This window comes from Microbacterium sp., assembly GCF_049650565.1.
Classification (GTDB): Bacteria; Actinomycetota; Actinomycetes; order Actinomycetales; family Microbacteriaceae; genus Microbacterium.
This window is the reverse complement of record NZ_JBASAK010000061.1, coordinates 1-41,518: the sequence shown is the minus strand read 5'-3', so window position 1 is coordinate 41,518 and position 41,518 is coordinate 1. Positions and strand designations below refer to the sequence as shown.

Genomic DNA, 41,518 nt, shown 5'->3' with positions numbered 1-41,518 from the left:
CTCAGCCCAGGAACAGCGCGCGCAGTCGGCGTGTGGTGAACAGCAGGCCGACCGCGATCATGACCACGTAGTAGAGCACGTGCCACAGCATCCCCGTGCTCAGCGCACCCGTCGTGAGTCCACGGATCAGCTCCACTCCGTGCCACAGCGGGAACGCCCTGACGATGGACTGCACCCACTCCGGGTAGACCGTGATCGGGTAGAACGTCGCCGAGAACAGGAACATCGGCATGAGCACGAACTGGATCCAGTCCATGTGCTGGAACGCCTTCATGTAGCTGGTGACCGCCATGCCGAAGCTGGCGAATCCGAACGCGATCAGCGCCACGGCCGGCAGCGCGAGGGCGGCCGTCCACGACAGGTTCAGACCCCAGATCTGCATGATGATCATGAAGCCCGTCGCGTACACGAGTCCGCGCAGCAGCGCGTAGAGGATCTCACCCAGCGCCACGTCGAGCGGGCCGAGCGAGGTGGCCAGCATGCCCTCGTAGAGCTTGCCGTAGTTGAGCTTGAAGAACACGTTCCAGGTGGAGTCGTAGATGGCGCCGTTCATGGCCGACACCGCCAGCAGCGCCGGCGCGATGAACGCGGCGTACGACACCGACGCGCCGGCCTCGGTCTGCACCTGCCCGATCAGCGCTCCGAGCCCGATGCCCATGGATGCCAGGTACAGCACCGGCTCGAAGAACCCGGACAGGATCACCACGAAGCTCGACGACCGGGCGGCGATCAGCCCGCGCAGCACCACGGCCCACGGGTTGCCGGCCCACAACGCCCGCACACCACCGGCGCGCACGCGCGGAGCATCCGTCGAAGTCGTCACTTCGCCAGCCTCCTCGCGAAGAAGTGCCGCGCGGCGATGTACCCGCCGACGGCGAACGCGACCAGCACGACCACGTGCACGGCGATCATGACAGCGCTGGTCTCGCGCGGGTACGACAGGTCGCGTCCCAGCTCCGTGGCGTGCCACAGCGGCGAGATCCAGCCGATCCACTGCAGCCACACCGGCAGCGTCTCGAGCGGGTAGAACGTGCCCGAGAACAGGAACATCGGCATGAACACGAACCGCTGCACCAGCGCGAACTGCCCGGTGTCCTCCTCCAGCGACGCGGCGTACGCCAGCAGCGGCGTGCCGAACGCGAGAGCCGCGAGGATGCCGACCAGGATCATCGTCCACGACACCGCAGGGTTGCCGACGGCGGGGAACAGAAGCAGGAACAGGTAGTACAGCGCGGCCGTCAGCACGACGCGGGCGGTGACGCCGATGACCTCTCCGGTGACGATCTGCCCGGAGGACAGCGGCGACGCGCTGAACCCGTAGAAGAACCGCCGCCACTTGAACCCGGCCATGATCGGATAGCTGAACTCCTCGGACGCCACCGTGATCGCGGCGGTCATCAGCAGCGCGGGCGCCACGAAGGTCACGTAGCCGACCTGCTGCGAGCCGTCCTGGATGGGCGCCTGGATGAGGGCCGCGAGGCCCAGCGCCAGACCCACCAGATACAGCACGGGCTGGCCGACGGCGCCGACGATGATGGTCCAGCCGTAGGCGCGCATGGCCCGCACGATGTGCTCGGCCACGTACCAGGCGCCCAGGCGCCGCGAACGACGGCCGGCGGCCAGCGCCTCGGCGCGCAGTTCGTCGAGGTCGGTCGCGGCGACGGGCGCATCCCCCGCCTGGCGAACTCCGTCGCTCATTCGATCAGCGACCTTCCGGTCAGCCGCAGGAACACATCCTCGAGGCTGGAGCGGCGCACCAGCGAGGTGCGCGGGCTCAGGTCACGGGCGACCACGGCATCCAGTGCGGCCTCGCCGTCCTGCGCGTACACGAGCACGCGATCGGGAAGCTCCTCCACGCGGTCCCCGATGCCCTGCATCCGTTCTGCCGCCTCGGCGTTGTGCGAGGAACCGAAGCGCACCTCGAGCACTTCCCGACTGGAGTGCTCGCGGATCAGCGACGCGGGCGTGCCCTCGGCCATGATGCGCCCCTTGTCGACGACGATGAGCCGGTCGCAGAGCTGCTCGGCCTCGTCCATGTAGTGCGTGGTGACCACCAGTGTCGTGCCCTGCTCCTTGAGTCGGAAGAGCCGATCCCACAGCACGTGCCGCGCCTGCGGGTCCAGCCCCGTGGTGGGCTCGTCCAGCAGCAGGATGCGCGGGTCGTTGATGAGTCCGCGGGCGATGGTGAGACGTCGTTTCATGCCGCCGGAGAGCTGCTCGACCTTGGAGGACGCCTTGTCCTCCAGCTGCGCGAACGCCAGCAGCTCCGCGGCCTTCTCCCGGCACGTCTTCGCCGGCAGCCCGAAGTAGCGGCCGTAGATGTACAGGTTCTCGCGCACGTTCAGCTCGCCGTCGAGGTTGTCCTGCTGCGGCACGACGCCCAGCCGGGAGCGGATCTCGGGCCCGTACTGGTCCGGATCCAGGCCCAGGATGCTGAGCTCGCCGCCGGTGCGCGCGGACACCGCCCCGATCATCTTCATGGTGGTGGACTTGCCGGCGCCGTTGGGGCCCAGCAGCCCGAAGGACTCCCCGGGCTCGACCTCGAAGCTCAGTGCGTCGACGGCGAGGAAATCGGGCTTGCCCTTGACGCGGTAGGCCTTGACGAGATCTCTGGCGGCGATGACAGGTGCGGACACTCGTTTCACGGTAGTGGATTCCTCCGCCGGGTGGGGAGAACCGCTGGATGGGGAGATGCATAGGAGACCCGGTGAGAATGGATCAGCCCCCGAATCCGAAGAAGGTTCCCCATGCCCCGTACGGCGACAGCACGCCGACGCGGGCGCGGCGCGCAGCAGGACGGTCCGCGCGCCACGTTCCGCCAGCTCCTCCCCTTCCTGTTCGAGCACAAGAAGGTGCTCGCGCTCGTCGCGGTGCTCAGCGTCGTGGGGGCTGCGGCCTCGCTCGCGCAGCCGCTGCTGGTGGGGCAGGTGATCTCGCAGGTGCAGAAGGGCCAGGCTCTGGGGGCACTGGTCTGGCTGCTCGTCGCCCTGGTGATCGTGGCCTCCGTCATCTCCGGCTACCAGCACTACCTGCTGCAGCGCACCGGTACGGCAGTCGTCTACTCCAGTCGCCGGCAGCTCATCGCCCGTATCCTGCACCTGCCCATCAGTGAGTTCGACGCGCGCCGCACCGGCGATCTCGTCTCGCGGGTCGGCACCGACACCACCCTGCTGTACGCCGTGCTCACGCAGGGCCTTGCGGATGCTGTCGGCGGCGCCATCCTGTTCGTCGGCGCCCTGATCGCCATGCTGATCATCGATCCGCTGCTCCTGCTGCTGATCGTGCTGGTGATCGGCGGATCTGTCGTCGCGGTCGTGCTGCTCTCGGGGCGCATCCGCACGGCATCCGCCGCACAGCAGCAGAAGGTGGGAGAGCTGGCCAGCGGCATCGAGCGGGGCATCTCCAGCATCCGCACCGTGCGCGCATCGGGCGCGACCGAGCGCGAGACGGATGCCGTCGACGGCCTGGCCGGAGAGGCCTACGGGCTGGGCGTGCGCATCGCGAAGATCTCGTCGATGGTGGTACCGGTGGCGGGCGTCGCCCTGCAGGTCTCGCTGCTGGTCGTCCTGGGCGTGGGCGGCTTCCGCGTGGCATCCGGGGCCCTCAGCATCGCCTCGCTGGTGACGTTCATCCTGTTCCTGTTCATGCTGGTCATGCCGCTCGGCCAGGCTTTCGGCGCCATCACGTCGGTCAACCAGGCGCTGGGCGCACTGGGCCGCATCCAGGAGATCCTCGACCTGCCCACCGAGACGCAGCACGACGAGGCGGATGCCGACCTCACCGCGGCCCCCGTCGTCGACTCCCCCGCCATCGAGTTCCGGGAGGTGCGATTCCGGTACCCGGATGCCGTGATCGCCGCCCGTGAGGCCGCAGCCCTCGAGGCGCAGACGCTGCTGGTGGACGCGCGCCTGGAGCACGCAGAATCCGATGCTCCCGGCGACCCGACGCCCGCGGAGGCGGACCGGGATGTTCTCAAAGGCGTCTCGTTCGCCGTGCCGCGCGGGTCGCGCGTGGCGCTGGTCGGCCCGTCGGGTGCGGGCAAGAGCACGATCCTGTCTCTCATCGAGCGGTTCTACGACCCCACCGCAGGGTCGATCCGACTGGCCGGGCACGACGTGCGCGCGTATCCGCGGCAGCGGCTGCGCGCCCAGTTCGGCTATGTCGAGCAGGACGCCCCGACGCTGGCCGGCACGCTCGCCGAGAACCTGCGGCTGGCGGCTCCGGATGCCACCGATGCCGACTGCGAGCGCGTGCTGCGCTCGGTGAACCTCGGCGACGTGCTCGAGCGCAGTCCCCTGGGGCTCGAGGCCCCGGTCGGAGAGGACGGCGTCATGCTCTCCGGCGGCGAGCGCCAGCGGCTGGCCATCGCCCGCGCCCTGCTCACCGAGGCTCCCGTCCTGCTGCTGGACGAGTCGACGTCGTCACTGGACGGCGTGAACGAGCAGCGCATGCGCGAGGCCATCGAGGCGGCTGCCGAGGACCGCACGCTGCTCGTCATCGCGCACCGGCTCTCGACCGTCGTCGACAGCGACATGATCGTCGTGCTGAAGGATGGCCGGGTGGTGGGCCAGGGGACGCACTCCGAGCTGGTCGAGACCACGCCCCTGTACCGCGACCTGGCGAGGCACCAGCTGCTGGTCTGAGCGTGGCCGCATAGCCGAGACCCCCTCGCCGCCGCGTCAACGGCGAGGGGGTCTCGACGGTTCGGTGACCGGAGTCAGGCCTGTTCGCAGACCCAGCCGTCCGGGTAGGTGCCATTGCGGAGGAAGTCGGCCAGCTCGGCCCGCACATCGTCATCCAGATCCGAATCGGAATGCGGATAGACGATGGGCTCCTCCTTCTTGTTGTGCTCGTCCAGGAGCACCAGCAGGTCACGGCACTTCGCGTCCGCATCGTCGCCTGCGGCGACAGCAGCATCCACGTCATCCATGGCACGCCACAGCTCGCCATGCTCGCGCAGCATGACGAAGATCGGCATCATCATGGTGGCCTTCAGCGGCGGGAAGAGGAACTCCTCCTCCAGGTAGATGTGCCGGCGCAGCGCGAGCATCGCGTCCTGCAGCGGCGCAGGGTTCGTGGCGTCGCCGAGGAAGTCCTCGATGCCGACGTCGATCGCGCGGTGCTCGGCGGTCAGCGCATCGGCCAGCGCCGTGCCCTCGGCCATCAGGCCTCCAGCTGAGCGTCGACCGTGATGGTCGCGCTCGCGAACAGGCGCGAGACCGGGCACAGCTTCGCAGCCTCATCGGCGATCGAGTCGAAGGTCGCGGCATCCACTCCGGGCACCGTGGCCCGCACGGTGATGGCGGAGGTGGTGATGGTGGGCACGCCGTCGACGGCGTCCAGCGTCACCTCGCTGGTGACGACCAGCTTGGTCGGCGGGGTCTTGTGCTCTCCGAGGGTCAGTGCGAGTGCCATCGAGAAGCAGGACGAGTGCGCGGCGGCCAGCAGCTCCTCGGGGCTGGACTTGCCGGCGGGCGCCTCGGTGCGCGATCCCCAGGTGACCGTCTGACCGTCGAGCGCACCGCTGCTGGTCGCCCCGAAAGTGCCGGTGCCGGTGGCCAGGGCGCCGTCCCAGGTGGTGGTGGCTGTGCGTGCTGCGATGCTCATGTCGCTCCGTTCTCGGTGGTCATCCACAGTCGTGGTATTTATCCACAATAAACCCTGTGGAAAATTCCTCCAATGCCCGCACATGACGCGATGGCGGGATGCCGGAGACCACTCAGCCGTGGGTCGTCGCCGGCATCCCGCCGTCGCGGGTCGGAGAGCGCGCTCAGTGCGCGGAGAGCCGGTAGCGCAGAGCCTCCAGCTCACTGCGCATGGCGGCGGGGAGCTTGCTGCCGAAGATCGAGAAGTACTCCTCGGTCGAGTCGGCCTCGGCCTTCCAGGCGTCCACATTCACCTCGAACAGCTCGTCGAGGTCGGCATCCGTGATCGTCAGGCCCTCGAGGTTGAGGTCCTCGCGACGCGGCAGGCGGCCGATCGGGCTGTCGATCGCGCCGACCTTGCCGTCGATGCGACGGATGATCCAGTCGATCACGCGGGAGTTGTCGCCGAACCCGGGCCACAGGAAGCGTCCGTCCGCGCCACGGCGGAACCAGTTGACCTGGAAGATGCGCGGAGCGCGGTCGAAGCGCAGCGCACGACCGACGTTCAGCCAGTGGCCGAAGTAGTCGCCCATGTTGTAGCCGCAGAACGGCAGCATGGCGAACGGATCACGACGCAGCTCGCCGACGGTCCCTTCGGCGGCGGCGGTGCGCTCGGACGAGATGGTCGCGCCGAGGAAGACGCCGTGCGTCCAGTCCGTGGCCTCGACGACCAGCGGGACATTGGTGGCGCGGCGGCCGCCGAACAGGATGACATCCAGCGGGACGCCCTCGGGCTTCTCCCAGTCCTCGGAGATCTGCGGGCACTGCGCAGCCGACACCGTGAAACGCGAGTTCGGGTGCGCGGCCGGACGACCGGAGTCCGGCGTCCACGGGTTGCCCTGCCAGTCGATGAGGTTGGCCGGCGGGGTGTCCGTCAGCCCCTCCCACCACACGTCCCCGTCGGGGCGGAGCGCCACGTTCGTGAAGATCGTGTTGCCCCACAGGGTCTCCACCGCGGTGACGTTGGTGGACTCGCCGGTGCCCGGCGCCACGCCGAAGAAGCCCGCCTCGGGGTTCATGGCGTACATGCGGCCGTCGTCACCCGGGCGGATCCAGACGATGTCGTCGCCGAGCGTCTCGACCTTCCAGCCGGGGATCGTCGGGCGCAGCATGGCAAGGTTGGTCTTGCCGCAGGCCGACGGGAACGCGGCCGCCACGTGGTACTGCTTGCCCTCGGGCGAGATCACGCGGATGAGCAGCATGTGCTCGGCCAGCCAGCCCTCGTCGCGGGCGATGACCGAGGCGATGCGCAGCGCGAAGCACTTCTTGGCCAGAATGGCGTTCCCGCCGTATCCCGAGCCGTAGGAGTAGACCTCGAGAGTCTCGGGGAAGTGCACGATGTACTTCTCGTCGTTGCACGGCCACTCGACGTCGTCCTGGCCCGGCTCGAGCGGGGCGCCGACCGAGTGCACGGTCTTGACCCACGGCGCGCCCTCGGCGATCTGCCGGGTGACCGCATCGCCGACGCGGGTCATGATGCTGACGGATGCCACAGCGTAGGCGCTGTCGGTGACCTGCACTCCGATGTGCGAGAGAGCACCTCCCACGGGGCCCATCGAGAAGGGGATGACGTACATGGTGCGACCGCGCATGGAGCCGGCGAAGACCTTGTCCATGGTGGCGTGCATCTGCACCGGGTCGGCCCAGTTGTTGGTGGGGCCGGCATCCTCCTCCTTCTCGGAGGCGATGAAGGTGCGCGCCTCGGTGCGGGCGACGTCACTGGGGTGCGAGCGAGCGAGGTAGGAACCCGGACGCCACTCGGGGTTGAGCTTGATGATCTTGCCCTCGTCGACCAGGCGGTGCATGATCGCGTCGTTCTCGGCGCGGGATCCGTCGATCCAGTGGATGTCGGCGGGCTGGGTGAGCGCGGCGATGCCGTCGACCCAGTCGCGCAGCTCCTTCATGGCCGGGGTGTCGTACGCGGGCACGTCTCCGAAGCTGCGAACGGGAGCGACGGGGGCGGTGCGGGGTGCGTACGTATCGGCCATAGCCATGTCTTCTCCTAATGAAGAGGGATGCAATACATCCATCTTCACGGTGGTTTGCGCATGCTTTCGGTCGATCCGCGCGGAAAGAACTGTTCTTCTTTCGGGTATGCTCAAGGAATGGCGACCACAGGACTCGAGCTCAGCACGCTCGGACATCGCATCCGGCATCACCGCACCAAGAAGGGCTACACCCTCGACGAGCTCGGCGCGCTGGTGGGCATCGCGGGTTCTCAACTGAGCCTGATCGAGAACGGCAAGCGCGAGCCGAAGCTGTCGCTGCTGCAGGCCATCGCCCAGGCGTGCAGCACGGATGTCGCCGATCTCATCTCCGGTGAGCCGCCGAACCACCGCGCAGCGCTGGAGATCGAACTGGATCGCGCTCAGGCCAGCCCGGTGTTCCGCCAGCTGGGCATCGCATCGATCCGCGCGTCCAAGAGCATGAGCGACGACACCCTCGAGGCGATCCTGGGCCTGCATCGCGAGCTGCACCGCCGCGAGCGCGAAGCCATCGCGACGCCCGAGGAGGCGCGTCGCGCCAACACCGAGCTGCGCCTGAGGATGCGGGAGAAGTCCAACTACCTGCCGGAGATCGAGGCGCTGGCCGAGAAGCAGCTCAAGGCCGCCGGACACACCTCGGGTGCGCTCACGCACCGCACCGTGAGCATCATGGCGTCCAAGCTCGGCTTCGAGCTGATCTACGTCGACGACCTGCCGTCGTCGACGCGCTCGATCACCGACCTGGACAACGGCCGCATCTACCTGCCGCCGGCTTCCATCCCGGGTGGACACGGCCTGCGCTCGATGGCGCTGCAGGCCATGGCGCACCGCCTGCTGGGGCACACCCGGCCGACCGACTATGCCGACTTCCTGCAGCAGCGCCTGGAGATCAACTACTTCGCGGCGTGCTGCCTGATCCCGGAGACCGCCGGCGTCGCATTCCTGCAACAGGCCAAGAAGGACCGCAACCTGGCCGTGGAGGACTTCCGCGACGCGTTCGGCGTGACGCACGAGGCCGCGGGGCTGCGCATGACGAACCTCATGACCCATCACCTGGACATGCGGCTGCACTTCCTGCGCGTCGACGAGAGCGGCGCCATCACCCGGGTGTACGAGAACGACGACCTCCCGCTGCCGATGGACGTCACCGGCGCCGTGGAAGGCCAGCCCGCATGCCGCAAGTTCTCAGCGCGCGCGGCCTTCGACCAGCGCAATCGCACCACCGAGCACTACCAGTACACCGACACGCCGTCCGGCACGTTCTGGTGCGCCACGCAGACCGGCTCGACCAGCGCCAGCGGCTTCTCGATCACCGTCGGCGTGCCGTTCGACGATGCCCGCTGGTGGCGCGGGCGCGAGACCGCGCACCGCGCGCAGTCGACCTGCCCCGACGAGAGCTGCTGTCGGCGTGCCTCGGCGGAAGTGTCGAAGCGCTGGGACGGCCGCGCCTGGCCGAGCGCCCGCGTGCACACGCACATGTTCTCACCGCTCCCCCGCGGCGCCTTCCCCGGCGTCGAGGAGAGCGAGGTGTACTCCTTCCTCGACCGGCACGCCGGCGAGTAGTCCGGCATCCGGCCCGGAGGCCGGACGGCCGGGTGGCAGGCTCAGCGCGGGCGGACGGTGAGCGTCTGGGACGACGTTCCGACGGCGCCCGCGGCGTCGCTGAGCACGGATTCGGTCAGGCCCACGCCGTCGGGGCCGAAGGAGACCGAGGTGTCCAGGCCGAACCATTCGCCCGCGGGCTCGCGGAAGATGCTGGCCGTGAGGTCGACGTTCGGGTAGAGCGCCTTCTCGGGCGACACGCGGGTGGCGATGCCGTTGGCGAAGTCGGCCATGCCCAGCATCCGCGCGCGCTGCGAGATCTCCTCGTCCTCCAGCAGCGGGTAGCGGGGGCGGATCCAGCATCGCGATCGGCCGGCGGCGATCACCTCGCGGCGCGCGTCGATGGAGCGGATGGCGCCACCGGGCCACACGTCGGCAGGAGACCACGCCGGCAGCGACTCGCGATCGGGCAACGACGGCAGCGGGATGCCGGCGATCGCCGCAGTGTCGCCCTGCTGCAGCATCCAGGCTCGCAGCGTGACGGCTGCCCGCCCGCTGTGGGTCAGCGTCGCCTCGACCAGCTCGATCGTGCGTCCGGACCGGACCACGCGCGGGGTCTGGATCTCGAAGGCGTCCATCGGGATCACGCCGAGGATGTCGAAGCTCGCGCGCGACAGCGCCAGCCGCGCATCCGGGCGCCGGACCGCATGATCGGCCTCGACCACGTGCGCGAGCAGCCCCAGCACGGGCGCGATGTGCTGCTCGGCCTCGTTCCACGCACCGCCCACATGCTCGGTGGGTTCGAAGGCGGTCTCGGACAGGCGGTGGAAGTAGCTCGGCACGCTCTCATTCTGCCGCGTGCCCGCGCCTGCGCCGTTCAGCCGATGAAGTCGGCGAAGCGGGCGAGAGCGGATGCCGCCGCCTCGGACGGCGGCTCGCCGGCGAACAGGTCAGGCGGCAGGTGCCGCGTGGCCTCCGCATGCGACCAGGTGCCGATCACGCGACCGTGATCCACGAGCATCGGCCGGACCATGCCGTTCCTCCCCGGGCCGACGACGACCTGTCGTTCGGGCGTGCAGGTCGTGCCGCGGTCTGCATAGGAGATGTAGTACTCATCGAACGCCGGCAGCGCGAACACCTCGGCGGCCTTCGGCGAGCGCCGGGGCGTGCTGAGCGCGACGAACAGACCATCCTCGATCTCCGCGACCCGCGGACGGGCGTGCTCAGCCGCCTCTCGCGCCATCCCGAGCGTCAGTCCGGACCACCAGGCGAAGTCGGCGACCCCGACGGGCCCGTGCCCGTCGACGTAGCGGACGAACAGTTCGGCGAGCGGATCGGACGGCGCCTCGGAGGCGCGCACCCAATCCTCGACGAGCATGAACCGCTGCTCGCGGGCGATGCCTCGAGGTCCGGACTCGAGCGGCCCCTGGCAGAGCTCCCCGGCGATCGTGAGCGCGAACAGCAGGTGGTAGCCGCGCTGCCCGCGCGGGTCGATGGCGGCCGCCTCCCACAGCGCGAATGCCTCGGCACGCGTGCATCCGCCGTCGCGCAGGGAGGGGCGAAGGGCGGCGGATGCCGCCGCCAGCATCCGCCCGTCGATCCCCAACTCGCGGTGCCGGCCGGCGGCCTGGCGGCGCTGTCGCTCCCCCGTGACGGACAGCACCCAGGCGAGGTCGCGTGCGGGGACGATGTGCAGCGTGCCGCGCATGGTCCACGCGCGCACCAGCTCCCCGCACGCGAATACCGCGTCGACGTCGGCGATCACCGGGGAGCCCTTGGTCCGGACGCCGAGCGCCCACCGCCCGGCCAGCAGGTCCTGGCTCTGCACGGCCAGCATGTGCCGCGCGGCGTCCGTCACCGTCGCCGCGGGCGCGGTGAGCCGGTGCGAGCGCAGCCGGCGGTCCAGCATCGGCCGCGGAGTCATCCTTCTATCATGCCGCCGGCCGCCGACATCGCTTCGACAGGCCCGCCCCAGACACCGGGTATCCGAGAACGCCCCGACCACGCGCCGACAGGCTCAGCGACCCGTCTCCCGGGTCTCTGAGCCTGTCAAGGGGTCGCGCCCAGCGCAGAGGTCAGGCCATCGCCGCCGATGGGGCCGCCAGGACCTCGTCCAGCGCCTCGCGCAGTCGCCGTGCAGCGTCCTCGCCGCCCACGCCGCGCCACGCCAGCACACCGTCGGGGCGCACCAGCAGCGCACCGGCCGCATCCAAGCCCAGCGCGTCGCGCACCGCTGCGTCCGGGGCGGACACCTCTGCGGCTTCGCCGATCGTGTACGCCGACAGCGGCACACCTTCGTCGGCGAGCTGCTGCGCAGCATGCGCCCAGCCGTCGCCATCGGCGCCGACGAGCAGCGAGAGCGTTCCCGTGAACAGATCGTGCGTCGAGAGCGCCACCCCGCCGACCGTGACCGGCACGTGCGGAATGCGCGCTCCGACGGGAACGCGCGGCGCGCGCGGATCGCGGGTATCGGCCTCGTCTCCATCGCCGTAGAGCGCCGCAGACCCCGACAGCGCCGTCGACCTGTACACCGCCCCCAGCTCGATGTCCTCCGCCGGGCGCGGTGCGGCGAGGGCTCTGGTGTCCTGCGTGGAGCGCTCGGCATAACGACCGGCGTAGATGGCGTACGCCTGTTCCACGGTCATCAGGGCCGCAGGACGACGCTCCTGATCGTAGCTGTCCAGCAGTCCGGGGCCGGCGTGGCCGTTCACGACGGCCGCCAGCTTCCACGCGAGGTTGTGGGCGTCGGCGACGCCGGTGTTCCCTCCCCAGCCGCCGGTGGGCGGCATCGTGTGCGCACTGTCGCCTGCCAGGAACACGCGGCCTCGGGAGAAGGCAGACGCGCAGCCGGCCGAGGCCTCCCAGTGCTGGATGCTGTCGATGCGAACGGGCGTGTCAGCATCGCAGCCGAGGGCCATGCGCACCCAGGCGACGGCCTGGTCCTCGGTGACATCGGCCCCGAGGTCGGCTTTGCCACCGGTGATGGGGTCGGTGACGGAGAAGATCGAGAGGAACCCGGACTGCCGGTCGAACGAGAAGCGGAAGAAGCCGAGCAGCTCGGGGTGCAGCACGTAGATGACGCTGAGGTTGCGGTCGCCGATCATCTCCGTCATGTCGGCGCCGAAGTAGATGGTCACGCAGTCCGCGCTGCCGTGGCCGGGCATGTCGATGCCCAGGTCCGCGCGGATCGCGCTGTGCGCACCGTCCGCGGCGACGACGTACTGGGAGCGGATGACCCGCTCCTCACCGCTGTCGCGGTCGCGGATGCGTGTGGTGACGCCCGACCCGTCCTGCTGAAGACCGATCACCTCGGTGCCGAACAGATGAGTGGCGCCCTGCTCCTGGGCGGCATCGCGCAGGAGCGGCTCCAAGCCCACCTGCGTGATGAACAGTCGAGGAGTGATGCTCAGGTCTTCCACACCCTCGTTCCACGAGCGGTAGAAGTACTGCAGCTCCGCCCCGCACAGGCTCTCCACGGCCACGATCGCGCCGTTCTGCACGAACTCGCCGGCGGCGGCCTCCTCCACGATCTCCTGCACGCCGGCGTGCCGGAAGACCTCCATGGTGCGCTGGTGGAACGACGCCGCCCGCGGATGGATGGCGGTTCCGCGATGCTTCTCCACGACGGTGTTCGCGACGCCGTAGCGGGCCAGCAGCAGCGAGGTGGTCAGCCCCACAAGGCTGCCGCCGACGATGAGCACCGGGGTGTGCTCGGTCTCGGATGGGGTGTGTTCGGCCATGTCAACTCCGTTGTTCACTCGACAGGGGGATTCCCGCGCGATGTCCGCTCTTCGGACAGTCGGCCGCTGGAATCGAATGGGCTCAGTATCCGCCCCACCCCACACGCTGTCAACCCTCATCGGCACGCGACGATCCCACTTTTCGCCCCCATTCACCGATGAGAACAAGGTCTTGACGACGACCGTCGGCGCTCGTACGATCAAAGTGTCCGCGGATCGGACGCTTGTACGTTCCGAATCGAATGCCCTGTGCGGACGCAACTCAATGGAGAGTGAGGATCATCGTGGAACCCAACCCAGCGCCCGCCGAGCACGTCCTTTCCGGCAGGCCCCTCGTATTCCGGCACGCCACTGTGCTGACCATGGATGACGCGGGCGTCATCCATGACGGCGACGTGCTCGTCATCGGCGAGCGCATCGCCGCCGTCGGCCGGCACGTCATCGCGCCCGACGACGCCGTCGAGATCGACGCCAGCGGCGGCATCCTCATGCCGGGCATGGTGGACTCGCACCGGCACATGTGGCAGACCGCGATGCGCGGCTATGGCGGAGACTGGACCATCAGCCAATACTTCACGTTCTACTACCTCGGACATGGCAAGCTCTTCCGCCCCGAGGACGTCTACGCCGGCAACCTGCTCAGCGCCATCGAGGCCATCGACAGCGGCGTGACCACGACGCTCGACTGGTCGCACGGGCTGCAGACCGTCGACCACGGCGAGGCCGCCCTGCAGGCGCTGAAGGATGTGCCCGGACGCTTCGTGCTCGGCTACGGCAACCTGCTGGGCGCCCCCTGGGAGTGGTCGGCCGCCCCCGAGTTCCGCCGCTTCGTCAGCTCGCACTTCGCAGCCAGGGACGACATGATGGGCCTGCAGCTGGCGTTCGACGTCACCGGGCAGCCCGGGTTCCCCGAACAGGGCGCGTTCGAATCCGCGCGCGAGCTCGATCTGGCCGTCACCACCCACGCCGGCGTGTGGGGAGCGACCACCGACGACGGCATCATGCAGATGGCCGAGGGCGGGTACATGACGCCGCGCGTCACCTACGTGCACTCGGCCTCGCTGTCGCAGGACTCGTACCAGCGCATCGCCGCATCCGGCGGTAACGCCTCGGTATCGGCGGAGAGCGAGGACAGTGCCGGCCAGGGGTATCCCAGCACGCACGAGCTGCGCCGCCACGGCATCCCCATCTCGCTGTCGATGGACACCAGCGTCTGGTGGAGCGCCGACATGTTCTCAGCCATGCGCGCCACCGTCAACGCCGACCGGGCCCGCGGGCACGCCGACGCGCACGCACGCAACGAGACGGTCGTCAACAACGACATCCGCGCCGAGGATGCTGTGCGCTACGCGACCATGGGCGGGGCGCACGCCCTCGAGCTGGACGACGTCATCGGCTCGCTGACGGTCGGCAAGAAGGCCGACATCGTGCTGCTGAAGAACGACGACTCCCCCACCATGACACCGATCCTGAACCCGTTCACGCACGTCGTGTTCCAGGCCGGTCGCGGCGACGTGCACACGGTCGTGGTCAACGGCGCCGTCGTGAAGTACCAGGGCAGGCGGCTGGCCGGCGATCTGCGCCGCGCGTCCGACGCCGTGGCTGCAACAGTGGAGCACCTGCGTGCCGCGATGGGCGAGGACGCATGGCAGCAGGGCATGACGCCCGAGCTGCCGGCAGCCGAACTCATCCCGAACCCGTACACGTACACCGAGTGGGACGGCGGCACCCGCCTCGTGCGGGCCGAGGGCTGACCACCCCGCCGGAAGGGAGCATCACCATGGATCTCGGCATCCTCGTCCTGCGCATCATCCTCGTCGCGCTGCTGTGGGGCCACGCCACGCAGAAGCTGTTCGGCTGGTTCCACGGGCAGGGCATCGGCGCCACCGCGCAGCTGTTCGAGCGGTGGGGACTGCGCCCCGGCCGGCCGTTCGTGATCCTGTCCGGAACGGCGGAGATCCTTGGTGGTGCACTGCTGCTGGCCGGCTTCCTCACCCCCGCGGGCGCGACCATCATCGTCGGCTCGATGACGGTGGCCGTCGCGTACAACTGGGCCCACGGACTGTGGGCCCACCGCGGCGGCTACGAGGTCGCCCTCGTCTACGGGCTGCTCGCGATCGTCGTGTGCCTGACCGGCCCCGGCGCGTACTCGTTGGACGCATCGCTGGGACTCGACGCACTGAGTGGCCCCACCTGGGCGGCGGCCGCCGCCGCCGCCGGCGCGGCCGGCGCGACGGTGCCCATCCTGCTGCGCGGGCGCACCGTGGGTCGCGACGCCCCCGGTGGCGATCTGTCACGGGACGCCGCAGGCACCTGATCCCGCAACTGCTCCGGCATCCGTCCCCTCCTTCATCCGCTGACAAAGGAAAGCATCACCATGGCCACACTCGCCGCCGTGCTGGCGACCACCCACCACCCGTTCTATCTGAAGCTCACCCACCTGGATCCTCCCGAGAATCGCATCCCGCAGGCGGCGGAATGGGTTCGCAAGGTCGAGGCGTACCGCGAGACCCTCACCGCCGCGAAGCCCGACCTGCTGGTGATGGTCGGCGCCGACCACTTCCACCAGTTCTTCCTCGACAACTACCCGCAGTTCCTCATCGGCAAGGCGCCCGTCTACGACGCCACCTACTACAACGAGCAGCGCGAGTTCAGCCTGCCCACCTTCCGGCTGCAAGGCCACGAGGAGCTCTCCCAGTACATGCTGGAGGGGCTGATCGACCGCGGCTTCGACATGGCCGTGAGCAACGAGCTCAAGCTCGACCATTCGATCATCTGCCCGATCATCACGACCCGTCCCGACGCCGACCTGCCGGTCGTGCCGATCTACACGAACATCTTCGTGCCGCCGTTCCCCACCCCGCGCAGGTTCTGGGATCTGGGCAGAGCCATCCGCGAGATCATCGACGAGTTCCCCGCCGACGTGCGGGTGGCGGCGATCGGCAGCGGGCACCTCTCCCTGGAGCTCGGCGGACCCCGCCAGTTCGAGGATCACGGCCCCGACCCCGATTTCGACAAGCGCGCCATCGGCTGGCTGGCGGACGGCGACATCGACTCGCTGCTGGCGAACGTCACCCGCGAGAACCTGGGCACCTTCGGCAACGCCACGCACGGTTTCCTGGACCTGGTCACGATGTTCGGCATCGCCGGTCCCATCAAGGCCGCCTACGCCGATGACCTCGACCTGTTTCACACCCGCGAGGCCTACATCACCTGGTATCCGGAAGGAGCGGACAGATGAGCAAGTACTACGTCGACAAGTTCCTGTACACCACCGACAGGGACCCCGAGCTGATGGCTCGCTACAAGAGCGAGCCCGCCGACTACCTGGACTGGTGGGAGCAGCACCTGGGCAGGAGGCTGGGCGACAGCGACGCCGAGACCACCAGCTGGCTCCGCTTCACCGATGTCGAGCGCACGGCGCTGATCGAGCACGACTACGTGACGCTGTTCGAGCTCGGCGCGCACTTCTTCCTGTCGCTGACCATCTACATCGGCCTGTACAACGACGACTACGAGGCGCGGTCGGGGCCGCTGTCGTTCCAGCGCGAGTACGCCGCCAAGCTGCAGTCGTGGCGGGGCAGGCCGTACCCGTCGGTGATCTGTTGACCCCCGACGACTACAGCTGGACAGCGCGCGGATCCGCGCGAAGAGGATGAGGAGGATGCCGTGATCGACACAGCGACGGGCACCATGATCGATGCCACCACCACGGATGAGGCGGCCGACACCGCGCTGAGGATGCTGCGCCCGGCCTCGACCGGGCCGCTGGCGGGCGTCGTCGTCGCCGACTTCTCCCGCATCCTGGCCGGACCGTACTGCACGATGCTGCTGGCCGATCTGGGCGCCACGGTCATCAAGGTGGAGAGCCCCGCGGGCGACGACACGCGCACGTGGAGTCCCCCCGCTCGTGGCGAGGAGGCCACGTACTACCTGGCGATCAACCGCAACAAGAGCTCGATCGCGTTGAATCTGAAGAACCCGGACGACCGCGCCACGGCGCTGCGCATCGTGTCGCACGCCGACGTGTTCATCGAGAACTTCCGCCCCGGCGCGCTGGCGCGGTTCGGACTGGACTACGACACGCTCAGTGCCGTCAACCCCGCCCTCGTGTACTGCTCGATCAGCGGCTTCGGCACGAAGGCCGGCGCGGCGCTCCCCGGGTACGACCTGCTCGTGCAGGCCCTGTCGGGCCTGATGAGCATGACCGGCTCTCCCGACGGTCCGCCGTACCGTGCCGGTATCTCCGTGTTCGACGTGGTGACCGGCCTGCACTCCGCGCTCGGCATCCTCGCCGCGCTGCACCATCGGCAGGCGGGAGGCGGCGGCCAGCACGTGGAGACCAACCTCATGTCGTCGGCGCTCTCGGGGCTCGTGAACCAGACCTCGGCATACGTGGCGGGCGGATTCGTGCCGCAGCGGATGGGCAACGCGCACCTGAGCCTGTTCCCCTACGAGCCGATGCCGACCGCAGAAGGCGACCTCATCGTCGTGGCGGGCAACAACGGCCAGTTCGTCACACTGTGCCGCGCGCTGGACCTGCCCGAGCTCGCCACCGACCCGCGCTACGCCACCCCGGCGGATCGCAACGGCCGCAGAGAGGAGCTGCGGCCGATCCTGGAGGAACGGCTCAGCCGCCACAGCGCCGCGGAGTGGTTCGACATCCTCACGGAGGCAGGTATCCCCTGCGCCCCCATCCAGGATGTCGCCGCCGGAGTGGCACTGGCCGAGCGCCTCGGCCTCGAGCCGGTCGTGCACGCCGGCGCGGACGGCGACAGCATCCCCACCATCCGCAACCCCATCACCTTCTCGGCCACTCCGCCGACCTACGACCTGCGCCCGCCGCGCCTGGACGGCGACCGCGACGCGGTGCTGGCCTGGCTGGGCCGGGCCGACGCGGCCCGGCGCGACCCCGACCCCTCCGACGAATTGGACCTGTCATGACCACCACGCCCGACCTCGTGTTCCCCACTTCCATCGGCACCTCCACGCCGACCTCGATGAGCCTGCTGGGCCACGACATGGCCACCGAGATGCTGGGTCATGTGGGCTTCGGAGAGCTGTGCCTGTGGCTCGCCACCGGCACGCGCCCCGACGAGGGCCAGGTGCGGGTGTTCGAAGCGGTGATGGTGGGGCTCGCGGACCACGGCCTGACACCCATCGCCATCGCCTCGCGGATGACCTACTACAGCGCACCCGACTCCATCCAGGGAGCGCTGGCGGCGGGGCTCCTCGGCGGCGGCTCGCGGTACCTGGGCGTCACGGAGGACACCGGCCGGTTCCTCCGCGACGCGCTGGATGCGGCCCCGAGCGCACCGGTCACCGCCGCGGACTTCGACGCGCTGGCGCTGGCGGCCGTCACGCGCGCTCGCGCCGCGCACGCCCTGGTGCCGGGGCTGGGCCACCCCGTGCACAAGGCAGGTGACCCCCGCACGCCGGTCATCATCCAGATCGCCAAGGATGCCGGCGAGTACGGCCCCTATCTGCAGGCGTTCGAGGCGATCGGACGCGTGCACTCGCAGGTGCTGGGACGCACGCTGCCGCTGAACGGTGCGGGAGTGTGCGGGGCGGCCCTGGCCGACATCGGCGTGCCCGTAGAATTGCTGCGCGGCGCCGTTCTCATCGCACGGTGCGCGGGGCTGCTCGGCCACCTCCGCGAGGAGATGATCCGTCCGCTCGCGGAATCGATCTACATGACCGTGGACCGGCACGCCGAGTACCGCGGCGACGACGCCTGAGCATGTTCGGCGAGTAGCGTTCGTACACGCGGCCGGGTGCGAGGAGACCACCTGCACGACCGGGTGACACAGGAGGGGGCACGGCGATGCGCCGAGACAGCAATGCGGACTTCATCGAGTCGATCGCGCGGGGGATCGACGTCATCCGCAGTTTCGATGCCGCCACTCCGCTGCTGAGCCTGAGCCAGGTCGCCGAACGCGCGGCGCTGCCCCGTCCGACGGCCCGGCGCATCCTCACCACTCTCGAGGTGCTGGGCTATGCGAGGAAGATCGACGACAGGTTCACCCTCACGCCACGTGTGCTGGATCTGGGGATGGCGTACATCGGGTCGCTGGACATCTGGCAGCTCGTGCGTCCGCATCTCGTCGATCTGGTCGCCAAGACCAAGGAGTCCTGCTCGGTCGCGCAGCTGGACGGCTCGGACATCGTCTACGTGTCGCGGGTGGCCGTTCCCAAGCTCGTGACCCTGTCGGTGACGATCGGCACGCGTTTCCCCGCCATCGCGACGTCATTGGGAAAGGTGCTGCTGGCGCAGATGGAGCCCGAAGAGCTGGATGACGTGCTCGCGATTCCCAGCCGCTGCCCGGTGAGCCCGCGGTGGCACCCCGACCGCCGCGAGATCGACGCGGTGCTGCGGGAGGTGCGCGAACGCCGCTGGGCTGTGACAGACGAGGAGCTGGCACTGGGCATCCGCTCCATCGCCGCGCCCATCACCGACGGCGACGGACGCACGGTGGCGGCCGTCAACGTCAACGCGAGCAGCGTCGAGACGCCGCTCGCCACGCTCGTCGAGCACCATCTGCCCCTGCTGCAGCACACGGCTGGCGCGATCAGCGAGGACTGGGTGCGCTACCACGCCCGGCCGCTGCAGACCGTGCGGGCCTGACGTGCGGCCGGCGATCCTGCGAACGCCGGCCGCAGCATCCGCTCACGCGTGCAGCGTGACCTCGAGGCGCTCCGGCAGCACCACGGGGTGGGTGCCTGCCATGTCCTCGAGCACGCGCACCACCTGGCAGGAGTAGCCGTACTCGTTGTCGTACCAGACGTACAGCACCACGTCGTGGTCATTCGCCACGGTGGCCAGGCCGTCGACGATGCCCGCGCGGTGCGAGCCGACGAAGTCGCTGGAGACGACCTCGGGGCTCTCCACGTAGTCGATCTGCTGACGCAGCTTGGAGTGCAGCGAGGCGCGACGCAGGTAGTCGTTGAGCTCCGGCTTGGTGGCCGGGTTCTGCAGTGTCAGGTGCAGCACCGCCAGCGACACGTCGGGCGTGGGCACGCGGATGGCGGAGCCGGTGAGCTTTCCCGCCAGTTCGGGCAGTGCACGGGCCACGGCCTTGGCCGCACCGGTCTCGGTGATGACCATGTTCAGCACGGCGGAGCGGCCGCGCCGGTCGCCCTTGTGGAAGTTGTCGATGAGGTTCTGGTCGTTGGTGAACGAGTGCACGGTCTCGACGTGCCCCCGCACGATGCCGTACGCCTCGTGCATGGCCGCCAGCACCGGGGTGATGGCGTTGGTGGTGCAGGATGCTGCGGACAGGATGCGGTCGGTCGGCTCGATGATCGAGTCGTTGATGCCGTGCACGATGTTCTTCAGCTCGCCCTTGCCGGGCGCGGTCAGCAGCACACGGGCGACGCCGGTGGACTGCAGGTGACGGCTGAGGCCCTGCGCGTCGCGCCAGCGGCCGGTGTTGTCGACGACGATGGCGTCGTGGATTCCGTAGGCGGTGTAGTCGATGGTGCCCGGGTCATCCGAGTAGATCAGCTGGATGCGCGTGCCGTTGGCGATGATCTGATTGCGCTCCTCATCGACGTCGACGGTGCCCTCGAAACGGCCGTGCACGGAGTCGCGCAGCAGCAGCGAGGCGCGCTTGACGAGGTCGTTCTCCGAGCCGCGGCGCACGACGATGCCGCGCAGGCGCAGGCCGCTGCCGCCGCCCTTGTGGGCGATGAGGATGCGGGCCAGCAGCCGGCCGATGCGGCCGAAGCCGTACAGCACCACGTCGACGGGCTCGGCGAGCTCGGCGCCCAGTGCCGGAGCCAGCTCGTCGCGCAGGTAGTCGTCGAGATCCTTGCCGCTGGCTGCGTGCCCCTCGACCAGGCGCGCCACATCCAGCGACGAGGCGCCGGGACCGAGCGCGCACAGCGCCTCGAGCACGGCCAGGGTGTCGGTCAGTGCGAGCTGCTTGTGCCCCAGCTGCGCGACCCGCTCGTGCACCTCCAGGATGCCGGTGGTGGAGAGCCCCAGCAGCCGGTGGCCGTGCAGCGACGTGACCACGTCGTGCCTGCGGTTCAAGCGGCCGATCAGCGGGATCATCCGCTCTGCGAGCTCTTCGTTGATGTGCCAGTCATCGTGGGGTGTCACGACGTGTTCCATGTGCGTCCTTGCGAGCGTGTTTCAGCACCGTCGTTTCACGATGCGGAGGTGAGAGGCGGATTCGCCGTGACCAGGCTAGCCTCTTCTGCCGCATGAACCCGCGGTTTTCGGGGCGCAAGATCGCCCCGAGTATGAACCTGCCGTATAGAACGACGATTCTTAACCACGGTCGTGCGCCGCACGGCCGCGATCAGAACGGAACGCCGCAGCGCAGCAGCACGTTCGAGAACGCCGTCGCCTCGCCGGTGCGCACCACGAGCTTCGCCTGTGCAGTGAGCTTCTTGAGCTCGCCGTGCGGCACGTAGACGGCATCGGGGAAGCGCTCCGCGATCATCCCGCCCACCGCCGTATCACTGGCCTCGATGGCTGCCGTGCAGCCGTCGAAGACGCACTCCTCGCGGAGGGCGTCGAGCACGTCGACGAACCTCGGGATGCCGAACACCAGCGCCAGGTCGACGACGGCGACTCCGGCCGGGATCGGCAGCCCGCTGTCGGCGACCATGACCGTGTCGGTGTGCCCGAGCCGACACAGCTCCGCCGCCAGGCGCGAGTTGATGATCCCGCCGCGCTTCATGCGGCATCCCCCTCGTCCTCGGCCACGACAGGCAGTTCATCGCCCGCCCACGGGTAGGAGGGCTGGGTTCCGGCGGATCGCACCGCGAAGGCGCCGACGCGCCCCGCGAACCGGGCAGCCGTGCGCAGGTCGTCGCCGTCGGCCAGACGCGCCGCCAGCGCGCCGACGAACGCGTCGCCGGCTCCCGAGGTGTCCACGGCGTCCACGCGCGGCGACGGAATGGCCGTCACGCCGTCGGCGTCGGCGCACACGGCGCCGCGTTCGCCGCGCGTGAGCACCACCGAGCGCACCCCGTGCTCGCGCAGCCGGGCCGCGATGCTCGCGTCATCGGCATCCGAACCCGCCTCACCCGTCAGCTGCGACAGCAGCAGCCGGGCCTCGTGCTCATTGACCACGAGCGGATCGGCCGCCTGCAGCAGGCCGGCGGGGACATCGATCACGGGGGCCAGATTGAGCAGCACGCGACCGGTCGCCAGTTCCGCCGCCCGCGAGGAGGCTGCCACGGGGATCTCGCCCTGCAGCACGACCACCGCCGCCGGCGCGATCGAGCCGGAGTGCTCCGAGACGAGAGCATCGTCGACGCGCTGATTGGCTCCGGGGATCACGATGATCGTGTTCTCCCCGCCGTCATCGACCGTGATCCGCGCGATGCCCGTGGGCCCCTCGACACGCACGACGTCGGCCAGGTCGACATCAGCGCCGGTCAGCAGGCTCAGCGCGGTCTCCGCGCGGCCGTCACCGCCCACCGCGCCGATCATCCGCACGCTCGCCCCCAGCCGTGCCGCAGCGACGGCCTGGTTCGCGCCCTTGCCGCCGGGGGCGACGGCGGACGAGGTCGCCAGCAGCGTCTCCCCCGGCAGCGGATGCCGCTGCACGACGACGATCTCGTCGACGTTGATGGATCCGACGACGCAGACGCCTCCGGCCGTCGTGCCGGAGGGGGTTCCCTCCGGCACGACGTCGTCCAGTCGATCGGATGTCACTGGAGGAACTCGTCCACGTTCTTCGAGGTCACCGAGACGACCTTCACGGGAACGGTGGCGTCCACCTTCTGGCCCTTGAGCGCCTTGACGGCCTGGTCGACGGCGAGCTTGCCCAGCTCACCGGGCTGCTGGGCGATGGTGCCCACCATGGTGCCGGCCTTGATGGCCTTCAGCCCGTCGTCGGTGCCGTCGAAGGCGACGACCTTGACGTCGGTTCCGGCACGGCTGCCGAGCGCCTGGATCGCACCGAGCGCCATCTCGTCGTTCTCCGCGAAGATGCCGACGATGTCGGGGTGGGCCTGCAGCAGGTTCGTGGTGACGTTCAGCGCCGTGGCACGGTCGAAGTTGGCCGTCTGGCTCGCCGCGACGGTGATGTCGGGGAACGCCTTCAGGCCCTCGGTGAAGCCCTGCCCGCGGTCACGACTGGCGGAGGTTCCCGCCACTCCCTGCAGCACGAGGATGCTGCCCTTCTTGCTGATGGCCTCGGCCAGCAGCTGCGCAGCCTGCGTGCCTCCGGCGACGTTGTCGCTGGCGATGAACGAGGCGAGCTTGGCGTCGTTGACGGTGCGGTCCACGGCCACCACCGGGATGTCGGCCTTGTTCAGTGCCGAGACGGCAGAGCCGGCGGCATCCGAGTCGACGGCGTTGACGATGACGGCCTTCGAGCCGTTGGTGGCGGCAGTCGCCAGCTGGTTGGCCTGGGTCGCGGAGTCGTTCTGCGCGTCGAGGATGTCCAGTTGCACGCCGAGCTTGTCGGCCTCGGCCTTGGCGCCGTCGCGCACCTCGACGAAGAACGGGTTGTTCAGGGTCGACAGCGACAGGGTGATCTTCTGGCCGGATGCCGCACCGCCGTCGGCGGCGGGGCCGCGGTTGCAGGCCGCCAGGCCCACCACGAGCAGAGCCGTGGTGAGGCCGGCGAGCGTGATCTTGGTCACGGAATTCATGTGCACTCCTTCATTGAGTGTTCTCGGGTGATTTCTTGGGATTCAGGTGTGGAGGCAGCGTGTCAGCTGCTGCGGGTCTTGCGGCGGATGACGTCGAAGCCGACGGCCAGGGCGATCACGATGCCGATCACGACCTGCTGCCAGAACGAGCTCACGTTGAGCAGGTTGAGTCCGTTGCGGATGACGACCAGCACGAGGGCGCCGATGAACGTGCCGGAGATCTTGCCGAAGCCGCCCATCAGCGACGCGCCGCCGATGACGACCGCGGCGATGGCGTCCAGCTCGTAGCCGACGGCGGCCTGCGGCTGGGCCGAGTCCAGTCGTCCCGCCAGCAGCAGGCCCGCGACGGCGGCGAACAGGCCGGACAGCGCGAACACGATCACGCGGATGCGGCGCACGTTGATGCCGGAGAGCTCGGCGGCCTCGGCGTTGCCGCCGACCGCGTACATGCTGCGGCCGATCACCGTGCGGTTGAGGATGAACGAGGCCACCAGCGCCGCCAGGATCAGCACGAGGATCGGCACGGGCACGGGTCCGACGCTGCCGCCGAGGAACGACACGATCGGCGGGGTCTTGATCGGCGTCCCGTCGGAGATCACCAGGGTCAGGCCGCGCGCGACGCTCAGCATGGCCAGCGTCGCGATGAACGACGGCAGCTTGCCGTAGGCGTTGGCGACGCCGTTGACGGCGCCGACGATCAGGCCGGTCGCCAGTCCCGCGATCAGCGCCAGCCAGCCGGGCAGGTTCGCGTTGGCGAACATCCATGCCGAGACCATCGCGCCCAGCGCCGCCACCGATCCGACCGACAGGTCGATGCCCGCCGCGACGATGGCGAACGTCGAGCCGAACGCGAGGATCGCGACGGAGGATGCCTGGATGCCGATGTTCAGGATGTTCTGCGGGGTGAGGAAAGCCGGTGTGGCGATGAACAGCAGCACGCTGAGCAGCACCAGCCCCACCAGCGCGCCGTTGTCGGCGAGGAATCTCTTCAGGCTGAACCCGCCGGTCTTCGCCGGCGCCGTCGCAGTGGTCATCGCTTCGTCCTTCACTCGTCTCCGCCGCGTGCGGCGAGGTCCATGATGTTGTCTTCGGTCGCCTCGTCGGCGTTGAACTCCCCGCGGATGCGCCCCGAGCGCATCACGAGGATGCGATCGCTCATGCCGAGCACCTCCGGCAGCTCGCTGGAGACCATCAGCACCGCGCCGCCGGCGTCGGTGATCGCGTTCATCAGCTCGTAGATCTCGACCTTGGCGCCGACGTCGACGCCCCGCGTCGGCTCATCAAGCAGCAGTACGCCGGAGTCGGCCATGATCCATCGTCCGAACACGACCTTCTGCTGGTTGCCGCCGGAGAGCGAGCCGACCTCTTGGCCGATGTCGTGCATGCGCACCCGCAGTCTCTCAGCGACCTCGGTGGCCCTCCTGCGCTGACCGGCGAAATCGACGAGACCCGCGCGGGCGGTCGAGGCGAGCGTGGCGAACCCGAGATTGTCGGAGACGGATGCCTGCAGCACGAGCCCCTGCCGCTTGCGGTCCTCGGGCACGTGGCCGATCCCCGCGGCGATGGCGTCCCTGACCCGTCCCGCGCGCAGCCGGCGGCCGTCGACCTGGACGGTCCCCGTGTCGTAGCCGTCGGCTCCGGCGATGGCGCGCAGCACCTCGGTGCGGCCCGCGCCGACCAGGCCTGCGATGCCGACGATCTCCCCGGCGTGGACGGTGATGTCGATGTCCTCGAAGCGCCCCTCCGCCGACAGGCCGGTCACCTGTAGCAGCGGCCTGCGCTCGACGCCGGTCGGGCGGCGGCGCGGGAACTGGTCGTCGATGTCGCGGCCGACCATGAGACGCACCAGTTCGGCCTCTGGCGTGCTGCCCGGAACCTCGGCGATGCGCGCGCCGTCGCGCAGCACGACGACGCTGTCGCCGATCTGCGCGATCTCCTCGAGGTGGTGGCTGATGAACAGCATGGCGACGCCCTGGGCGCGAAGCTCCTCGACCACGCCGAACAGCTGCCTGGTCTCGTGCCTGGTCAGGGCGGCCGTCGGCTCGTCGAGGATGAGCACGCGGGCGTCGACGCTGAGCGCCTTCGCGATCTCGACGAGCTGCTGCTGCGCGATGCCGAGGTCGGAGACGCGCGTGGACGGGTCGATGGCGAGGCCGATCCGCTCCAGGGCGGCGCTGGAGACGCGGCGCATCTCCCGGCGATCGATCATGCCGAAGCGCTGCGGTGTTCGGCCGAGCATGACGTTCTCGGCCACGCTCAACGAGGGCACGAGGTTCAGCTCCTGGTGGATGGTGGCGATGCCCAGCTGCTCGGCCGCGCGTGCGTTCGGGATGCGCACGGGGACGCCGTCGACGAGGATCTCGCCGCTGTCGGGCTCGTGCACGCCGGCGATCATCTTGATGATGGTCGACTTGCCCGCGCCGTTCTCGCCGAGCAGCACCTGCACCTTTCCGGCGTGCAGGTCGAACGACACGTCGCGGACGACGGTCACCGGCCCGAAGGACTTGCTCACGGACTGCACCGAGACGACCGGTGCGGCCTGCGATGTGGACTGCTCTGCCATCAGTGCGCCTTTCGTCCGCTCTGTGCGGGTGTCGTGCCGGGTTCCGCCACGGTCAGCGGACCGCGCGCCACGAACGTGCTCGGCAGCACCTGCGCCGCAGGGGAGCCGCCGTCGATCACCTCGCACAGCGACTGCACGGCCCTCCTGCCCATCTCCTCTGCGGAGTGCGAGATCACGCTCAGCGGCGGGTCCAGGAGGGCGAACCAGTCGATGTCGTCGAAGGAGACCAGGTCGATGCCGACGCCGGGGCGCATCCCCCGCTCGTGCAGCCGCGCGACGGCTCCGGCGGTCATGGGGCTGTCGGCGGTGATGATGGCCGTCGGCGGCTCGGTCGTGCCCAGCAGCGCATCGATGCCGACCGCACCGCTGGCCGGCTGGAAGTCGCCGGTGAAGATGTGGTCCTCGCGCACGGGCAGCGACTGCTCGGCCATGATGCGGCGGAACAGCTCGAGCCGCTGGCGCCCGGTCGAGGTCTGCTGCGGACCGGCGATGAAGCCGATCCGGCGGTGTCCGCCGTCGTGCAACCGCCGGATGGCGGCGCGCAGGCCCGGCGCGCTGTCGGTGGTGACGGAGGGGATCGCTGATGCCTGGTCCTCCGTGTCGTCGAGCACGCGGTCGACGAAGACGACGGGGATGTGCCTGCGCAGCAGCTGGGTGATCGCGCCGCCGCCGTCGCCCACCGGGGCGATGATGATGCCGTCCACGCGCTGGCGCATGAGGGCCTCCAGGAAGGCGTCCTGCTGAGCGATGCTCTCGTCGGCGTTGCCGAGGACGTTGACGTATCCGCGCGCGAGGGCTTCCTGCTCGATGCCGTGCACGAGCTCGGCGAAGAACATGTTCCGCACATCGGGGATGAGCACGCCGACCGTCCCGGTGCGGGCCGAGCGCAGCGAGCGCGCCTGCGCGTTCGGCTGGTAGTCCAGCTCGCGGACGGCGTCGTGCACGCGCTTGCGGGAGCTCTGCGACGTGGACGGATGCCCGGACAGCACACGGGACGCGGTGGCCTTGGACACCCCGGCGAGAGCGGCGACCTCTTCGATGGTGACAGCGCGGTCCGGCGTGGTCGTCATCGCTTCACCTCTTCGTGTGCGGATGCGCTGAGCGCAGGTCCGAGTTTCGTGGAATCGTTTCCATGGAAACGATTCCATCAATATAGATCCCCCTGCGGCTCACTGTCAACCCGCCGGGGCGGGTCAGCGGTGGGCGGGGACGGTCGACGGCACGGCGGCACTGGCCGTGCGCAGGAACACGATGATCCAGCTGAAGATCAGGACGGCCGCGATGAGCTCGACGGCCGTCAGGTTGTAGTAGCCGGTCGCGAAGAAGATCGCCAGCAGTGCGATGACGCCCACGTACACGTACCCCAGCCCGAGGAACACCCGCGGCAGGCTCGACAGCAGCCACGGCAGTGCGCAGATCATCACGGCGTAGACCACGGCCATGCCGGTCGCGACGGTGTTGTGCAGCAGGAAGAACTCGTTCACGGGGAACACGCCCACGCAGGCGAGGAAGACGCCGACCAGCACGAGCCCGGTGCGCATGAGCGTGCGGCCCCGGCGCTGAGCGTGGCTGTCGACGGGCAGCCCCGCCGTCGCGAAGCGTGCGATGGTGGTGACGATGACCCCAGAGATGATCAGGGTGATGTTGAAAGCGGGCGCCGCGGAATTCGTGGTCTGCCCCAGAGACGAGAGATTGTCCTGCCACCATTTCGGGTCGGACGAGCCCAGCATGGCGGCGAAGGCGCCGACCACCAGGAAGACCGCCAGGTCGAGCGAGAGCGACATCGGGGTCAGGCGCGCAGCGCCCAGGAAGGCCACATAGGCCGTGAGCGCGAAGGCCACGCCCACGAGGATCGCCCCGGGGAACGCGAACACCGGGGCGCCGATGAAACTCCGCTCCAGCAGCACGGAGATGCCGATCCAGCCCAGCAGAGCGATGGACGCGTACGCCCCGGCGATCGCGATGAGGTCGTACCAGCGCAGCAGGTTCGCAGGTCGGCCGCCCGCGATGCCTGCGGGATCCTCGGATGCCCGCCGCACGGCCAGCCGTCCGGCGGTGAAGGCCAGCACGGCCACCACCGCCCCGCCGACGGCCGCGTACCAGCCGATGGATCCCGTCCCGGCGATCGCCAGGTGCGCGCGGCCGAAGACCAGCCACGACACCGGGAAACCGACCACGAAGGCCGCGGCGCCGGTGAGCAGGGCGACGGATTCCAGTGCCTCCGGCGTGCGCGCCGGGCGACGGATGACGTCCAGCACCTGGGCGACGATCTGCGTCAGTGTCGGCATCCGTTCCGGCCAGGCGGCCGCCTCCCGCGCTCACTCTAGCCGCGGCGGGTACGCCCCCGTCCGGACGCGGCGGATAGCCTGAAGCCATGACCCACCGCATCCGCACCCGCGCCGTCCTGCTGGACATGGACGGCACCCTGGTCGACTCCACGGCGGTCGTGGAGCGGCTGTGGCTGGCCTGGGCGCAGCCGCACGGCCTGGACCCGCAGCACGTGCTGCGCACGATCCACGGTCGGCAGGGATACCTGAGCATGGCCATCCTGCTCCCCGAGCGCGATCACGCCATCAACATCGCGGAGAACGCCGAGATGCTCGCGCGGGAGACCTCCGACGTCGACGGCGTCGTGGAGATCCCCGGCGCGGGAGTGCTGCTGCAGGCGCTGCGAGGCGCACCGCACGCCATCGTCACCTCCGCGGACGTTCCGCTGATGACCGCGCGGATGACCGCCGCGAGCCTGATGGTGCCCGACGTCGCCATCACCGCGGAGAGCGTGACGGCTTCCAAGCCCGACCCGGAGGGGTTCCTGAAGGGAGCCGCAGCGCTGGGCCTCGCGCCCGCGGACTGCGTCGTGTTCGAGGACTCCAGCGCCGGGGTGCAGGCGGGCCTGGCCGCAGGAATGCCCGTGATCGGCGTGGGCGCGTACGCGGCCGCGCACGGCGCGACGTTCAGCGTGCCGGACCTCACGCACGTGAGCGTCGACGTGGATGCCGAGGGGATCGAGCTCGTGCTGTCCTGACCCCCGACAGGCCTGGCCACCGGCATCCGACGCGCCCTCGACACGACGGCATCCGGCTGGATGCGCTCCCGCACCCGCTGCATACAGGGGTCGTTGCGCCGCGCGGTATCCGCGGGCCTAGACTCGCCCCATGCCTGAGTTGCACGACCTCACCGCGATCGAGCAGCTGGCGGCGCTCCATGCCGGTGACCTCTCGCCGGTGGAACTGGCGGCGCACTACCTCGACCGCATCGCCCGCCTCGACCCGGCGATCGGAGCGTTCGTCGAGGTGACGGCGGATGCCGCGCTCGCCCGCGCAGAGTCGCTCGCGCCCACAGGGCCGCGCGGAGCGCTCTGGGGGCTGCCCTTCGCCGACAAGGACCTCGTGCCGCGCGCCGGCGTGCCGACCCGCTACGGCTCGCGCCTGCACGCCGACCTCGTGCCCGAGACCACCGGCGATCAGGCGGCCGTGCTCGACGAGGCGGGCGGCATCAGCCTCGGCAAGACGAGCACGCCCGAGTTCGGTCTGACCGGCTACACCGAGACCCTGATCGGCCCGCCGACCCGCGATCCGTGGAACACGGACAACGGCGCCGGCGGGTCCAGCGGCGGGGCGGCCGCCGCGGTGGCGGCGGGTCTGCTGCCGCTCGCTCCGGGTTCGGACGGCGGCGGATCCATCCGCATCCCCGCGGCCACCGTGGGCATCGTCGGACTGAAGCCGTCCCGCGGACGGGTGCCGTTCGCCTCCGGTCTCGACAGCCCGGGCGGGCTGCCGGTCGCAGGCCCCCTCGCCCGCACCGTGGCGGATGCCGCGCTACTGCTCGACGTGCAGGCGGGCGGGCGACCGCATCCGTTCGCGACCCGCGCTCCCGGCGAGGGTCCGTTCATCGACGCCGCGCTCGCCCCGCAGACCTTCGCACGTATCGGCGTCACCACGGTGTCGCCGTGGGACGACGCCGAGGACATCCGCCTCGACCCGGATGCCGCGCGCGCCGTCGAGGTCGCGACGGTCCTGTTCACGGATGCCGGGCACGGCGTCGACGTCTTCACCTGGCGGCCGGAGGGCTATGCGGCGCTGTTCACGACGCTGTGGCGCATGAGCGCCGCGCGCATGGACCTCACCGATCAGCAGCTCGAGATCGTCGAGCCGATCACGGCGTGGCTGGTGCGTGAGGGCCGCGCCCTCAGCGGCGTGCAGGTGCTCGACGCGCTGGCAGCGGCATCCGCCTTCGAGCGTGCGACGATCGAGGCCTTCGCGTCGTTCGACGCCGTGCTCACGCCGGCCCTCGCACTGCCCCCGCAGCCGGTCGGCTGGTTCAACCGGACGGATGCCGCGCGCGGCTTCGCGCAGCAGGTGCAGTACGCGCCGTACAGCAGCTTCGTGAACGTCGCGGGCCTCCCCGCGATCGTCGTGCCGGTCACAGTCGACCGGGCCGGTCATCCGCTGAGCGTGCAGCTCATCGGCCGCCCCGGCGGCGAGGCCCGGATCATCGCCCTCGCCGCTGAGCTGGAGCGCCGGGTGGGGCCGCTCCCGCATCCGCCGATCTGGCATTCCGACACGGCCGGCCCGGAGGAATGACTGCGACGCTCCAGGCTCCGGGCTGAACCCCCCGGCGAATCCCTCGTCTCCTTCGTGCCCCGCGAACGGCGATGCGACCGCGTCCGGGCTCCGAGTTGCGCGCGAGATCAGCCGCGGCTGAAGTCCTCGAAGATCAGCGTCGTGCGCGTGGAGCGGATCGAGGGCACGGCCTGGATGTCCTCCAGCACGATGCGGCGCAGGTCGCGGGCGTCGCTGGCGCGCACCAGCAGGATCACGTCGAAGTCGCCGCCCACCAGCGCCATGTGCTCCACTTCGGGGATGGCGCGCAGGCGCGCCTGCACCTCCACCCAGCTGGCCTGCTCGATGGCCAGCATCACGTAGGCGGAGGCGTGGTGCCCGAGCTGCACGGGGTCGGTGCGCACCGTGTAGCCGGTGATGACCCCGGCATCCGTCAGCCGCTTGATGCGGGCGTGCGCGCCGGCGCGGGAGATGTGCACGGCATCCGCGATGGCCGTCATCGACGTGCGCGCGTCGCGGCGCAGCTCGGCGAGGATCGCGTGGTCGGTGGCATCGAGAACGGTCATGAGAACTCCTTCGTTCCGTCAGGGGATGCTGACACATTGTTCATCCTGCCATCCCTCGGCTTTCATTCATCCAGTTCTGGCCGGATTGGATTGGACGATTGCGATTTCAGAGGCACACTGGGCAGACATGTTCGGCAAGGAGGGCGAACCCATGCAGCACGATGATCTGCTCCCCCGCGACACCCCGGTCACACTGATCGACGAGACCGGTGCGGTTGTTGCCGACGAACGCTACCGGATGCCGGATGACGACCTGCTCGTGCGCGCGTATCAGGGCCTGGTCGAGGGCCGGCGCATCAACGACCAGGCATACGCGCTGGTGCGGCAGGGTCGGATGGCGGTCTACCCGTCCTCGCACGGCCAGGAGGCCTGCGAGGTGGGCGCTTCGCTGGCGCTGGCCGAGCGCGACTGGCTGTTCCCGACCTACCGCGACTCGGTCGCCGTGATCGCGCGCGGCGTGAAGCCGGCCGATGCCATGGTGCTGCTGAAGGGCGACTGGCACTCCGGCTACGACCCGGCCGAGCACCACGTGGCGCCGCAGTCCACGCCGTTGGCCACCCAGCTGCTGCACGCGACCGGATTCGCGCACGCCGCCAAGCACCGCGGCGAGGACACCGTGGTGCTGGCGCTGTGCGGAGACGGCGCGACCAGCGAGGGCGACTTCCATGAGGCGATGAACTTCGCCGCCGTCTTCCACCTGCCGGTGGTCTTCCTGATCCAGAACAACGAGTTCGCGATCTCGGTGCCGCTGTCGCGCCAGACCGCGGCGCCCTCGCTCGCGCACAAGGCCATCGGCTACGGCATGCCCGGCCAGCGCGTGGACGGCAACGACGCGGCCGCCGTGCTGGCGGTGCTGGGCGAGGCCGTGGACCGCGCGCGTTCCGGCGGCGGCCCGTCGCTGATCGAGGCGCACACCTACCGGATGCAGGCGCACACCAACGCCGACGACGACACCCGCTACCGCGAGCGCGAGGAGGTGCAGGCGTGGGCCGCCCGCGACCCGCTGGTCCGCCTGCGCGCGCACCTGGTGTCCCGCGGGCTGCTGGACCCGGCTCTGGAAGAGCAGCTGGCGGCCGGCGCGGAGTCCATCGCCGCGGCGCTGCGCGAGGCGCTGAACGCGGATGCCGACCTCGACCCCGAGGACCTGTTCCACTACGTGCGCGCCGAGCGCTCCCCGCAGCTGCAGGAGCAGTGGGAGATGCTGCGCGGCGAGATCGAGCGCGCGCAGCTCGCAGAGGCAGGAGGCCGGCGATGACCACCCTTCGACGAGCGCAGGGACCCAGTTCCGCTCAGGGACCCAGCTCCGCTCAGGGACCCAGCTCCGCTCAGGGACCCAGTTCCGAGGAACTCGAGAGGTCGCATCACGTGGTGGGCACCATGACCATGGCCGCGGCGCTCAACCGTGCACTGGCCGACGCCATCGCCGAGGACCCCGCCGTGCTGGTGTTCGGTGAGGACGTGGGGACTCTTGGCGGCGTGTTCCGCATCACCGACGGCTTGGCCGAGCGCTTCGGCGAGGACCGCTGCTTCGATACGCCGCTGGCCGAATCCGGCATCATGGGCACGGCCGTCGGCATGGCCATGAACGGCATGCGCCCGGTGGTGGAGATGCAGTTCGACGCCTTCGCGCTGCCGGCGTTCGAGCAGGTGGTCTCGCACGTCGCGAAGATGGGCAACCGCACCCGCGGGGCCGTCCGGATGCCGATCGTCATCCGCATCCCGTTCGGCGGCGGCATCGGCGGCGTGGAGCACCACTGCGACTCCTCCGAGGCTTACTACGCGCACACGCCGGGACTCACGGTTGTCGCCCCCTCCACCCCGCAGGACGCGTACTCCATGCTGCGCGCGGCCATCGCTTCGCCCGACCCCGTGGTGTTCCTGGAGCCGAAGAAGCTGTACTGGTCCAAGGGCGAGGTCGACACCTCCGTCACCATGGACCTGGGCACCGCCCGTATCGCCCGAGAGGGCACCGACGTCACCCTGCTGGCCTACGCCGCCATGGTGCCGGTGGCCCTCGAAGCCGCCGAGATCGCGGCATCCGAGGGACGCAGCGTGCAGGTGGTCGACGTGCGCAGCCTCTCCCCCTTCGACGATGCGACCGTCACCGCGGCGGTGCGCTCCACGGGCCGCGCGGTGGTGATCGCCGAGGCGCCGGGGTACGCGAGCGTGGCGAGTGAGATCCAGGCGCGGGTGTTCGAGCGCTGCTTCGAGTACCTCGAGGCCCCGGTGCGCCGGGTGACCGGGTTCGACACCCCGTTCGCCCCGCCGAAGCTCGAGCACTGGTACCTGCCCGACGCGGATCGCGTGCTGGATGCCATCGACTCGCTGCACTGGGATGACGAGCCGAGCGACGACGAGGTGATGGAGCGATGACCACGGCGACCGCGCGGGTGTTCCGCCTGCCCGACCTCGGCGAGGGACTCACCGAGGCCGGCCTCGTGCAGTGGCTGGTGAAGGTGGGCGACACCATTGCGACCGACCAGGCCATCGCCGAGGTCGAGACCGCGAAGAGCATCGTCGAGCTGCCCTCGCCCTTCGCCGGCGTCGTCACTGCGCTGCACGGCGAGCCCGGTGACGTCATCGACGTCGGCGCGCCGGTGCTCGAGGTGGACGACCCTTCGCTCCCGACGCCCCACTCCGACCGCCGCTCCGCGCCGCCCGGAGCCTCCGGGGCGCGTGGGCCCTGCTCAGGGACCCAGGATGGCTCGGGCGCCGAGCCCGTCGCTCGTACCGAGCGAGCGTCAGCGAGTCGAAGTGAAGCGTCGTCCTCCGACACCACCGAGCACGACGCCTACCGCACCGAGGAGCGCGCCGGCTCAGGCAACGTGCTGATCGGCTACGGCACCACCGAGCGCGCAGGCTCCGGCCGCCGCCGCCCCCGCGCGGCCCCCTCTGCTCCCACCCCGCACCCCGCCCCCGCTTCTCCGTCGAGAGCACGGGATCTCGCCGAGCGCACGGCTTCTGCACGCGAGGCTCCCCTGCAGCCGGCGGCATCCCTTGCTGTCGACGAGCAGGATGCGCCGCGAAAGCCGGTCGCGGTGCGATCGCCCATCGTGCGGCGGCTCGCGCGGGATCTCGGTGTGGACGTGCGGATGCTGGTGGGCACGGGCTCCGATGGGGCCATCACCCGCGCTGATGTGCTGCGCGCGGCGGCGGAAGCCGGAGTCGACGGCTTCACGGCATCCGTGCCTTCCGCAGCATCCGGCGATCTTCTGGACGGTCTCCCCGTCCTCTCCCGCGAGCGGATGAGTCCGCTGCGCAAGGCCGTCAGCGCCAAGCTGTCGCGCAGCCGCGCCGAGATCCCCGAGGCGACGGTGTGGGTCGACGTCGACGCGACCGAGCTGTGGAACCTGCGCGCGCAGATGACGCCCGAGGGCGGGAAGGCGCCGTCGCTCACGGCGCTGGTGGCCCGGTTCGCGCTCATCGCGCTGGCCGAGTTCCCGTTGCTGGCCTCACGGCTCAGCGATGACGCGACGGAGATCATCACCGTCGAGGGTGTGAACCTCGGCATCGCTGCCGACACCGACCGCGGCCTGATGGTGCCGGTCATCCCCCGCGCACATGAGCTGCGCCTGGAGCAGTTGGATGCCGCACTGCGCGCACTCGCCGAGACGGCCCGCGCCGGCCGCACGGCCCCCGAGGCGCTGCGCGGCTCGACGTTCACGCTCAACAACTACGGCGGGTTCGGCGTGGACGGTTCCGCGCCCATCATCAACCACCCGGATGTGGCCATGCTCGGCATCGGTCGGATTCTCGAGCGCCCGTGGGTCGTGGACGGGCAGATCGTGGCGCGCCGCATCGCGCAGCTGTCACTCGTGTTCGATCATCGGGTGTGCGACGGCGGCTACGCCGCCGGGTTCCTGCGCCGGGTGGTCGAGCTCATCGAGCATCCGCTGCGCGCCTACGGCAGGATCTGAACACAAGCCCGTCTCGCTGGCGCAACGGCGCCGAGTCAGGCGAGATCAGGGCGGAATGCGACATATGGACGGGCAGGGAGAAGGAGCAACGGCATGACCGAGGCATATCTGGTCGACGGCATCCGCACGCCGGTCGGCCGCTACGGCGGAGCGCTGGCGGGCGTCCGACCCGACGACCTTGCTGCGCTGGTCGTCGGCGAGACCGTCGCGCGCTCGGGCGTGCCGCATGACGCCATCGACGAGGTGATCCTGGGCGCCGCCAACCAGGCCGGCGAGGACAACCGCAACGTGGCCCGCATGGCCGTGCTGCTGGCGGGCCTGCCCGACACGCTCCCCGCGATCACCGTCAACAGACTCTGCGCATCGGGGATGTCAGCGATCGCACTCGCGTCGCAGGCCATCCGCGCGGGCGATGCCGACCTCATCGTCGCCGGCGGCGTGGAGTCCATGTCGCGTGCACCGTGGGTGCAGGCCAAGCCCGACCGCGCCTGGGCGAAGCCCGGACCGGCGTTCGACACGTCCATCGGCTGGCGCTTCGCCAACCCGAGGCTGCTGGCCCGCGACAAGGCGACCTTCTCCATGCCCGAGACAGCCGAGGAGGTCGCCCGCGTCGACGGCATCAGCCGGGAGGACGCCGACGCCTTCGCGCTGCTCAGCCACCAGCACGCCATCGCCGCCATCGACGCCGGGCGCCTCGCCTCCGAGATCGTCGCCGTCGAGACGCCCAAGGGCGTGATCGTGGACACCGACGAGGGCCCGCGCCGGGACACCTCGCTGGAGAAGCTCGCGAAGCTGCGCGCGGTGGTCCCCGGCGGCACCGTCGTCACCGCCGGCAACGCCAGCTCACTCAATGACGGCGCCTCGGCCATCGTCGTCGCCAGCGCGGACGCGGTGGCTCGCCACGGCCTGCGCGCCCGGGCCCGCATCGTCGCCTCGGCCACAGCCGCCCTCGCCCCCGAGATCATGGGGCTCGGACCGGTGCCGGCTACGCAGAAGGCGCTCGCGAGAGCAGGCCTCAGCATCGACGACCTCGGCGCCGTCGAGCTCAACGAGGCGTTCGCGACGCAGTCGCTGGCCAGCATCCGCTGCCTGGGACTGAACCCCGACATCGTCAACACCGACGGCGGGGCGATCGCCCTCGGGCATCCGCTGGGCTCCAGCGGATCGCGCCTGATCGTCACCCTGCTGCGCAGGATGGAGGCTGAGAACGCCCGCTACGGGCTGGCCACCATGTGCGTGGGCGTCGGCCAGGGCACCGCGATGATCGTGGAGCGCCTGGATGACTGAACCTCTCCTCATCGAGCGCCGCGAGGACCGCGTGGTCGCCACGCTCAACCGCCCCGAGAAGCGCAACGCCATCGACCAGGACATGATCGATGCACTGCACGCGCTGTGCGCCGAGCTCGAGGCCGACCCGCGCACGCTGATCCTCGCGGGCAGTGAGACCGTCTTCGCCGGCGGTGCTGACATCGCTCAGCTGCGCGATCGTGACGCCGCCGACGCTCGGAGGGCCATCAACGCCACCGCGTTCATCCGCGTCAACGAGTTGCCCATGCCCGTGATCGCCGCCATCAGCGGCTACGCCCTCGGCGGCGGTGCGGAGCTGGCCTACGCGGCCGACCTTCGCATCACCTCGCCGACGCTGAAGATCGGAAACCCCGAGACCGGACTCGGCATCATGGCGGCCGCCGGCGCCACCTGGCGTCTGCCCGAGATCGTCGGCGGCGCCCGTGCGAGCGAGCTGCTGCTGACCGGGCGCATCCTGAATGCCGACGAGGCCCTGGCATGGGGGCTCGTGTCCAGCATCCACCCCGCCGGCGAACTGCTGGGCGCCGCCCACGCGTTGGCCGACCGGATCGCCGCCAACGACGCCCTGGCCACCCGGCACACCAAGCTCGCCCTGCGCGCGCCGCGGCAGCAGCATCCCGACATCGAACGCGAACTGCAGGCCGAGCTGTTCGAGAGCGACGAGAAGCATCGCCGCATGACCGCGTTCCTGAACCGGAAGAAGAAGTCATGACCGTTCCCGGAATCGTCGGCGTTCTCGGCGGCGGACGCATGGGCGCCGGCATCGCGCACGCGTTCCTGCTCGCGGGTGCCCGCGTGCAGCTCGTCGAGCGCGACGAGGAGCAGGCGGATGTCGCGCGCGAGCGCGTGCTGGGAAGCATCGCGACCTCGGTCAGGCGCGGGGACCTCGCGGATGCCGCCTCTGCCGCCGCCGCGCTCGTCGTCGGCACCGATTTCGCCGCCTTCACGAACGCGGGCCTGGTCGTCGAAGCCGTCCCCGAGGATCACGATCTGAAGACCGGGGCGCTGACGCGCGTCGAGGAAGTCGTGCGAGCGGATGCCGTGATCGCCTCCAACACGTCGTCCATCTCGATCGACTCCCTGGCGGCATCCCTCGCCCGGCCCGAGCAGTTCCTGGGCCTGCACTTCTTCAACCCGGTGCCGGCGTCGAAGCTCGTCGAGATCGTGACCGGCTCGCGCACCGAGCGCCACGTGGTCGACGACGCCCGCGAGTGGGTGGCGACTCTGCGCAAGACCCCGGTGGTCGTGCGCGACTCCCCCGGCTTCGCATCCAGCCGGCTCGGCGTGATGCTGGGCCTGGAGGCGATCCGGATGCTGGAGGAGAACGTCGCCGACGCCGCCGACATCGACGCGGCGATGGAGCTGGGCTACCGGCATCCGGTGGGCCCGTTGCGCACCACCGACATCGTGGGGCTGGACGTGCGCCTGGGCATCGCCGAGGAGCTGGCCCGCGAGCTGGGACCCCGGTTCGAGCCGCCTGCCCTCTTGCGGCGGATGGTCGCCGAGGGAAAGCTGGGCCGCAAGAGCGGCGAGGGATTCTACGTGTGGAACGAGGAGCGATGACCGACTTTCTGCCGAGCTACGTGCAGGGCGCGTGGTGGACGCCTGCCGCCCCTTCGACCGGCTCAGGGACCCAGGACTCGGGGACCCAGGATGGTTGGGCCGCTGAGCCTGTCGAAGCGTCGTCGAAGGGCACAGTCGTGCGCGACGCCTCCACCGGCGAGGTGATCACCCGTGTGAGCACCGACGGTCTGGACCTCGCCGCTGCCCTGGAGTACGCCCGCACCGTCGGGCACGCGAGCCTGGCCGCGCTCACCTTCCATCAGCGCGCCCTGCTGCTCAAGCAGTTCGCGCTCGCGCTCACCGCCCGAAAGGATGAGCTGTACGCGGTCTCCGCCCGCACCGGAGCCACCAAGGCCGACTCCTGGGTGGACATCGACGGCGGCATCGGCGTGCTGTTCTCCTACTCCGGCAAGGGCCGCCGCGAGCTGCCCAACAGCCGCGTGTACGTCGACGGCCCCGTCGAGGCGCTGTCGAAGGACGGCTCGTTCCTGGGCCGGCACGTCTACACGACCCTGCCGGGCGTGGCCGTGCAGATCAACGCCTTCAACTTCCCGGTCTGGGGGGCGCTGGAGAAGCTCGCACCGGCGTTCCTGGCCGGCATGCCCACGCTTGTGAAGCCCGCCACGCCCACCGGGTACCTCGCCGAGGCCATGGTGCGCATCCTCGTGGGGTCCGGCCTGCTGCCGGAGGGATCGCTGCAGCTGGTCAGCGGCAGCGTGCCCGACCTGTTCGAGAACCTGCGGCTGGGCGACCTGGTCGGCTTCACCGGCAGCGCGTCGACCGCCCAGGCGCTGCGACAGCATCCGTCGGTGCAGACCGGCGGCGTGCGGTTCACCGCGGAGACCGACTCGATCAACGCCTCCGTGCTGGGCACGGATGCCACGGAAGGCACCCCCGAGTTCGACGCGTACGTGCGCCAGCTGGTCACCGAGATGACCACGAAGGCCGGCCAGAAGTGCACCGCCATCCGTCGCGCGATCGTGCCGACCGGGTCGGCGGATGCGGTGATCGCCGCCGTGCAGGCCCGCATCGATCAGAGGACCGTTCTGGGCGACCCGCGCGCCGAGGGCGTGACCATGGGCCCGCTGGCCTCGACCGCGCAGCGCGACGAGGTGCTGCGGCAGGTGCAGAAGCTGGTCGACGGCGGAGGGCGGATCGTGCTCGGAACCCTCGAGGATCCCGACGTGCGCCTGGCCGACGGCACCACGGCCGAAGCACCCGACGGCGCATTCGTGTCCCCCGTCCTGCTGCGCTTCGACGACGCGCAGGCGGACGCCGTGCACTCCGTGGAGGCGTTCGGCCCGGTGTCGTCGCTGCTGACCTACGACACCACCGCGCAGGCGGCCTCTCTCGTGAATCGCGGCGGCGGCTCGCTGGTGACCAGCATCGCCACGCACGACCCCGCTCAGGCCGTGGAGCTCGCCACCCGGATCGCACCGTTCAACGGCAGGATGCTGCTGCTCGACCGCGACGACGCCCGCACCTCCACCGGCCACGGCTCCCCCATGCCGGGCCTCGTGCACGGCGGCCCGGGCCGCGCCGGCGGCGGCGAGGAGCTCGGCGGCATCCGCGCGGTGCTGCACCACATGCAGCGCACGGCCGTGCAGGGTTCCCCCGAGATGCTCACGGCGCTGACCGGCGTGTGGCACGCCGGTGCCGCCGCGCACAGCGATGGCCGGCATCCGTTCCGCAAGTCGCTCGCCGAGCTGCGCATCGGCGAGCAGATCGTCTCCGCATCCCGCGAGGTGACCCTGGAGGACATCGAGACGTTCGCGCACTTCACCGGCGACACGTTCTACGCGCACATGGACGAGAAGGCGGCGGCCGCGAACCCGTTCTTCCCGGGCCGGGTGGCGCACGGCTACCTGCTGGTGTCGTGGGCCGCGGGCCTGTTCGTCGACCCGGAGCCCGGTCCCGTGCTGGCCAACTACGGTCTGGAGAACCTGCGCTTCATCACCCCCGTATCGCCCGGCGACAGCATCCGCGTGGAACTGACGGCCAAGCAGATCACCCCGCGCGAGACCGACGAGTACGGTGAGGTGCGGTGGGATGCCGTGATCCGCAACCAGAACGACGAGACCGTCGCGACGTACGACGTGCTCACGCTGGTGAGCAAGGCGAGCGCATGAGGGCGATGATGCGCCGCGACGCCGCCTCGACCATGCTCGGGATGGTCGTGGAGGTCGACGAGCCCGGCCGCGCGGTGGTGTCGATGCCGGTGCGCGAGGACATGCTCAACGGCTTCGCCATCACGCACGGCGGGCTGGTGTTCACGCTCGCCGACACGGCGTTCGCGATCGCCTGCAACGAAGACGAGCGAGTCACCGTGGCCGGCGGCGCCGACATCAACTTCCTGAAGTCCACCACGGCCGGGCAGACGCTCACCGCGACGGCCGTGCGCCGGACGATCACTGGCCGCAGCGGACTGTACGACATCACCGTGACCGACGAGACCGGCGACGTCGTCGCCGAGGTTCGCGGCCGCTCCATCACCACCAACCGGACGCCGCTCTGACGCCACGGGACCGCACGGCACGACGAGGAGTCGACATGGTCTCAGCATCCTTCATCCCTGGGTCGTCCATCCCTGGGTCCGAACCCGAGCTGCACTCGGTGGAGAGGCTGCGCGCACTGCAACTGGAGCGCCTGCAGTGGACGGTGCAGCACGCGTACGAGAACGTGCCGCTGTATCGGCGAAAGTTCGACGAGGCGGGTGTCGGCCCCGACGACATCCGCTCGCTGGAGGATGTGCAGAGGCTGCCGTTCACGACCAAGGCCGACCTGCGCGAGACGTACCCGTTCGGGATGTTCGCCGTGCCGATGGCCGACGTGCGGCGCATCCACGCGTCATCGGGCACCACGGGCCGACCGACGGTGGTCGGCTACACGCAGGCCGACCTCGACAACTGGGGCGACCTCGTGGCGAGGTCGCTGTACGCCGCCGGCATCCGCGCCGGAATGAAGGTGCACAACGCCTACGGATATGGGCTGTTCACCGGCGGGCTGGGCGCACACACCGGCGTGGAGCGGCTGGGCGCGACCGTCATCCCCGTCTCGGGCGGGCAGACGGCACGGCAGGCGCAGCTGATCAACGACTTCGAACCGGATGCGATCCTCTGCACGCCCAGCTACCTGCTGACCATCGCGGATGCCCTGGAGCAGGCCGGCATCGACCCGACCGGCACCTCGCTGAAGGTGGCGGTGCTGGGTGCGGAGCCGTGGACCAACGAGATGCGGCAGGAGATCGAGAAGCGCCTGAACATCGACGCCGTGGACATCTACGGGCTCAGCGAGGTGATGGGTCCGGGCGTGGCGAGTGAGAGCGTGCAGACGAAGGACGGTCCGCACATCTGGGAGGACCACTTCCTGCCCGAGATCATCGACGGCGAGACCGGTCAGGTGAAGGGCGACGGAGAGCTGGGCGAACTGGTGTTCACCTCACTCACCAAGCAGGCATTCCCCGTCATCCGATACCGCACCCGCGACCTGACCAGGCTGCTGCCCGGTTCG

General features: G+C 70.1%; 38 protein-coding genes. 20 read left to right on the top strand and 18 right to left on the bottom strand.

Annotation, left to right across the window (positions count from 1 at the left end; all coding sequences use genetic code 11):
- Nucleotide 1: 1 nt before the first annotated feature.
- From WA967_RS11050 to WA967_RS11040, 3 genes are read right to left on the bottom strand one after another with little or no spacing between them, the layout of a single operon-like run.
- On the bottom strand, nucleotides 2-823 hold the full coding sequence (locus WA967_RS11050; RefSeq protein WP_424422383.1) for an ABC transporter permease: 822 nt from the start codon (nucleotides 821-823) through the stop codon (nucleotides 2-4).
- Nucleotides 820-1,698, bottom strand: a complete 879-nt coding sequence (locus WA967_RS11045) for an ABC transporter permease (protein ID WP_424422380.1) — start codon at nucleotides 1,696-1,698, stop codon at nucleotides 820-822. Before WA967_RS11045 ends, WA967_RS11050 begins: the two co-directional genes overlap by 4 nt.
- Entirely contained in the window at nucleotides 1,695-2,636 is a 942-nt protein-coding gene (locus WA967_RS11040) for an ABC transporter ATP-binding protein (protein ID WP_424422377.1), read from the bottom strand. The genes WA967_RS11045 and WA967_RS11040 overlap by 4 nt, the downstream gene beginning before the upstream one ends.
- A gap of 111 nt (nucleotides 2,637-2,747) precedes the next feature.
- Here WA967_RS11040 and WA967_RS11035 point away from each other — a divergent pair, with 111 nt between their 5' ends.
- The gene (locus WA967_RS11035; RefSeq protein ID WP_424422375.1) at nucleotides 2,748-4,643 is read left to right on the top strand and encodes an ABC transporter ATP-binding protein; all 1,896 of its coding nucleotides are present in this window, start codon (nucleotides 2,748-2,750) and stop codon (nucleotides 4,641-4,643) included.
- Nucleotides 4,644-4,717: 74 nt separating this feature from the next.
- Here WA967_RS11035 and WA967_RS11030 read toward each other — a convergent pair whose 3' ends face one another.
- From WA967_RS11030 to WA967_RS11020, 3 genes are all read right to left on the bottom strand, one after another.
- A complete protein-coding gene (locus WA967_RS11030; protein ID WP_424422372.1) occupies nucleotides 4,718-5,164 on the bottom strand; it encodes a hemerythrin domain-containing protein in 447 nt (148 codons plus the stop codon).
- A complete protein-coding gene (locus WA967_RS11025) occupies nucleotides 5,164-5,607 on the bottom strand; it encodes an OsmC family peroxiredoxin (RefSeq protein WP_424422369.1) in 444 nt (147 codons plus the stop codon). The genes WA967_RS11030 and WA967_RS11025 overlap by 1 nt, the downstream gene beginning before the upstream one ends.
- Before the next feature lie 163 nt (nucleotides 5,608-5,770).
- Nucleotides 5,771-7,639 (bottom strand): phosphoenolpyruvate carboxykinase (GTP), encoded by a 1,869-nt coding sequence (locus WA967_RS11020; protein ID WP_424422366.1) that lies wholly within the window; start codon nucleotides 7,637-7,639, stop codon nucleotides 5,771-5,773.
- Between the two features lie 111 nt (nucleotides 7,640-7,750).
- Between WA967_RS11020 and WA967_RS11015 the strand changes: the two genes are divergently transcribed.
- Nucleotides 7,751-9,193 (top strand): helix-turn-helix domain-containing protein, encoded by a 1,443-nt coding sequence (locus WA967_RS11015; protein ID WP_424422363.1) that lies wholly within the window; start codon nucleotides 7,751-7,753, stop codon nucleotides 9,191-9,193.
- 41 nt (nucleotides 9,194-9,234) lie between these two features.
- Here WA967_RS11015 and WA967_RS11010 read toward each other — a convergent pair whose 3' ends face one another.
- The 3 genes from WA967_RS11010 to WA967_RS11000 form a co-directional block, all read right to left on the bottom strand.
- Entirely contained in the window at nucleotides 9,235-10,014 is a 780-nt protein-coding gene (locus WA967_RS11010; protein ID WP_424422360.1) for a thioesterase family protein, read from the bottom strand.
- A 35-nt stretch (nucleotides 10,015-10,049) separates the two neighbouring features.
- Nucleotides 10,050-11,096 carry a winged helix DNA-binding domain-containing protein gene (locus WA967_RS11005; RefSeq protein ID WP_424422358.1) on the bottom strand — a complete coding sequence of 349 codons (1,047 nt, stop codon included), beginning with the start codon at nucleotides 11,094-11,096 and terminating at the stop codon, nucleotides 10,050-10,052.
- A gap of 151 nt (nucleotides 11,097-11,247) precedes the next feature.
- Entirely contained in the window at nucleotides 11,248-12,912 is a 1,665-nt protein-coding gene (locus WA967_RS11000) for an FAD-dependent monooxygenase (RefSeq protein ID WP_424422355.1), read from the bottom strand.
- Between the two features lie 284 nt (nucleotides 12,913-13,196).
- On the opposite strand from WA967_RS11000, the gene WA967_RS10995 reads away from it, so the two are divergent.
- The 7 genes from WA967_RS10995 (at nucleotide 13,197) to WA967_RS10965 (ending at nucleotide 19,537) form a co-directional block, all read left to right on the top strand.
- A complete protein-coding gene (locus WA967_RS10995) occupies nucleotides 13,197-14,666 on the top strand; it encodes an amidohydrolase family protein (RefSeq protein ID WP_424422352.1) in 1,470 nt (489 codons plus the stop codon).
- Between the two features lie 26 nt (nucleotides 14,667-14,692).
- Entirely contained in the window at nucleotides 14,693-15,229 is a 537-nt protein-coding gene (locus WA967_RS10990; protein WP_424422350.1) for a DoxX family protein, read from the top strand.
- Nucleotides 15,230-15,289: 60 nt separating this feature from the next.
- The gene (locus WA967_RS10985) at nucleotides 15,290-16,153 is read left to right on the top strand and encodes a hypothetical protein (protein ID WP_424422347.1); all 864 of its coding nucleotides are present in this window, start codon (nucleotides 15,290-15,292) and stop codon (nucleotides 16,151-16,153) included.
- Nucleotides 16,150-16,521, top strand: coding sequence for a hypothetical protein (locus tag WA967_RS10980; protein WP_424422345.1), 372 nt, complete (start codon nucleotides 16,150-16,152; stop codon nucleotides 16,519-16,521). Before WA967_RS10985 ends, WA967_RS10980 begins: the two co-directional genes overlap by 4 nt.
- Before the next feature lie 60 nt (nucleotides 16,522-16,581).
- Complete coding sequence (locus WA967_RS10975; protein WP_424422343.1) at nucleotides 16,582-17,856, top strand: CaiB/BaiF CoA transferase family protein; 1,275 nt, start codon at nucleotides 16,582-16,584, stop codon at nucleotides 17,854-17,856.
- Nucleotides 17,853-18,650: a citryl-CoA lyase gene (locus tag WA967_RS10970; protein ID WP_424422341.1), complete on the top strand. Its 798-nt coding sequence runs from the start codon at nucleotides 17,853-17,855 to the stop codon at nucleotides 18,648-18,650. Before WA967_RS10975 ends, WA967_RS10970 begins: the two co-directional genes overlap by 4 nt.
- 86 nt (nucleotides 18,651-18,736) lie before the next feature.
- Nucleotides 18,737-19,537 carry an IclR family transcriptional regulator domain-containing protein gene (locus tag WA967_RS10965; RefSeq protein WP_424422339.1) on the top strand — a complete coding sequence of 267 codons (801 nt, stop codon included), beginning with the start codon at nucleotides 18,737-18,739 and terminating at the stop codon, nucleotides 19,535-19,537.
- Nucleotides 19,538-19,579: 42 nt separating this feature from the next.
- Here the strand turns inward: WA967_RS10965 and WA967_RS10960 are convergent, their stop codons facing one another.
- From WA967_RS10960 to WA967_RS10925, 8 genes are all read right to left on the bottom strand, one after another.
- Entirely contained in the window at nucleotides 19,580-21,028 is a 1,449-nt protein-coding gene (locus WA967_RS10960) for a glyceraldehyde-3-phosphate dehydrogenase (RefSeq protein WP_424422337.1), read from the bottom strand.
- A gap of 190 nt (nucleotides 21,029-21,218) precedes the next feature.
- Nucleotides 21,219-21,602, bottom strand: coding sequence for a D-ribose pyranase (gene rbsD, locus WA967_RS10955; protein WP_424422334.1), 384 nt, complete (start codon nucleotides 21,600-21,602; stop codon nucleotides 21,219-21,221).
- Nucleotides 21,599-22,585, bottom strand: coding sequence for a ribokinase (locus WA967_RS10950; protein ID WP_424422332.1), 987 nt, complete (start codon nucleotides 22,583-22,585; stop codon nucleotides 21,599-21,601). The genes rbsD and WA967_RS10950 overlap by 4 nt, the downstream gene beginning before the upstream one ends.
- On the bottom strand, nucleotides 22,582-23,529 hold the full coding sequence (locus WA967_RS10945) for a D-ribose ABC transporter substrate-binding protein (RefSeq protein WP_424422330.1): 948 nt from the start codon (nucleotides 23,527-23,529) through the stop codon (nucleotides 22,582-22,584). The genes WA967_RS10950 and WA967_RS10945 overlap by 4 nt, the downstream gene beginning before the upstream one ends.
- Before the next feature lie 62 nt (nucleotides 23,530-23,591).
- Entirely contained in the window at nucleotides 23,592-24,563 is a 972-nt protein-coding gene (locus WA967_RS10940) for an ABC transporter permease (protein ID WP_424422328.1), read from the bottom strand.
- Between the two features lie 11 nt (nucleotides 24,564-24,574).
- Complete coding sequence (locus WA967_RS10935) at nucleotides 24,575-26,092, bottom strand: sugar ABC transporter ATP-binding protein (RefSeq protein WP_424422326.1); 1,518 nt, start codon at nucleotides 26,090-26,092, stop codon at nucleotides 24,575-24,577.
- Entirely contained in the window at nucleotides 26,092-27,162 is a 1,071-nt protein-coding gene (locus WA967_RS10930; protein ID WP_424422324.1) for a LacI family DNA-binding transcriptional regulator, read from the bottom strand. The genes WA967_RS10935 and WA967_RS10930 overlap by 1 nt, the downstream gene beginning before the upstream one ends.
- A gap of 123 nt (nucleotides 27,163-27,285) precedes the next feature.
- Nucleotides 27,286-28,380, bottom strand: a complete 1,095-nt coding sequence (locus WA967_RS10925; RefSeq protein ID WP_424422322.1) for a DUF998 domain-containing protein — start codon at nucleotides 28,378-28,380, stop codon at nucleotides 27,286-27,288.
- A gap of 86 nt (nucleotides 28,381-28,466) precedes the next feature.
- On the opposite strand from WA967_RS10925, the gene WA967_RS10920 reads away from it, so the two are divergent.
- On the top strand, nucleotides 28,467-29,117 hold the full coding sequence (locus WA967_RS10920) for an HAD-IA family hydrolase (protein ID WP_424422319.1): 651 nt from the start codon (nucleotides 28,467-28,469) through the stop codon (nucleotides 29,115-29,117).
- A gap of 130 nt (nucleotides 29,118-29,247) precedes the next feature.
- On the top strand, nucleotides 29,248-30,675 hold the full coding sequence (locus WA967_RS10915) for an amidase (protein WP_424422317.1): 1,428 nt from the start codon (nucleotides 29,248-29,250) through the stop codon (nucleotides 30,673-30,675).
- A 107-nt stretch (nucleotides 30,676-30,782) separates the two neighbouring features.
- Here the strand turns inward: WA967_RS10915 and WA967_RS10910 are convergent, their stop codons facing one another.
- Complete coding sequence (locus WA967_RS10910; protein ID WP_424422315.1) at nucleotides 30,783-31,220, bottom strand: Lrp/AsnC family transcriptional regulator; 438 nt, start codon at nucleotides 31,218-31,220, stop codon at nucleotides 30,783-30,785.
- Nucleotides 31,221-31,371: 151 nt separating this feature from the next.
- On the opposite strand from WA967_RS10910, the gene pdhA reads away from it, so the two are divergent.
- The 9 genes from pdhA to WA967_RS10865 form a co-directional block, all read left to right on the top strand.
- On the top strand, nucleotides 31,372-32,475 hold the full coding sequence (pdhA, locus tag WA967_RS10905; protein WP_424422312.1) for a pyruvate dehydrogenase (acetyl-transferring) E1 component subunit alpha: 1,104 nt from the start codon (nucleotides 31,372-31,374) through the stop codon (nucleotides 32,473-32,475).
- A 122-nt stretch (nucleotides 32,476-32,597) separates the two neighbouring features.
- Nucleotides 32,598-33,593 (top strand): alpha-ketoacid dehydrogenase subunit beta, encoded by a 996-nt coding sequence (locus WA967_RS10900; protein ID WP_424422385.1) that lies wholly within the window; start codon nucleotides 32,598-32,600, stop codon nucleotides 33,591-33,593.
- Entirely contained in the window at nucleotides 33,590-35,137 is a 1,548-nt protein-coding gene (locus tag WA967_RS10895) for a dihydrolipoamide acetyltransferase family protein (protein WP_424422309.1), read from the top strand. Before WA967_RS10900 ends, WA967_RS10895 begins: the two co-directional genes overlap by 4 nt.
- 93 nt (nucleotides 35,138-35,230) lie before the next feature.
- Entirely contained in the window at nucleotides 35,231-36,424 is a 1,194-nt protein-coding gene (locus WA967_RS10890; RefSeq protein ID WP_424422307.1) for a thiolase family protein, read from the top strand.
- Complete coding sequence (locus WA967_RS10885; RefSeq protein WP_424422305.1) at nucleotides 36,417-37,157, top strand: enoyl-CoA hydratase/isomerase family protein; 741 nt, start codon at nucleotides 36,417-36,419, stop codon at nucleotides 37,155-37,157. The genes WA967_RS10890 and WA967_RS10885 overlap by 8 nt, the downstream gene beginning before the upstream one ends.
- Nucleotides 37,154-38,008: a 3-hydroxyacyl-CoA dehydrogenase family protein gene (locus tag WA967_RS10880; RefSeq protein WP_424422303.1), complete on the top strand. Its 855-nt coding sequence runs from the start codon at nucleotides 37,154-37,156 to the stop codon at nucleotides 38,006-38,008. Before WA967_RS10885 ends, WA967_RS10880 begins: the two co-directional genes overlap by 4 nt.
- Complete coding sequence (paaZ, locus tag WA967_RS10875) at nucleotides 38,005-40,137, top strand: phenylacetic acid degradation bifunctional protein PaaZ (RefSeq protein ID WP_424422300.1); 2,133 nt, start codon at nucleotides 38,005-38,007, stop codon at nucleotides 40,135-40,137. Before WA967_RS10880 ends, paaZ begins: the two co-directional genes overlap by 4 nt.
- A complete protein-coding gene (gene paaI, locus WA967_RS10870; RefSeq protein WP_424422297.1) occupies nucleotides 40,134-40,523 on the top strand; it encodes a hydroxyphenylacetyl-CoA thioesterase PaaI in 390 nt (129 codons plus the stop codon). Before paaZ ends, paaI begins: the two co-directional genes overlap by 4 nt.
- A gap of 35 nt (nucleotides 40,524-40,558) precedes the next feature.
- The coding region (locus WA967_RS10865; RefSeq protein WP_424422295.1) for an AMP-binding protein at nucleotides 40,559-41,518 on the top strand (960 nt) is incomplete at its 3' end.

Excerpts from the sequence above, each read along its gene's own strand:
- WA967_RS11045 (WP_424422380.1), bottom strand. The coding sequence starts at position 1,698 with ATGAGCGACGGAGTTCGCCAGGCGGGGGATGCGCCCGTCGCCGCGACC.
- WA967_RS11035 (WP_424422375.1), top strand. The coding sequence starts at position 2,748 with ATGCCCCGTACGGCGACAGCACGCCGACGCGGGCGCGGCGCGCAGCAG.
- WA967_RS11030 (WP_424422372.1), bottom strand. The coding sequence starts at position 5,164 with ATGGCCGAGGGCACGGCGCTGGCCGATGCGCTGACCGCCGAGCACCGC.
- WA967_RS11025 (WP_424422369.1), bottom strand. The coding sequence starts at position 5,607 with ATGAGCATCGCAGCACGCACAGCCACCACCACCTGGGACGGCGCCCTG.
- WA967_RS11020 (WP_424422366.1), bottom strand. The coding sequence starts at position 7,639 with ATGGCTATGGCCGATACGTACGCACCCCGCACCGCCCCCGTCGCTCCC.
- WA967_RS11015 (WP_424422363.1), top strand. The coding sequence starts at position 7,751 with ATGGCGACCACAGGACTCGAGCTCAGCACGCTCGGACATCGCATCCGG.
- WA967_RS11005 (WP_424422358.1), bottom strand. The coding sequence starts at position 11,096 with ATGACTCCGCGGCCGATGCTGGACCGCCGGCTGCGCTCGCACCGGCTC.
- WA967_RS11000 (WP_424422355.1), bottom strand. The coding sequence starts at position 12,912 with ATGGCCGAACACACCCCATCCGAGACCGAGCACACCCCGGTGCTCATC.
- WA967_RS10990 (WP_424422350.1), top strand. The coding sequence starts at position 14,693 with ATGGATCTCGGCATCCTCGTCCTGCGCATCATCCTCGTCGCGCTGCTG.
- WA967_RS10985 (WP_424422347.1), top strand. The coding sequence starts at position 15,290 with ATGGCCACACTCGCCGCCGTGCTGGCGACCACCCACCACCCGTTCTAT.
- WA967_RS10980 (WP_424422345.1), top strand. The coding sequence starts at position 16,150 with ATGAGCAAGTACTACGTCGACAAGTTCCTGTACACCACCGACAGGGAC.
- WA967_RS10970 (WP_424422341.1), top strand. The coding sequence starts at position 17,853 with ATGACCACCACGCCCGACCTCGTGTTCCCCACTTCCATCGGCACCTCC.
- WA967_RS10965 (WP_424422339.1), top strand. The coding sequence starts at position 18,737 with ATGCGCCGAGACAGCAATGCGGACTTCATCGAGTCGATCGCGCGGGGG.
- WA967_RS10960 (WP_424422337.1), bottom strand. The coding sequence starts at position 21,028 with ATGGAACACGTCGTGACACCCCACGATGACTGGCACATCAACGAAGAG.
- rbsD (WP_424422334.1), bottom strand. The coding sequence starts at position 21,602 with ATGAAGCGCGGCGGGATCATCAACTCGCGCCTGGCGGCGGAGCTGTGT.
- WA967_RS10945 (WP_424422330.1), bottom strand. The coding sequence starts at position 23,529 with ATGAATTCCGTGACCAAGATCACGCTCGCCGGCCTCACCACGGCTCTG.
- WA967_RS10940 (WP_424422328.1), bottom strand. The coding sequence starts at position 24,563 with ATGACCACTGCGACGGCGCCGGCGAAGACCGGCGGGTTCAGCCTGAAG.
- WA967_RS10935 (WP_424422326.1), bottom strand. The coding sequence starts at position 26,092 with ATGGCAGAGCAGTCCACATCGCAGGCCGCACCGGTCGTCTCGGTGCAG.
- WA967_RS10930 (WP_424422324.1), bottom strand. The coding sequence starts at position 27,162 with ATGACGACCACGCCGGACCGCGCTGTCACCATCGAAGAGGTCGCCGCT.
- WA967_RS10925 (WP_424422322.1), bottom strand. The coding sequence starts at position 28,380 with ATGCCGACACTGACGCAGATCGTCGCCCAGGTGCTGGACGTCATCCGT.
- WA967_RS10920 (WP_424422319.1), top strand. The coding sequence starts at position 28,467 with ATGACCCACCGCATCCGCACCCGCGCCGTCCTGCTGGACATGGACGGC.
- WA967_RS10915 (WP_424422317.1), top strand. The coding sequence starts at position 29,248 with ATGCCTGAGTTGCACGACCTCACCGCGATCGAGCAGCTGGCGGCGCTC.
- WA967_RS10910 (WP_424422315.1), bottom strand. The coding sequence starts at position 31,220 with ATGACCGTTCTCGATGCCACCGACCACGCGATCCTCGCCGAGCTGCGC.
- pdhA (WP_424422312.1), top strand. The coding sequence starts at position 31,372 with ATGCAGCACGATGATCTGCTCCCCCGCGACACCCCGGTCACACTGATC.
- WA967_RS10900 (WP_424422385.1), top strand. The coding sequence starts at position 32,598 with ATGACCATGGCCGCGGCGCTCAACCGTGCACTGGCCGACGCCATCGCC.
- WA967_RS10895 (WP_424422309.1), top strand. The coding sequence starts at position 33,590 with ATGACCACGGCGACCGCGCGGGTGTTCCGCCTGCCCGACCTCGGCGAG.
- WA967_RS10890 (WP_424422307.1), top strand. The coding sequence starts at position 35,231 with ATGACCGAGGCATATCTGGTCGACGGCATCCGCACGCCGGTCGGCCGC.
- WA967_RS10885 (WP_424422305.1), top strand. The coding sequence starts at position 36,417 with ATGACTGAACCTCTCCTCATCGAGCGCCGCGAGGACCGCGTGGTCGCC.
- WA967_RS10880 (WP_424422303.1), top strand. The coding sequence starts at position 37,154 with ATGACCGTTCCCGGAATCGTCGGCGTTCTCGGCGGCGGACGCATGGGC.
- paaZ (WP_424422300.1), top strand. The coding sequence starts at position 38,005 with ATGACCGACTTTCTGCCGAGCTACGTGCAGGGCGCGTGGTGGACGCCT.
- paaI (WP_424422297.1), top strand. The coding sequence starts at position 40,134 with ATGAGGGCGATGATGCGCCGCGACGCCGCCTCGACCATGCTCGGGATG.